The organism is Nocardiopsis sp. YSL2, from assembly GCF_030555055.1.
Lineage (GTDB): Bacteria > Actinomycetota > Actinomycetes > Streptosporangiales > Streptosporangiaceae > Nocardiopsis.
The window spans coordinates 1-57,671 of sequence record NZ_JAMOAO010000001.1 but is presented as its reverse complement, the minus strand read 5'-3'; the positions used below and the strand labels follow the sequence as shown (position 1 = coordinate 57,671).

General features: G+C 72.3%; 45 protein-coding genes, 5 pseudogenes and 1 CRISPR repeat array (1 of these 51 running past the window's edge). Of the genes and pseudogenes, 27 read left to right on the top strand and 23 right to left on the bottom strand.

Annotated elements, in window-relative coordinates; genetic code table 11:
* The 4 genes and pseudogenes from cas7c to cas2 all read left to right on the top strand — a co-directional run.
* Positions 1-841: the 3' portion of a type I-C CRISPR-associated protein Cas7/Csd2 gene (gene cas7c / locus M1P99_RS00240; protein WP_304450667.1), read on the top strand. 47 nt of this gene lie to the left of the window's left edge; the window shows 841 of its 888 coding nt (coding positions 48-888); its start codon lies off the left edge, out of view; the stop codon is at positions 839-841.
* Complete coding sequence (gene cas4 / locus M1P99_RS00235) at positions 838-1,497, top strand: CRISPR-associated protein Cas4 (RefSeq protein ID WP_304450666.1); 660 nt, start codon at positions 838-840, stop codon at positions 1,495-1,497. The genes cas7c and cas4 overlap by 4 nt, the downstream gene beginning before the upstream one ends.
* Positions 1,490-2,254: pseudogene (gene cas1 / locus M1P99_RS00230) on the top strand (CRISPR-associated endonuclease Cas1); the annotation flags it as partial. The gene cas4 and the pseudogene cas1, both read left to right, overlap by 8 nt.
* Positions 2,255-2,513: 259 nt before the next feature.
* A complete protein-coding gene (gene cas2 / locus M1P99_RS00225) occupies positions 2,514-2,804 on the top strand; it encodes a CRISPR-associated endonuclease Cas2 (RefSeq protein ID WP_304450665.1) in 291 nt (96 codons plus the stop codon).
* A 131-nt stretch (positions 2,805-2,935) separates the two neighbouring features.
* Positions 2,936-4,772: a CRISPR direct-repeat array (repeat unit 37 nt; unit sequence GTGGCGGTCGCCCTCCGGGGCGACCGAGGATCGCAAC).
* 58 nt (positions 4,773-4,830) lie between these two features.
* Here the strand turns inward: cas2 and M1P99_RS28595 are convergent.
* Positions 4,831-5,088 (bottom strand): annotated as a pseudogene (locus tag M1P99_RS28595) (TrmO family methyltransferase); the annotation flags it as partial.
* A gap of 158 nt (positions 5,089-5,246) precedes the next feature.
* Between M1P99_RS28595 and M1P99_RS00220 the strand changes: the two are divergent.
* The 6 genes and pseudogenes from M1P99_RS00220 to M1P99_RS00195 all read left to right on the top strand — a co-directional run bounded on the left by M1P99_RS00220 (position 5,247) and on the right by M1P99_RS00195 (position 14,782).
* A pseudogene (locus tag M1P99_RS00220) lies at positions 5,247-6,124 on the top strand (IS5 family transposase).
* A gap of 110 nt (positions 6,125-6,234) precedes the next feature.
* Positions 6,235-7,473 (top strand): DNA cytosine methyltransferase, encoded by a 1,239-nt coding sequence (locus tag M1P99_RS00215; protein ID WP_304450664.1) that lies wholly within the window; start codon positions 6,235-6,237, stop codon positions 7,471-7,473.
* Positions 7,470-7,793: a helix-turn-helix domain-containing protein gene (locus M1P99_RS00210; RefSeq protein ID WP_304450663.1), complete on the top strand. Its 324-nt coding sequence runs from the start codon at positions 7,470-7,472 to the stop codon at positions 7,791-7,793. Before M1P99_RS00215 ends, M1P99_RS00210 begins: the two co-directional genes overlap by 4 nt.
* A gap of 25 nt (positions 7,794-7,818) precedes the next feature.
* Positions 7,819-9,033 carry a tyrosine-type recombinase/integrase gene (locus M1P99_RS00205; protein WP_304450662.1) on the top strand — a complete coding sequence of 405 codons (1,215 nt, stop codon included), beginning with the start codon at positions 7,819-7,821 and terminating at the stop codon, positions 9,031-9,033.
* 140 nt (positions 9,034-9,173) lie between these two features.
* Positions 9,174-10,598, top strand: a complete 1,425-nt coding sequence (locus tag M1P99_RS00200; RefSeq protein ID WP_304450661.1) for a DUF2398 family protein — start codon at positions 9,174-9,176, stop codon at positions 10,596-10,598.
* Positions 10,595-14,782, top strand: a complete 4,188-nt coding sequence (locus tag M1P99_RS00195) for a TIGR02680 family protein (protein WP_304450660.1) — start codon at positions 10,595-10,597, stop codon at positions 14,780-14,782. Before M1P99_RS00200 ends, M1P99_RS00195 begins: the two co-directional genes overlap by 4 nt.
* A gap of 48 nt (positions 14,783-14,830) precedes the next feature.
* On the opposite strand, the gene M1P99_RS00190 is transcribed toward M1P99_RS00195, so the two are convergent.
* On the bottom strand, positions 14,831-15,616 hold the full coding sequence (locus M1P99_RS00190; protein WP_304450659.1) for an alpha/beta hydrolase: 786 nt from the start codon (positions 15,614-15,616) through the stop codon (positions 14,831-14,833).
* 210 nt (positions 15,617-15,826) lie between these two features.
* Here M1P99_RS00190 and M1P99_RS00185 point away from each other — a divergent pair, with 210 nt between their 5' ends.
* A complete protein-coding gene (locus tag M1P99_RS00185; RefSeq protein WP_304450658.1) occupies positions 15,827-16,285 on the top strand; it encodes a hypothetical protein in 459 nt (152 codons plus the stop codon).
* A 192-nt stretch (positions 16,286-16,477) separates the two neighbouring features.
* On the top strand, positions 16,478-17,449 hold the full coding sequence (locus tag M1P99_RS00180) for a bile acid:sodium symporter family protein (RefSeq protein ID WP_304450657.1): 972 nt from the start codon (positions 16,478-16,480) through the stop codon (positions 17,447-17,449).
* Positions 17,450-17,535: 86 nt separating this feature from the next.
* Here M1P99_RS00180 and M1P99_RS00175 read toward each other — a convergent pair whose 3' ends face one another.
* The 4 genes from M1P99_RS00175 to M1P99_RS00160 form a co-directional block, all read right to left on the bottom strand.
* The gene (locus tag M1P99_RS00175) at positions 17,536-17,955 is read right to left on the bottom strand and encodes a nuclear transport factor 2 family protein (protein WP_304450656.1); all 420 of its coding nucleotides are present in this window, start codon (positions 17,953-17,955) and stop codon (positions 17,536-17,538) included.
* Positions 17,956-18,051: 96 nt separating this feature from the next.
* A complete protein-coding gene (locus tag M1P99_RS00170; RefSeq protein ID WP_304450655.1) occupies positions 18,052-18,858 on the bottom strand; it encodes an MBL fold metallo-hydrolase in 807 nt (268 codons plus the stop codon).
* A gap of 230 nt (positions 18,859-19,088) precedes the next feature.
* Positions 19,089-19,583 carry a MarR family winged helix-turn-helix transcriptional regulator gene (locus tag M1P99_RS00165; protein WP_304450654.1) on the bottom strand — a complete coding sequence of 165 codons (495 nt, stop codon included), beginning with the start codon at positions 19,581-19,583 and terminating at the stop codon, positions 19,089-19,091.
* A gap of 128 nt (positions 19,584-19,711) precedes the next feature.
* Complete coding sequence (locus M1P99_RS00160; protein WP_304450653.1) at positions 19,712-20,488, bottom strand: SDR family oxidoreductase; 777 nt, start codon at positions 20,486-20,488, stop codon at positions 19,712-19,714.
* Between the two features lie 226 nt (positions 20,489-20,714).
* Here M1P99_RS00160 and M1P99_RS00155 point away from each other — a divergent pair, with 226 nt between their 5' ends.
* The 3 genes from M1P99_RS00155 to katG all read left to right on the top strand — a co-directional run bounded on the left by M1P99_RS00155 (position 20,715) and on the right by katG (position 24,056).
* Positions 20,715-21,203, top strand: coding sequence for a glutathione peroxidase (locus tag M1P99_RS00155; protein WP_304450652.1), 489 nt, complete (start codon positions 20,715-20,717; stop codon positions 21,201-21,203).
* 156 nt (positions 21,204-21,359) lie between these two features.
* The gene (locus M1P99_RS00150; RefSeq protein ID WP_304450651.1) at positions 21,360-21,791 is read left to right on the top strand and encodes a Fur family transcriptional regulator; all 432 of its coding nucleotides are present in this window, start codon (positions 21,360-21,362) and stop codon (positions 21,789-21,791) included.
* 39 nt (positions 21,792-21,830) lie between these two features.
* Complete coding sequence (katG, locus tag M1P99_RS00145; RefSeq protein ID WP_304450650.1) at positions 21,831-24,056, top strand: catalase/peroxidase HPI; 2,226 nt, start codon at positions 21,831-21,833, stop codon at positions 24,054-24,056.
* 198 nt (positions 24,057-24,254) lie between these two features.
* On the opposite strand, the gene M1P99_RS00140 is transcribed toward katG, so the two are convergent.
* The 10 genes from M1P99_RS00140 to M1P99_RS00095 form a co-directional block, all read right to left on the bottom strand.
* Complete coding sequence (locus tag M1P99_RS00140; protein ID WP_304450649.1) at positions 24,255-29,735, bottom strand: carboxyl transferase domain-containing protein; 5,481 nt, start codon at positions 29,733-29,735, stop codon at positions 24,255-24,257.
* Between the two features lie 388 nt (positions 29,736-30,123).
* A complete protein-coding gene (locus tag M1P99_RS00135; RefSeq protein WP_304450648.1) occupies positions 30,124-30,480 on the bottom strand; it encodes a hypothetical protein in 357 nt (118 codons plus the stop codon).
* 275 nt (positions 30,481-30,755) lie between these two features.
* Positions 30,756-32,174: an NADH-quinone oxidoreductase subunit N gene (locus M1P99_RS00130; protein ID WP_304450647.1), complete on the bottom strand. Its 1,419-nt coding sequence runs from the start codon at positions 32,172-32,174 to the stop codon at positions 30,756-30,758.
* On the bottom strand, positions 32,171-33,685 hold the full coding sequence (locus M1P99_RS00125; protein WP_304450646.1) for a NuoM family protein: 1,515 nt from the start codon (positions 33,683-33,685) through the stop codon (positions 32,171-32,173). Before M1P99_RS00125 ends, M1P99_RS00130 begins: the two co-directional genes overlap by 4 nt.
* A 3-nt stretch (positions 33,686-33,688) precedes the next feature.
* Positions 33,689-35,746: an NADH-quinone oxidoreductase subunit L gene (locus M1P99_RS00120; protein WP_304450645.1), complete on the bottom strand. Its 2,058-nt coding sequence runs from the start codon at positions 35,744-35,746 to the stop codon at positions 33,689-33,691.
* Complete coding sequence (gene nuoK, locus M1P99_RS00115; protein WP_304450644.1) at positions 35,743-36,105, bottom strand: NADH-quinone oxidoreductase subunit NuoK; 363 nt, start codon at positions 36,103-36,105, stop codon at positions 35,743-35,745. The genes M1P99_RS00120 and nuoK overlap by 4 nt, the downstream gene beginning before the upstream one ends.
* Positions 36,102-36,665, bottom strand: coding sequence for an NADH-quinone oxidoreductase subunit J (locus tag M1P99_RS00110; protein WP_304450643.1), 564 nt, complete (start codon positions 36,663-36,665; stop codon positions 36,102-36,104). Before M1P99_RS00110 ends, nuoK begins: the two co-directional genes overlap by 4 nt.
* A gap of 8 nt (positions 36,666-36,673) precedes the next feature.
* Positions 36,674-37,603: an NADH-quinone oxidoreductase subunit H gene (locus tag M1P99_RS00105; RefSeq protein WP_304450642.1), complete on the bottom strand. Its 930-nt coding sequence runs from the start codon at positions 37,601-37,603 to the stop codon at positions 36,674-36,676.
* Positions 37,596-38,735, bottom strand: a complete 1,140-nt coding sequence (locus M1P99_RS00100) for a hypothetical protein (RefSeq protein ID WP_304450641.1) — start codon at positions 38,733-38,735, stop codon at positions 37,596-37,598. The genes M1P99_RS00105 and M1P99_RS00100 overlap by 8 nt, the downstream gene beginning before the upstream one ends.
* Positions 38,726-39,076, bottom strand: a complete 351-nt coding sequence (locus M1P99_RS00095; RefSeq protein ID WP_304450640.1) for an NADH-quinone oxidoreductase subunit A — start codon at positions 39,074-39,076, stop codon at positions 38,726-38,728. The genes M1P99_RS00100 and M1P99_RS00095 overlap by 10 nt, the downstream gene beginning before the upstream one ends.
* Positions 39,077-39,233: 157 nt before the next feature.
* Between M1P99_RS00095 and M1P99_RS00090 the strand changes: the two genes are divergently transcribed.
* Together M1P99_RS00090 and M1P99_RS00085 are read left to right on the top strand one after the other, a co-directional pair.
* Positions 39,234-39,755, top strand: a complete 522-nt coding sequence (locus M1P99_RS00090; protein WP_304450639.1) for a PadR family transcriptional regulator — start codon at positions 39,234-39,236, stop codon at positions 39,753-39,755.
* Entirely contained in the window at positions 39,752-40,381 is a 630-nt protein-coding gene (locus tag M1P99_RS00085) for a GyrI-like domain-containing protein (protein ID WP_304450638.1), read from the top strand. Before M1P99_RS00090 ends, M1P99_RS00085 begins: the two co-directional genes overlap by 4 nt.
* A 66-nt stretch (positions 40,382-40,447) precedes the next feature.
* Here the strand turns inward: M1P99_RS00085 and M1P99_RS00080 are convergent, their stop codons facing one another.
* From M1P99_RS00080 to M1P99_RS00070, 4 genes and pseudogenes are all read right to left on the bottom strand, one after another.
* Positions 40,448-41,203, bottom strand: coding sequence for a fibronectin type III-like domain-contianing protein (locus tag M1P99_RS00080; protein ID WP_304450637.1), 756 nt, complete (start codon positions 41,201-41,203; stop codon positions 40,448-40,450).
* 145 nt (positions 41,204-41,348) lie between these two features.
* A pseudogene (locus M1P99_RS00075) lies at positions 41,349-42,536 on the bottom strand (glycoside hydrolase family 3 C-terminal domain-containing protein); the annotation flags it as partial.
* A 442-nt stretch (positions 42,537-42,978) separates the two neighbouring features.
* Positions 42,979-43,173, bottom strand: a pseudogene (locus M1P99_RS28590) (fibronectin type III-like domain-contianing protein); the annotation flags it as partial.
* 298 nt (positions 43,174-43,471) lie between these two features.
* Positions 43,472-44,638 carry a transposase gene (locus M1P99_RS00070; RefSeq protein ID WP_304450636.1) on the bottom strand — a complete coding sequence of 389 codons (1,167 nt, stop codon included), beginning with the start codon at positions 44,636-44,638 and terminating at the stop codon, positions 43,472-43,474.
* Between the two features lie 32 nt (positions 44,639-44,670).
* Between M1P99_RS00070 and M1P99_RS00065 the strand changes: the two genes are divergently transcribed.
* Positions 44,671-45,219 (top strand): TetR/AcrR family transcriptional regulator, encoded by a 549-nt coding sequence (locus M1P99_RS00065; RefSeq protein WP_304450635.1) that lies wholly within the window; start codon positions 44,671-44,673, stop codon positions 45,217-45,219.
* Between the two features lie 65 nt (positions 45,220-45,284).
* On the opposite strand, the gene M1P99_RS00060 is transcribed toward M1P99_RS00065, so the two are convergent.
* Positions 45,285-46,286, bottom strand: a complete 1,002-nt coding sequence (locus M1P99_RS00060; RefSeq protein ID WP_304450634.1) for a LacI family DNA-binding transcriptional regulator — start codon at positions 46,284-46,286, stop codon at positions 45,285-45,287.
* A gap of 154 nt (positions 46,287-46,440) precedes the next feature.
* Between M1P99_RS00060 and M1P99_RS00055 the strand changes: the two genes are divergently transcribed.
* From M1P99_RS00055 to M1P99_RS00015, 9 genes are all read left to right on the top strand, one after another.
* Entirely contained in the window at positions 46,441-46,992 is a 552-nt protein-coding gene (locus M1P99_RS00055; RefSeq protein ID WP_304450633.1) for a TRAP transporter small permease, read from the top strand.
* A complete protein-coding gene (locus M1P99_RS00050; protein ID WP_304450632.1) occupies positions 46,989-48,263 on the top strand; it encodes a TRAP transporter large permease in 1,275 nt (424 codons plus the stop codon). Before M1P99_RS00055 ends, M1P99_RS00050 begins: the two co-directional genes overlap by 4 nt.
* A 28-nt stretch (positions 48,264-48,291) precedes the next feature.
* Positions 48,292-49,290, top strand: coding sequence for a sialic acid TRAP transporter substrate-binding protein SiaP (locus M1P99_RS00045; RefSeq protein ID WP_304450631.1), 999 nt, complete (start codon positions 48,292-48,294; stop codon positions 49,288-49,290).
* 30 nt (positions 49,291-49,320) lie between these two features.
* Positions 49,321-51,201 carry a bifunctional sugar phosphate isomerase/epimerase/4-hydroxyphenylpyruvate dioxygenase family protein gene (locus M1P99_RS00040; RefSeq protein ID WP_304450630.1) on the top strand — a complete coding sequence of 627 codons (1,881 nt, stop codon included), beginning with the start codon at positions 49,321-49,323 and terminating at the stop codon, positions 51,199-51,201.
* Positions 51,198-52,088, top strand: a complete 891-nt coding sequence (locus tag M1P99_RS00035; RefSeq protein ID WP_304450629.1) for a shikimate dehydrogenase — start codon at positions 51,198-51,200, stop codon at positions 52,086-52,088. Before M1P99_RS00040 ends, M1P99_RS00035 begins: the two co-directional genes overlap by 4 nt.
* Before the next feature lie 405 nt (positions 52,089-52,493).
* The gene (locus M1P99_RS00030; protein ID WP_304450628.1) at positions 52,494-53,567 is read left to right on the top strand and encodes an NAD(P)-dependent oxidoreductase; all 1,074 of its coding nucleotides are present in this window, start codon (positions 52,494-52,496) and stop codon (positions 53,565-53,567) included.
* Between the two features lie 169 nt (positions 53,568-53,736).
* Entirely contained in the window at positions 53,737-54,423 is a 687-nt protein-coding gene (locus M1P99_RS00025; protein WP_304450627.1) for a glycosyltransferase family 2 protein, read from the top strand.
* Positions 54,420-55,091, top strand: a complete 672-nt coding sequence (locus M1P99_RS00020) for a DUF2064 domain-containing protein (protein WP_304450626.1) — start codon at positions 54,420-54,422, stop codon at positions 55,089-55,091. Before M1P99_RS00025 ends, M1P99_RS00020 begins: the two co-directional genes overlap by 4 nt.
* Entirely contained in the window at positions 55,088-55,831 is a 744-nt protein-coding gene (locus M1P99_RS00015; RefSeq protein ID WP_304450625.1) for a class I SAM-dependent methyltransferase, read from the top strand. Before M1P99_RS00020 ends, M1P99_RS00015 begins: the two co-directional genes overlap by 4 nt.
* Here the strand turns inward: M1P99_RS00015 and M1P99_RS00010 are convergent.
* Both M1P99_RS00010 and M1P99_RS00005 read right to left on the bottom strand, forming a co-directional pair.
* Positions 55,795-56,301 carry a hypothetical protein gene (locus M1P99_RS00010; RefSeq protein WP_304450624.1) on the bottom strand — a complete coding sequence of 169 codons (507 nt, stop codon included), beginning with the start codon at positions 56,299-56,301 and terminating at the stop codon, positions 55,795-55,797. The two genes, M1P99_RS00015 and M1P99_RS00010, sit on opposite strands and share 37 nt — an antisense overlap.
* On the bottom strand, positions 56,301-57,671 hold the full coding sequence (locus M1P99_RS00005; RefSeq protein ID WP_304450623.1) for a molybdopterin-dependent oxidoreductase: 1,371 nt from the start codon (positions 57,669-57,671) through the stop codon (positions 56,301-56,303). Before M1P99_RS00005 ends, M1P99_RS00010 begins: the two co-directional genes overlap by 1 nt.

The following is a 57,671-nucleotide window of genomic DNA, read 5'->3' as shown; positions in this document are numbered from 1 at the left end:
CGACTTCGTGTTCCTGTTCGACGTGCGCGATGGCAACCCCAACGGAGACCCCGACGCCGGGGGCATGCCCCGCACCGACCCCGAGACCGGCCAGGGCCTGGTCACCGACGTGGCCGTCAAGCGCAAGATCCGCAACACCGTCTCCCTGATCGCCCACGACCAGTCCGGCTACGACATCTACGTCGAGGCCGGCACTTCCCTGAACTCCCAGCACGAACGCGCTTATGAGGCCCTGAACCTGGACGCCGACAAGAAGAAGCGGCGCGTGTCCGAACCCCAGGCCCAGCAGTGGATGTGCACGCACTTCTTCGACGTGCGCATGTTCGGCGCGGTCATGACGACGGGCAAGAAGCCCGCCGGGCGAGTGCAGGGTCCGCTCCAGCTCACCTTCTCCCGCTCCCTCGACCCGGTACTGCCGCAACTGCACGGCATCACCCGCGTCACCCAGACCCGGGAGGAAGACGTGGAGAAGGGGGAGAGCACCGAGATGGGCACCAAGCACACCATCCCCTACGGGCTGTTCCGAGGCCACGGACACTTCAGTGCCCCCCTGGCCCAGCGCACCGGCGTCACCGGCAAGGACCTGGAGGTGTTCTGGAGGGCGATGACGCTGATGTTCGAACACGACCGGGCCTCCACCCGCGGGGAGATGGCGTTGCGCGGGTTGTACGTGTTCTCCCACGACGACGCGTTCGGTAGGGCCCCGGCCCACGAACTCCTGGAGCGCATCGAGGTGGCCAGCCTCGACCAGGGGGCCGTGCGGTCCTTCGACGGCTACAAGGTGCAGGTCAGCGAGGAGAACCTGCCCGAAGGCGTCACGTTGACCAGGATCGTGGGATGAGCACGCCTGAGGCGCCACCCCGAGAGCTCACCCCGGTGATGCTCTCGGCACTGGAGCATTACGACTATTGCCCCCGCCAAGCCGGGCTCATCCTGCTGGAAGACGGATACGCCGACGACGCCGCCACCGTGCGCGGCACCCTGCTGCACCACCGCGTCCACGAACCCGGGGAAGACAACCGGCCCGGAGTACGCACCCTGCGCGCCCTGCCGGTCTGGCACCACGGCCTCGGACTGAGTGGGGTGTGCGACGTGGTGGAAATCCACGCCGACGGCACAGTCCTGCCCGTGGAGCACAAGTCCGGTTCCTACAAGCCGGGAGGGCCGGCCGACCTCCAGGTCGCCGCTCAGGCCATGTGCCTGGAGGAACGGCTGCGCACCACGATCACCTCAGCGGTCATCTACTCCTCCGCCGACCGGCGACGCCACATCATCACCGTGGACGGGGACCTGCGCGCCAGGGTGCGGGAAACGGCCGAGCACGTGCGGGCGGTCATAGAACAGACCGCGCTCCCCGCCCCTGCCGCGGACCAGCGGTGCCGCCGCTGCTCGATGAACATCACCTGCATGCCCAAGGTCCTGGCCAACCACAAGAAGTTCGCCACACTTCGGGGAGCGTTGTTCTCCCCGGCACCCGAGACGGACTGGGATGACTGAACTCCTCAACACCCTCTACATCCAAACCCCGGGAGCGTCCCTGCATCTGGAGCACGACACGGTCCGCGTCGTCATCCCCGACACCCCACAACGCCATGTGCTGCCGCTGCGCCGGTTGGAATCGATCGTGGTGATGGGCAACATTCAGATCAGCTCCCAGCTGATGTCGCGCTGTGCCGAGGATGGCCGCCCCATCGTGTGGATGAGCAGAGGAGGCCGGTTCCTCAACCGCACCGACGGGCCCACACGCGGCAACGTCCTGCTGCGCCACACCCAACACCTGGCCTACGCCGACGCCGCAGCGCGTCTGGGGATCGCGCAGGCCTGTATCGCGGGCAAGGTGCAGAACTGCCGTCAGGTCGTCCTGCGCGGGGCTCGGGATGCGACCAAGCACAAGACGCGGCTGCGCGAGATCGCCCAGACACTCGCCGAAGCCGTGGACAGCCTGCCCGATACCCAGGATGTGGAGTCGGTGTTCGGGGTGGAGGGCAACGCGGCCCGCGTCTACTTCGAAGCCTTCGCTCTCATGCTGCGCACGGACACCGGTATCGATTTCCCGGGCCGGGTGAAGCGGCCACCCACGGACCCCGCCAATGCGCTGCTGTCCTTTCTGTATGGCCTGACACGGTCGGTGGTGCACGGTGCGTGTGAGCAGGTCGGGCTGGACCCCTACATCGGGTTCCTGCACGGGTTGCGCCCCGGGAAACCGGCGCTGGCCTTGGACCTGATGGAGGAGCTGCGGCCCTTCACCGCGGACCGTCTCGCGCTCACGCTGATCAACCGCAAACAGGTGCGCCTGGACCATTTTTCGAGACACTTCCGGGCGGAGCCGTGCAGCTCACTGAGGAGGGGCGCAAGGAGGTGCTCACCCAGTGGCAGGCCCACCGTAAGAAGGAGCACCCGCACCGTCTCCTGGGAAGAAAGGTGCCAGTGGCATTGCTGCCAGCGGCCCAAGCCCGGATCCTGGCCCGCCACGTGCGTGGTGACCTTCCCGGCTACCTGCCTTGGACACTGTGATGGAGCTACTGGTCACCTACGACGTGGCGACCGTCGAACCCGAGGGCGCACGCCGGTTGCGGCAGGTCGCCAAGCTCTGCGAGGGGTACGGGCTACGCGTGCAGAAATCAGTGTTCGAAGTGGTGTGTACCGACGCCGAGGTGTTGACGCTGACGGACCGCATCGAGCGGATCATCGATGACAGCGAGGACAGTGTGCGCATCTATCGGGTGCCGAGGGGAACGTTCAGCTCGGTGAACACGCTGGGCATCGCCCGGCGTCTCCCGCACGGTGACTCGTTGGTGTTGTAGTGAGGAACCTGCAGTGATCAGAGAATCCCGGGCCGGTTCCCAACCGCCTTCGGGCGCCTCTGAGTGCGAGTGTCTGGTTTTGACAGTATGTTCGGCGCGGATCCTGGGAGAGTTCTCCCAGTTCGCGCGCCGTGGCGGTCGCCCTCCGGGGCGACCGAGGATCGCAACTTCACCGCCGCCCAGCAGGCGTGCGACACCACCGCCGTGGCGGTCGCCCTCCGGGGCGACCGAGGATCGCAACGGCATTATCGGGCCCGTCCCCTGCTTCGTCGGTGTCGTGGCGGTCGCCCTCCGGGGCGACCGAGGATCGCAACGTGCAGGTGCCCACCCTGATCCAGGCGGGCCCCATGGTGGCGGTCGCCCTCCGGGGCGACCGAGGATCGCAACAACGAGGCCAAGCGCCCCCTCATCTCCTGGTACCAGTGGCGGTCGCCCTCCGGGGCGACCGAGGATCGCAACCAGAAGATGGCCCTGTGCGTGGAGAACGCCGGGGCGTGGCGGTCGCCCTCCGGGGCGACCGAGGATCGCAACTTGTTGGCCGAGCGGGTGTATGTCGTGGACTGGCGGTGGCGGTCGCCCTCCGGGGCGACCGAGGATCGCAACGGCTGGTCGCCGTACTCACCCGCCGGATCGGCCAAGTGGCGGTCGCCCTCCGGGGCGACCGAGGATCGCAACGAAGGGCTCACCGGAGTCGGCATCGAAGGGCTGGTGTGGCGGTCGCCCTCCGGAGCGACCGAGGATCGCAACCACGACGCCATCGTCCAGGGCGACGTCACCCACGACGTGGCGGTCGCCCTCCGGGGCGACCGAGGATCGCAACGGCGACAGGTGCGCGTACCGCTGCGTCGTCTGGTAGGTGGCGGTCGCCCTCCGGGGCGACCGAGGATCGCAACGTCTACACCGACACCGCCACCGCGCAGGGGCAACCGTGGCGGTCGCCCTCCGGGGCGACCGAGGATCGCAACGACACCATGCCGACCCTGTACGACCAGGGCGGGTGGTGGCGGTCGCCCTCCGGGGCGACCGAGGATCGCAACGAGGACATCGACGGCCACACCCCGGCCCAGCCCTGGTGGCGGTCGCCCTCCGGGGCGACCGAGGATCGCAACGACACCATGCCGACCCTGTACGACCAGGGCGGGTGGTGGCGGTCGCCCTCCGGGGCGACCGAGGATCGCAACGAGGACATCGACGGCCACACCCCGGCCCAGCCCTGGTGGCGGTCGCCCTCCGGGGCGACCGAGGATCGCAACCTGTCCGCGTGCTTCTTCGGCGGCGCCTACTGGCTGTGGCGGTTGCCCTCCGGGGCGGCCGAGGATCGCAACGTCATCCTCATGGCCATCCAGGCCGCCTGACCAGGGTGGCGGTCGCTCTTCGGGGCGGCCGAGGATCGCAACGATCAGATCGGATACGCGTACACGGTGGCGGTCGCCCTTCGATGCGGCCGAGGATCGCAACGTCGTCAACCTCTACGACTCGCGCCGGGGCATCATCGTGGCGGTCGCCCTCCGGGGCGACCGAGGATCGCAACGTCCACGTGTTGTGGAGGGTCTGCGCGGCCGTCGACGTGGCGGTCGCCCTTTGGGGCGGCCGAGGATCGCAACCTCGTGATGGGGTCGCGCTTGCCGTTCTGCGGCGGCGTGGCGGTCGCCGTGCGGGGTGACCGAGGATCGCAACTGGTACGACACGGTCGACGCGACCGGCCGCCCGGTGGTGGCGGTCGCCCTTCGGAGCGGCCGAGGATTACAACGAGAGGACACCTGTCCCCATGATCAGCCAGAATGCGTGGCGGTCGCCGTGCGGGGTGGCTGAGGATCGCAACGAACACGCATGGTGCGTGGGCGCCAACGGGGTGGTCGTGGCGGTCACCCTTTGGGGGTGTCGAGGGGCGCAACCAGGTGGGCCAGGAAGAGCGGGCGGACGCCGCTACTGTGGTGGTCGCCCTTCGGGGCGGCCGAGGATCGCAACACCCCGGACGCGAACGGGTCCGGGCGGGCAGGGATGAAGGGCACTCGCTGGTGGAGTTCTACTGGACGGTGTCGAGTTCACAGTCGACGTGCCACTCATTCAGCGTTGGCCCAGTAGTCCTTGAGCATCTCGCCCGGCCACGACGGCTGCCGCCGTCGCCACGGGGCCCGAACTCGCCGAACCACGGTGCGATGTCCAGGACTGGGGTCCCGTCAACCGCGTCCAGGTCCTCGACATGCAGGTCGCGTCCTTCGATGTGGAGCAGGCGCGGGTGGGACACGGCGATCCGTGCGGGGCGGCGGTGGTTGCGGTGGACGAACGTTCCGGTCTCGGGCTAGGGCCTGTTTGGTAACTGGTGTGATCAGGGGCAAAAGCACCGATCTGGTCACGCCAGGCGTGTCACCCCGCACATAGGCGAAGCCTTCGGTAGATCAGTCAACGACCAAGAAGACCAAGCCCACCGAAGGCTTCGCTGTGACCCTACCCGGCCCCGGGCGCGGTGACCTCACCGACGCCCAATGGTCTGTGCTCGAACCGCTCCTGCCCGTGCCGGCCACCGGCCGTCCGCCCTCGCGCTCCAAGCGCACCCTGATCAACGGCATCCGCTGGCGGGTGCGGGCCGGCGCCCCCTGGCGCGACGTACCCGAGCGCTACGGCCCCTGGCAGAGCGTCTACGACCTCTTCCGCCGCTGGACCCGCAACGGCACCTGGGCCCGAATTTTGGACGCCCTGCGCGCCCTGGCCGACGCGGCGGGCCTGATCACCTGGCAGGTCAACGTCGACTCCACCATCGTGCGCGCCCACCAGCACGCCGCCGGAGCCGCGAAAAGGGGGAGGGCCCAGATCACGAAACGGACGAGCCCGACGACCACGCTCTGGGACGCTCGCGGGGCGGGTGGACCACCAAGATCCACCTGGCCTGCGAGCAGCGCCAAAAGCCCTTGTCGGTGGTGGTCACGGCCGGCCAGCGCGGGGACGCCCCTCAGTTCGAGCCGGTCATGGAACGTATCCGCGTGGCGGGGCGGGATCGCAGTGGTCCGGCGCGCACCCGGCCGGTGCGGGTACGCGCGGATAAGGCCTACAGCTCGAAGAAGATCCGTGCCTACCTGCGCAGACGCAAGATCAGAGCGACGATTCCCGAACCCGCCGACCGGGTGCGCAACCGCAAACGCAAGGGGCGGAGTGGGGGTCGTCCGCCCGGCTTCGACAAGGTCGACTACCGGGCCCGGCACGCGGTGGAGTGCGGGATCAACCGGCTCAAACGCAACCGGGCGGTGGCCACGCGCTATGACAAGCTCGCCCTTCGCTACGAGGCCACCGTCCAGATCGCTGCCATCAACGAATGGCTCTGACTTTCCAAACAGGCCCTAGGCACCGACGCCGGACCCGAACCGCAGGGCTGCTCACCCTGGGCATGCCGCGGCGACGAACTCGGCGACGCGGCATCAGGCGGTGAGAACGCGTGACCGCCGACCTGCCGTCGCTGCCGCTGGAGCAGGACACGACGATCGGGTCGCTGTGCACCGGATACGCAGGCCTCGACATGGGAGTTGCCGCCGCAGTGGGCGGCAACGCACGCCTTCTGTGGGCCGCCGACCACGACCCCCACATCAGCCGCCTGCTTGCGCAACGCTTCCCCGGAACCCCCAACCTCGGCGGCCTGGCCGCCGTGCACTGGGCACACGTGCCGCGCCCGGACGTGATCACCGCAGGGTTCCCCTGTCAGGACATCAGCCCGGCCGGCCGGGGCGCCGGTATCGAGAAAGGAGAGCACTCCAGTGTGTGGCACCACGTCATGGACGCCGTTCGCCGTCTACGACCGGACCTGCTCGTGCTGGAGAACGTGGCCGCCCTGCGCTGGAAGGGAAGGGGGTTCGACCGCGTACTCGCGGACCTGGCCCGCGCGGGGTATGACGCTCGATGGTGCAGCGTACGCGCCATCGACGCCGGCGCGTGCCACCGCCGCGAACGAGTGTTCGTTGCTGCCCACCCCACGCGCCAGCGACGCTCGAACCAGAGCGTGCAACGTGAACCGGTGCGAAGGCACGGGTGTGTGGCGCGGACGACGGGTGGCCGATGTGCACTGGCATGCGCCCCACACCCTCGCGTACGCAACCACCCGCACTGCGGCAACCACAACCCGCAGGCGCAGCGGCAGCATGTTTCTGCCCACGCCCCGCGCCAGCGACTGTGCGAAGGGCAGCCCGACCCAGTGGGATTCACACGGTCGCCCCAGTCTGCCCTCCGCGGCCATTGGTACGCATCGCGGCAACACGGGCCACGTGCTGTGTACACAGCGCCGCCGTTCGCGTACGCATGGGGGCAGTACGAACCCGCGATCCGCCGATGGGAAGCGGTGCTCGGCCGAGCGGCACCACCGCCGACCGAAGCCGGCATCCGGAGACAGCCCCGGATGAGTTCTGAGCTGGTCGAGTGGATGGTGGGTCTTCCCGAAGGCTGGGTCACCGACCCTGACCTCGGCCTGCCGCGAACCGCCCAGCTTCAGGCCCTCGGCAACGGCGTCGTGCCGCAACAGGCCGCGAGAGCCGTTCGGCACCGCTCACCGACCATGCCGATGCCGAGTCACCCGGCAAGTGCGGGTGAGCCGGAGATGAAACCTTGTGCGTCTGCTTCGGTGCTAGGAGCGGCATGCCGTGACACCCGTAGCCGTGCCGCGGCACAGAGCAGGAGTGCCAGGTGACCGGAAAGCTAGACCCCTCTAACCAGCGCGGCAAACGGGTGTTTGAACAGGAAAAACGCGGTTATTCTGCAAGCTCTGGCGATCGGCGAGACCAAGATGCGAGCTCGCCTCCAACGGTCTACACCCCGGCTGAGGCCGCCGCTCTGCTCAAGGTCCCCGAGTCCTGGCTGCGCAAGCGTGTTTCCGCTCGCCAGGTGCCCTGCACCTTCATCGGGAAGCATCTGCGCTTCAGCGCAACCGACATCGAACAGATCATCGAGTCCGGACACCGCGCTCCCGTGTCCCGTTCTTCTCGTCCGCGCCGACGCGCGGACGAATGACCCCTGTGAATGGAAAGGAGTGCGCATGGCGTACGCAGAACGCCGGGGAGGAACCTGGCGAGTGAAGTACAAAAAGCCTGACGGCGCCTGGGCCTCGGAGTCGGGGTTCGAGACCAAGGAATCCGCCCTCGCCTGGGGGCGGGACCAGGAGACCGACATCCGCCGAAATACCTGGATCGACCCCACACACGCGCAGGAAAAGTTCGGGCCGTTCGCCGAGAAGGTGTTCGCCACCGCGCGCGTGTCGAACAACACCCGGGATAAGAACCGATCCAATCTGGACTGCCACATCCTGCCGCAGTGGAAGGACTGGCCTCTGGGGGCGATCTTCAACGACTACCTGGAGATCGAGCGATGGGCACAGAGCCTGCACGAGAAGTTGGCGGAGGCGTCAGTGGCGACCGTGTTCGGATACTTCTCGCACATTCTCGCCGTCGCGGTCAAGGCACGCAAGACACCTGCTAACCCCGCCCGCGATGTGCGAGTGACTACGGGTGAGTACGAGCCTGAACGACAGGTGGCCACGCCCGTGCAGTTCCTGAGGGCGGCCGTGCGGTTGCACGCGTCCTTCGGGCGGGTCGGATTCGTGCTGGCCCTGATGAACGGATACACAGGGGCGCGCTGGTCGGAACTCGTCGGTCTGCGGCCGCATGACTACGACGAGGTCAACCACGCTGTCCCGATACGCACGCCGTTACTGGAAGTCAGCGGAAAGTTCGAGACAGCGAAGAAAACCAAGACCCCGGCAGGGAAGCGCTCGATCGAGCTCCCGCCGTTCCTGGACGCCCTCTACACGGACCTGATCGAGGCCTGTGAGTCCGACTACCTGTTCACCGGCCCCAAGGGGGGTCTGATGCGTCGTCGGAACTTCCAGGTAGGGCTCTGGCGCCCTGCTTGGAATGGTGATCCCCGGAGTGACCAGGCGTGGCTGCGGCGTCCGCTTTTGCCGGGGTTCACCTTCCATGAGGGGCGGCACACCCAGCGAACCTGGCTCGCCGAGGACGAGATCCCCGAGGTTGCCCGTGCGGCCAGGCTGGGGCACAAGATGCTGGGCATGGCCCGGGTGTACGAGCATGTCACACCGCAGATGAGGCAGCGTGTACTCTCCGCGCTCGAAAGTCGGTGGACGCAGAGCGTCGCAGCCCTGTCCGATCAGGAGAGGGAGACGCTGTTCGGCGTCGTGCCGCTGCTCGAAGAGCACTACTGTGGAGGTGGTGAGAACCGGCTCTCGGGGAGCTGACTCAGAGAACGATCTCCCAGATATCTCCCAATCTGGGTCGAGTGTTCCCCGAGAATATTCTGCAAAGCCCTCTGGACTGCGATGACGCCGGTGTGTGATGCGAGGCCTGAGGCCGTGACTACTACTGGGAAGGGGACGTGATGGCCGGCCACCGAGGCCCCGCCCGCACCGTCGACCCCGCCGACCTGGGCTCCTACCAGCAGGCCGTGCGACGCGTTCTGACCTGCGACCTCATCACCGCGACGCGTCCGCGCCCCGGGGCGCTCGACCAGGTCCTGCGCTGGGCCGACCAACTGGCCGAGGACCTGCGCGGCCTGTTCGGCTACACGCTCATCGCCACCACCGACCACGTCCGGCTGGTGCGTGAACTCGACGAGCTCGACCCCACCCAGCGCCAGGTCTTCTCCCGACGGGGACGGCCCTTCGACCGCCGCCGCCTGGCCTACCTGTGCCTGCTGCTGGCCTGCTTCCAGCGCTCGCAGATCGAGATCAGCCTCGGTGACCTGGTCCGCCTGTTCACGCCCGGCGCCAACGCCGTCGAAGGGCTGGGCTACGACCCCACCGACTCCACGCACAAGGCCGCGCTGGTCGACGTCGCCCACTGGCTGCTGGACCGCGGCGCCCTGCACCTGTCCGACGGCTCCCTCGAGGCCTGGGCGCGCGGCGGAGACCAGGCCGACGCCCTCTTCGACGTCGACCACGACGTCTGCGAGATCCTCTTCCGTCCGGCCCGCCCCGTGCAGCACCTGGGCAGCGTCACCGGCCTGCTCAGCGACACCGAGGCGGGGGGAGCGCGGCGGGAGCGCACCGCCCAGCGGGCGCGCCGCCTGCTCCTGGAGCACCCGGCCGTCTACTACGCCGACCTCGACGCCGACACGGCCGCGGCCCTGCGCACCAGGGGCCTGGCCGAGGAGGTCGCCCGGATCACCGGCCTGACGGTGGAGCGCAGGGCGGAGGGCGTGCTGCTCGCCGACCCCGGCGGGCTCTTCACCGACCGGCCCTTCCCAGGGCGCGGGGGTGCGGTCACCCGCACGGCCGGCCTGCTGCTGGCCCAGCTGGCCGACCTGTTCGAGACCTCATGGGCGGCCCTGGTGCACATGGAGGCGCCCTCGCGATCGGGCGAGCACGCCGACCTCGTCCGCCTCGTCGACGCCGGACTGCCCCGGCACGGCGTGGTGGGCGAACTCGCCTGGACCGACACCGCGGACCGCGCCCCGGCCCCGGCCGCCGACTCCCAGCGGGTGCCCCTGGTCGAGCGCGGGCGCCTGGAGGACATGGTGGCCGACCTGTTCGCCGAGTTCGGCGCGGTCTCCTTCACCAACGCCTGGCAGCAGGACCCGCACGGTCTGCTGGACGCCGCCCTGGCCCTGCTCGCCGACCTGCGCCTGGTCCGCCCGGTGCCCGGCGGCGTCCTCGTCATGCCCGCCGCGTTGCGCTACCGCAACATCCAGGGCGCCCTCCCCGAACGCGAGGCCACCGGCCACCTCCCGTTCGGCCCCCTGGACGAGCACGCTCCCCCCGCCGGCGCGACCGCCGCCCCCGATCCCGAAGGAAAGCCCGAATGACCCGCAGGAGCGACCGCTTCCGGCCCAGCCGCGCCGGCGTGATCAACGTCTGGGACTACGTCGACGAGGAGTTCGCCTTCGCCGACGGGCGCCTGATCCTGCGCGGGCACAACGGCTCGGGCAAGACCAAGGCGCTGGAGGTGCTGTTCCCCTTCATCCTGGACGGCTACACCGACGCCCGCCGGCTCGACCCCTTCAGCGGCCAGAACCGCACGATGAAGTCCAACCTGCTCTACCGGGGGGACGAGTCGGCGTACGGGTACGTGTGGATGGAGTTCGCCCGCCCCGGCGTGGGGACCGGAGGCGACACCGAGACGGTCACCCTCGTCATCGGACTGCGCGCGCACAAGCACCGCGACGGCGTCGCGCCGTCCTTCTTCGTCACCGACCAGCGCCTGGGCGTGGACTTCGGCCTGCTCGCCGCCGACCACCGTCCACTGACCGAACGCCAGCTCAAGGCCGTCCTGGGCGAGGACGCCCACCACGGCACCGCCGCGGACTACCGGCGCGCCGTCGACGCCCGCCTGTTCGGACTCAGGGACCGCTACATCCAGCTCCTGGACCTGCTGCTGGCCCTGCGCCGCCCGCTGCTCGCCAAGGACCTGGACCCGGAGAAGGTCTCCGACACCCTCACCAGCGGACTCAGCCCCGTCGACGAGGCACTCGTGGACCAGGCCGCCCGCGACTTCGCCAACCTCGCCGCCGTCCAGGTCCGCTTCGACAACGCCACCGCCGCCGACGAGGCGGTACGGTCCTTCACCCGCGAGTACGCCGACTACCTCACCACCAACGCCCGCCACCGGCTCGCCACCGTCACCGCGGCCGTCGACCAGGCCGCCGCGCACGCCGACACCGTGAGGGCGGCCTCCGAGGAGAACCACCGCTCCACCCTGGCCCGGGACGACGCCCGCACCCGCGAACAGGCCCTGGACACCCGGATCGGCACGCTGGCGGCCGAGGTCAAGGCCCTGGAGGCCGACGAGGCCCTGCGCAGCCACGAGAGCCTGCGCACCCGGCGCCTGCACCACGACGAGCGCTCCCGCCTCCTGGCCACCCAGGCCGCCCGGGTGGACAACCAGGTCCAGGAGATCACCCACCTGCGCACCGAGGCCGCCCGCGTCGCCGAGCGCATCGACCGCGACCGCGCCTCCGCCCGGCGTCTGTCCGGAGAGCTCGCCGACGCGGCCGACACCGCCGGGATCGGGCACGACGCCGAAGGGCCCGTCGACACCGGCGAGGACCTGCCGACCACCGCCCGGGCCCGTGCCGCCGCCCGTGAGGACGACGTCCGAGCGGTCCGCGAGCACCTGGACGCCCTCGACACGGCCGAGGCGGCCCGTCGGCGCGCCGACGCCGACAGCGCCCGCGCCGTCGCCGACCTCGATGAGGCCCAGGACGGCTGCGCCCGTGCCGACGAGGAGCTCACCGGACTGCGCGCCGCCACCGCCCAGGCCGTCGGCGAGTGGGCCGACCGGTGGAACATCCTGGGCGCGGAGGGCCGCGACGCCCTGGCCGAGGCGGTCGGACGGTTCGGTGAGCCCGGCACGGCCACCCTCACCGAGGTCTTCAACGAGCACGTCCACGACGCCCAACTGGAAGTCGCCGCCCGCGTGCAGGGGCTGGAGACCGAGGCGTCGGCGATCGACGGCGAACTCACCGACCTGCGGCGCGAACGCGACGACATCGCCGCTGAACGCGACGACGCCCCGCCCGTCGACCACCACCGCACCGCCCCGCGCGGGGGACGGCTCGGCGCACCGCTGTGGCGGCTGGTGCGTTTCGCCGACGACCTGCCCGAGGACGCCGCCGCCGCCGTCGAGGGCTCGCTCCAGGCCGCCGGGCTGCTCACCGCGTGGATCCACCCCGATCCCGAACTCACCCGCACCGCGCTCGAGGACGGCGAAGCCGACGCCTATCTGCTGCCCGCCGCCGACCCGGTCCGGGGACGCACCCTCGCCGACGTGCTGGTCCCCGAGCGCCAGGACCACGTTCCCGCCGAGACGATCTCCCGGGTCCTGCGCTCGCTGCCCTTCCACGGCCAGGACGAGGGCGTCGCGCGCGGCGGTGTGGACGCCCGCGCGCGCTTCGGGCTCGGCGTGCTCGTCGGCGCCCACCCCAAGCCCGCCGCCGAGTTCATCGGCGCCACCAACCGCGCCCACCGCCGCCGCGACCGACTCGCCGCCTGCGACCGGCGCATCGACGAACTCACCGAGCGCCGCACCGCCGTCGGGGACCGGCTGGAACAGGCCAGGGAACTCCTCAAGGACTACGGACGCGCCCGCGCCGACCTGCCCGACCCCACTCCCGTCGCCCAGGCGGTGCGCACCGTCGAACGCCGCTCCACGCTGCTGGCCTCGGCCCGCGCCACGGCCGACCGGCTCCGCCGTGCCCTGGACACGGCGGTGGCCGAGGTCGACGCCCACCGACGACAGGTGCGAGCCGTGGCCGCCGAACGCGCCATGCCGGCCGACCGCCCCGGCACCGAGGCCGTGGCGGCGGCCCTGGCCGGGTTCCTGGAGACGGCCGGGGCCCTGCACGCCGCGCGCACCGACGCCGCCGAGTTCGAACGCGACCTGGCCGGTCGCCGGGAGACCATCGACCGGCTCACCGCAGCCCTGGAGTCCGACCAGGAGGACCTCGCCGAGCAGCGCGCCGCCCACGAGGAGGAGGCCGCCGAGCTGGTCGCCCTGGAAGCGGCGATCGACGCTCCCGTCAAGGAGATCCTGGCCCGGCTCGACGGTCTGCGGGGCGACCTGCACCGCACCACCGCCGAGCGCGACGGCGCCCGCAGGTCCGCGGCCGCCGAACACGAGGCGGTGATCCGCTCCGAGACCCGGCGCGAACAGGGCCGGGAGGCGCTCACCACCGCGCTGAACGCCCTGTACGAGCGGGTGGAGTCCCTGGGGGAGTTCACCCAGCCCTCGGTGCGCGCCGTCCTGGGCGTCGACCTCGACGCGGCCTGGCCCGACCGGCGGAACTGGCCCGGCCCCGAGGAGGCCGCCGACGCCCTGCTCACGGGATCGGCCGCGACCGTGCACGACACGCTGCCCGAGGGGGTCGGCGCGCTGCTCGCGGGCCTGGCCGAGGCCGTGGGCACGGCGCCCAAGGTCGGTGAGGGCGACATCAAGCGGACCGCCACCCGGATGTCCAACGCGCTGCGCACCTTCCAGGAGACGCTGGGCGGGGACTCCGAGGGCTACCGGGTCGACCACGAGGTCGGGCCCACCGGCGTCATCACCGTCTTCGTCAACGACGAGGGCGGACGCAGCCCGGTCTCGGCGTTCGCGCGCACGATCGCCGACCGGGTCGAGGAACAGGGCGCGCTCATGCGCGACGAGGAGCACCGGGTCCTGGAGGACGAGCTGCTCGGCGGCATCGCCCAGCAGATCCACGAGCGCGTCGCCGCCGCTCGCGACCTCGTCCGGCGGATGGACCGCGACACCCGGGCCCGCCCCATGTCCTCGGGCACCCAGATCGGTATCCGCTGGGCCCGCTCGGAGGCGCTCAACGACCGCGAGCGGACCGCCGCCCAACTGGTCAAGCGCGACGGGACCGGTCTGGGTCCCTCCGGCCTGGCCGAGCTGCGCGCCGTCCTGCGGGAGATGATCCGCGAATACCACGCCGCCCACCCCCGCGCGAGCTACAAGCAGGTGCTGTCCGCGGTCCTGGACTACCGCACCTGGTACCGGTTCGAGCTGCGCCTGGCCGTTCCCGGCCAGGAGGAGGTCCGGCTCACCAAGAACAAGCACGAACAGATGTCGGGCGGGGAGAAGTCCGCCGCCATCCACCTGCCGCTGTTCGCCGCAGCCAACGCCCTGTACTCCTCGGCGGCTCCCACCTGCCCGCGCGTGGTCGCGCTGGACGAGGCCTTCGCGGGCATCGACGACCGCTACAAGCCGGAGCTGATGGGCCTGACGGTCACCTTCGACCTGGACATGTTCATGACCGGGCACGACCTGTGGGTGCACTACGAGAGCGTTCCCATGGCCGCCCACTACGACATGCACCACGACAAGGGCTCGCACACGGTCTCGGCCATGCTCATGCTCTGGGACGGCACGCAGACCATCGACGCCGACGCGGGCTTCTCGGGCAACGAGGAACTGGCCGCCGAACTCCTGGGCATCACCCCCAGCAGGTTCGTCCCCCAGTCCACCGCCGGCACCCTCCTCGCCGAGGAATGACGGAGAACCGCCCGGCCGTCGGTCATGCCACGTTGAGCGGGGCCCGGGTCACCGCCGGGGGCCGGACCGGGGATCGTCGGCCACCACCCCGCGGAGCCATTCCTCGCACAGGGACGTCCACGCCCCGGCGGGGGTGCGGCCCTCGGCCAGCCCGAGGCCGTGGCCGCCGGTGGGGAAGACGTGCAACTCGACCGGTACCCGCAGGGCGGCCAGGCGCCGCGTGAGGGAGAGGGTGTGCTCGACCCCGACGAGGTCGTCGTCCGCGCAGTGCCAGAGGAAGGTCGGCGGGGTCTGAGGAACGGCGATCAGCTCGATGGAGACCGCTCGGCGCTTCTCGGGGGTGGAGTCCGGGCCGATGAGCGGGTCCTCGTCCGTGGGGTCCTCCGGTTCGGCCGGGTCGGCGGGGCCGGGCCAGAAGCTGTGCCACGACGTGGCCGCGTAGCAGAGCACCGCGAACGCGGGCCGCTCCTCGTCGGCCGTGTCCGGGCCCGCGGCGAGGTGCGCGGCGAGGTGGCCGCCCGCGGAGAAACCGAGGACGCCGATGCGCGCCGGGTCGACACCGAGCCCCGGTGCCTGCGCACGCGCCTGCCGCATCGCCGCCCGCGCGGAGTCCAGTTGCGCGGGGTGCACGTCCTGCGGCCCCACCGGGTACTCCAGCACCCAGGCCGCGAACCCGAGCCGCGCCAGCCACTCCGTGACGGGCTTGCCCTCGTGCTGGGCGTGGCGCATGTAGCGTCCACCCGGCATGACGATCACCGCCGGGGCGCCCGAGGCCGGGACCGGCACGTCGGTTCGGGGCGGGTGGAACGTCAGCGGCGTCGCATCGTGGCTCATGACCGGAGAGTCTGCCACCCGCCGTCGTACCCGCCAACGGTTCGATACACATCATCGTCGAGCACCTCCGCCTCGAAGGGGGGCGGTCGCGCCGTCAGCCCTGTGTCGGACCGCTGCTGGACCGGGGCCACGGGGTCCGAGCCCCCGGAGCGTCGGCCGATGTCGCGGAACCGCCTCCACGGCCGTGTCCGGCGTGCGAGGATCTGGGCCATGGCAGACCCCGTCCCGCTCCGTGAGAGCGTCGCGATCGACCGCCTCGCCGATGACATGAAGCACGAACGCGTCTACGTGCTGTGCCCCAACCGCTTCTGGGCCTCCGTCCTCACCGGCGTCGACGGCGGCACGTTCTTCCTGCCCACACCGCTCGGCCTGGTGTTCGTGGAGGCCACGGACACCGACGCGATGTGGGCCGTCGTCGACTCCCTCCCGCGCCCCCTCGTGGCCGGCGAGTGCGTCCTGACCTGGCCGCGCACACGCGAGGGCCGCGACGCGCTCGTCTCGGCCGGGATCGACACCACCCCCGCCCCGCAGGACGCGGGCGAGCTGCCGCTGCTGCTGTTCGCCGAGGAGGGCGGCCGCGAGCGCATGCCCAAGCTCCTCAACGACGCGCTGTCGATGTACCGCCCCATCTCGGCCGCCCGCATCCGGGCGCGCGCCCGTCACACCTGAGGCGCGCTCGTGGGGTGACCGCGAAGACGCACCGGCACCCCGCGGACCGGGGCGCACGCGCGGACCGGTCCCGGACGGAAGCCGCCGTCAGGGCGGAAGTTACGCTGGTGCGCGCGGTGTCGACCGGCTTCGGCGGCAACCGCCCGGGGCGCGCTGCCCGCCGTCCCGGAGCACCTCTCTGGAAGTAGCACCATGACGGTCATCAAGAGCATCGCCGACGTCGTCGGCCGGTGGTTCGCCCTACTCGTCCTGGCCGGAGGCGTGGTCGGCCTTCTGGCGCCCGCGCAGACCGCGGCCGTCGCCCCCCACATCCCCCTCCTGCTCGGCGTCATCATGTTCGGCATGGGGCTGACGATGCGCCCCGTGGACTTCGCGATCGTCGCCAAGCACCCCAAGGCCGTGATCCTGGGGGTGCTCGCCCAGTACACGGTCATGCCGCTGCTGGGCTTCGGGATCGCCCACCTGTTCGGACTGCCCCCGATGCTCGTGGTGGGCATGGTGCTGGTCGGTGCCGCGCCCGGCGGAACGGCGTCCAACGTCATCGTCTACCTCGCCCGCGGCGACGTCGCGCTGTCGGTGGCCATGACGTCGGTCTCCACCCTGCTCGCGCCGGTCCTCACCCCGCTGATCGTCCTCGGCCTGGCCGGGTCCACGCTGCCGGTATCCGCAGGCGACCTGTTCCTGTCGATCGTGCAGATGGTGCTCGTCCCGGTCGTGGCGGGTCTGTTGCTGCGCCGCTTCGCCACCCGGGCGGTCGAGGCCGTCCTGCCCGCCCTGCCGCTGGTGTCGGTGACCGGCATCGTCGTGGTGGTCGCCGCGGTCGTGGGCGCCAACGCCGACGCGGTGCTGAGCACCGGGCTGCTGCTGGGCCTGGCCGTGGTCCTGCACAATCTGCTGGGCTTGGGGATCGGCTACGCGGCGGGGGCTGTCGGCAAGGTGCCCGAGTCCGCCCGGCGCGCCGTGAGCATCGAGGTCGGCATGCAGAACTCCGGCCTGGCGGCGGCGCTGGCCACCGCCCACTTCGCTCCACTGGCCGCCCTGCCCGGCGCCCTGTTCTCGGTGTGGCACAACGTGTCCGGCGCGATCGTGGCCGGCTTCTGGGCGCACCGGGTTCCCCAGGACGCGCCCCCGGACCGCGACACCGAGTCCGCCGCCCGGAGCTGACGCGCCGCTGCGGAGCCCACGGCCCCACCGGATGGTCCGGTCCGGGATCGGACGGTGACCAGGCCCCGCCCGCCCGGCGCCGCGCCTCAGTCCGACATCGCCTCGCGGACTTTGGCGGTGTCCACGAACTGCTCGAAGCGCACGATGCGGCCGCCGCGGACGATGAAGTGGTGGGCGACGCGGACGTCGATGTCCTTGGCGGTGGCCTTGTTGGTGGCCGTGTAACGGGCCAGGACCACGACGTTCTCGCCGTCGACGACGTAGGTGTCGTCGTGGGCGGTCCAGCCGTCCCAGTCTCTGCCCAGCCGCTCCATCACCCCGGAGGTGACGCCGCCGGGGGTCCGGTAGGTGCCGGCCAGGGGGAAGCCCGCCATCTCCGTCCACTCCACGTCGTCGGCCAGGGTGGCCCGCAGGGCTTCGAGGTCGCCGTTGGCGGAGGCGATGTACTGGCGCCGCACCACGTCGGCGGGGGCGGTGGAGGTGCAGAAGCCGGTGGGCTCGGTCATGGCAGGCCTTTCTGGTCCGGTGCGGTGTGTGGGCGGGCCGCAGGTCCGGGGCCGGTGCCCACGGGCCCCGGCCCCGGGCGGCGCGGGAGGGTCGGCTCAGCCCCAGGACATCTCGCCCTTGGCGACCTTCGCCCCGAGCTGGGCCGCGATGAGCATGCCCGAGTCCGGGTAGAGGGCGACCATGGCGTTGGTCAGGTCCTCGCCGCTGTCGGCCTTGTCGAGTTCGGCCTCGAACGCGGTGAGGTAGTCGCGGGTGTAGGCGATCGGGCTCGCGTCGAGGGTGCCGGTGGGCAGCCGGTGGCCGGGGACGGCGAAGGCGGGTTCCAGGGCCGACATCTCGTCGAGCACCTCGATCCACACGGCACGGTCCCCGGGCTCGGCGGTGTCGGCCACCCAGACGTGCTCGTCCTGGAAGAGCAGTACGCCGCCGACGATCGCCCGCTGGTCGGCCTGCCACAGGTAGTGGCGGTCGGCCAGGCCCGGGCGGCCGCCCCGGAGCTGGAACACGTGGCCCTCGAAGGTGATGTCACCGTTCAGCTCGGCCATCTCGACCAGGCGGGTCGGGCGGTTGGCGCCCACGGCCTCCCACGCCTTGAGCTTGCCCTCGTAGGACTCCTTGATGTGCTCGATGACCAGGGGGGTGGCGACGATCTCGGCCGCGGGGAAGGCGTCGGCGAGCACCTCGGCGCCCCAGTAGAAGTCGGGGTCGGCGTGGCTGACGAAGACCTTGGTCAGCTCTTTGCCGGAGTCGAGGACCTCGGCGGCCAGGCGGTGGCCGTCCGCCCGGGTGAATCCGGCGTCGATGAGGAAGGCCTGCTCCTCACCGGTGATCAGCGTGGCCGTCTTGTTCTTGGAACCGGCGGGGAAGTCCAGGTCGAGGACCTTGTAGTCGAGCGTGCTCACGGTGGGGCCTTTCGTCCGGCGGAGAACGGGTGACGGGAGCGGGTCCCTCGGCCGCGGTGCCCGGTTCCCGGGAGCAGGGCCTCGGGCCCTCCGGGTGCGGGTCCGCGTACCGCGGGCCTTCTCCTGAGAGAACAGTATCTGACTCATCAGGTATTCCCCCGTACATCCGCCGTGTCGGGGCGGCCTCCACCGGGGGTGCGCCGTCCTGGTCCCGGGCGGGGCCCGGGGCCTCAGTGCAGGCGGGGCAGTGCCTCGCTCGCCGTCACACTCACTGTCCGCAGGTCCCGCGCGAACCGTTCCCGGTGCTCCTCGGGCAGCGGGTCGAGCAGGTACCGCTGCACGTTCCGCGCGTGCAGGCGGGCGGCCCGCACCGCGGTCTCCTCCCCGAGCGGAGTCAGTCTGACCAGCCGCCCCCGGCGGTCCTCCGGATTCTCCTCGCGGGACACCAGGCCCGCCGCCACCATCCGGTCCACCAGCCGGGTCACCCCGCCCGTGGTCAGGACCCGTTCCTGTGCGATGGCACCCATCGACAGGCCCGCCCCCTGGGCCCGGCTCAGGATCAGCAGCACCTCGAACACCACGTGACTGATCCCGAACTCCTTCTCCAGCTCCCGGCCCAGGATGTACTCCAGCCGGTTCGCGGCCCCCTGCAACCGGCCGAACGCCAGTACCAGCGGGTCGTTCGCCGCCTGCTCGGCGGTCGTGATCCGCGCGTCTCCCGTCACCGGTCCACCCCTCTCGCCTCGGTTCTGGCGCGGACGCGCCAGCGCCCATCATCCCGCGCGGCCCGGCGCCGGCGGGCCGCGAGGCTCCCCCGCCCCGCCCGCGGCGGGGGAGCGACCGGTCCGGCGGGTCACATCCCGTTGGCCGTGGTGGCGATGCCCCCGTCCACGGGGATGACGGCTCCGGTGACGTAGGAGCCCGCCCGACCGGCCAGGTAGACCGCGGTGCCCGCCATGTCGTCGTCCCGGCCGATGCGGCGCAGCGGCGCCGCCTGGGCGATGTGGTCGCCGAAGGCGTCCAGCGTGCTCTCCATCATCTTCGACGGGAAGGGCCCGGGCGCGACCGCGTTGACGGTGATCGCCTTGGGGCCCAGCTCCCGTGCCAGGTGCCGGGTCAGTTGGTGGACGGCGGCCTTGCTGGAGGAGTAGGCGTAGGTGGGCAGGTCCGGGACGTGGATGCCGTCGATGCTGCCGACGTTGATGACGCGCGCGGGGTCGTCGGGCGTGGCCGCGGCCTCCAGCGCGGGCAGGAAGGCGCGCACGAGGAAGAAGGGCGACTTCAGGTTCAGGTCGAGGACCTTGTCCCAGGCCGACTCGGGGAAGGTCTCCAGCGGTTCGCCCCAGGTGGCGCCCGCGTTGTTCACCAGGATGTGCACCTCGGGTGCCTGGGCGGTGACCTCGGCCGCGAGCCGCCGGCACTCGTCCTCGGACGACAGGTCGGCGGGGACGGCGTGCACCTCGCCGTACTGGGACAGTTCGGCTCGGGCCTGCTCGCAGGCGTCGGCCTTGCGGGAGCTGATCCACACGCGGGCTCCGGCCTGGAGCAGTCCGCGGGCCATCATCATCCCGATTCCGCGGCTGCCGCCCGTGACGACGGCGTTCTTCCCGGTCAGATCGAACAGGTCCATTCCAGTTCCTCCTACGACGGTGTGAGGGGAGGCTAACGGAACCGGCCGGTCGCCGCCGACGGTGGGGGATCGGGTGTGGCGGACCGGGGCGGCCGGCGCCCCTCCCGTCGTCTGGTCCCCGCCCCACCGCCGGGCCCGCTGCGCCGGTCGGGTTCGGCTTCGTCGTCCGTGCCTGAGACAGTGTGGCCCGACCACCGACGCCACCGACACCACCGAGGAGTCATGTATGGACCTGTACGACATCCCGCTGCGGACCCTGTCCGGAGAGACCACGTCGCTGTCCGAGTACCGCGGGCGCGCCCTGCTGATCGTGAACGTCGCCTCCAAGTGCGGGCTCACGCCGCAGTACCAGGGCCTGGAGCGGCTGCACGAGCAGTACCGGGACCAGGGGCTCACCGTGCTGGGCGTGCCCTGCAACCAGTTCATGGGACAGGAGCCCGGTACGTCGGAGGAGATCGCCACCTTCTGCTCCACGACCTACGGCGTCACGTTCCCGCTGCTGGAGAAGACCGACGTCAACGGTGAGGCGCGCCACCCGCTGTACGCGGAACTCGTGACCGCCTCCGACGCGGCGGGCGAGGCCGGCGACGTGCAGTGGAACTTCGAGAAGTTCCTCGTGGACACCGAGGGGCGGGTCGCCGGCCGGTTCCGCCCGGCTACCGAGCCCGAGTCGGAGGAGATCGTGTCCGCGGTCAAGGCGCTCCTGCCGGGCTGACCGCCGGTGCGGGCCGGGCCGGCGGTCAGCCCGGCCCGCATCTCCGTGGACCGGCTCTGATCAGGGCGTTCGCGGTGGGAGCGTGGAACTTGGCGAGCCATGTCGGATTCGCCCAAAGATTTGACTTGATCCAGAAAAGGCGGCAGACTTCGAGCCATGACAACCCCTTCGGATTTCGAGCGAATGTTGCGCGAGTCCGCTCTGCGGGTGACCAGCCCTCGACTGGCCGTGCTCTCCGCCGTGCACGAGAATCCGCACGCGGACACGGAGTCGATCATCGGTGTGGTGCGCTCGCGCCTCGGCACCGTGTCCGACCAGGCCGTCTACGACGTCCTGCGGGCACTCACCGGCGCGGGCCTGGTGCGACGCATACAGCCGCAGAACTCCGTGGCCCGCTACGAGACGCGGGTCGGGGACAACCACCACCACGTCGTGTGCCGGTCGTGCGGTGCCATCGCCGACGTCGACTGCGCCGTCGGTCACGCACCGTGCCTGAACGCCTCGCACGACCACGGCTTCGTCATCGACGAGGCCGAGGTCGTCTACTGGGGCGTCTGCGCGGACTGCTCCGACACACCGAGTTCCTGATACAGCCAGTTCACTCCTCCCTGCTCCGGAAGGACACCGATGTCTGAAAGCCACGAAGCAGTCTCCGACACCGCGAAGACGGAAGCCGCGGGCGGCTGTCCGGTCGCACACGGACGCGCTCCGCACCCCACCCAGGGCGGCGGCAACCGCGGCTGGTGGCCCAACCAGCTCAACCTGAAGATCCTGGCCAAGAACCCGGCCGTGTCGAACCCGCTCGGTGAGGGCTTCGACTACGCCGAGGCGTTCAAGGCCCTCGACCTGGACGCCGTGAAGGCCGACATCGCCCAGGTCCTCTCGGACTCCCAGGACTGGTGGCCGGCCGACTTCGGGCACTACGGCCCGCTCATGATCCGCATGGCGTGGCACAGCGCCGGCACCTACCGGTCGCACGACGGCCGCGGCGGCGGCAGCGCCGGCCAGCAGCGCTTCGCCCCGCTGAACAGCTGGCCCGACAACGTCAACCTGGACAAGGCCCGCCGTCTGCTGTGGCCGGTCAAGAAGAAGTACGGCCAGAACATCTCCTGGGCCGACCTCATGATCCTCACCGGCAACGTCGCGCTGGAGTCCATGGGCTTCAAGACCTTCGGCTTCGGCGGCGGTCGCGAGGACGTGTGGGAGCCCGACGAGGACGTCTACTGGGGTCCCGAGACCACGTGGCTCGACGACCAGCGCTACACGGGCGACCGTGACCTGGAGAAGCCGCTGGCCGCGGTCCAGATGGGCCTCATCTACGTCAACCCCGAGGGCCCCAACGGCAACCCGGACCCGCTGGCCGCGGCTCGCGACATCCGCGAGACCTTCGCCCGCATGGGCATGAACGACGAGGAGACCGTCGCCCTCATCGCGGGCGGCCACACCTTCGGCAAGACCCACGGCGCGGCTCCGGACTCCAACCTGGACGCCGAGCCCGAGTCCGCCGGCCTGGAGATGCAGGGCCTGGGCTGGAAGAACAACCACGGCACCGGTAAGGGCGCCGACACGATCGGCTCGGGCCTGGAGGTCACCTGGACCACCACGCCCGCCCAGTGGAGCCAGGGCTTCTTCAAGAACCTGTTCGAGTTCGAGTACGAGCTCACCACGAGCCCGGGCGGCGCCAACCAGTGGGTCGCCAAGGACGCCGAGGAGATCATCCCCGACGCCCACATCCCCGGCAAGAAGCACAAGCCGACCATGCTCACCACCGACCTGTCGCTGCGCGTCGACCCGGTCTACGAGCAGATCTCGCGCCGCTTCTACGAGGACCACGAGGCGTTCGCGGACGCGTTCGCCCGCGCCTGGTACAAGCTGACCCACCGCGACATGGGCCCGAAGGTGCGCTACCTCGGCCCGGAGGTCCCGGAGGAGACGCTGATCTGGCAGGACCCCCTGCCCGCGCAGGAGGGCGAGGTCATCGGCGCCGCGGAGATCGCCGCGCTCAAGGCCAAGGTCGCCGAGTCCGGTCTGACCGTCTCCCAGCTGGTGTCCACGGCGTGGGCCTCGGCGTCCACCTACCGTGACAGCGACAAGCGCGGCGGCGCCAACGGTGCCCGCATCCGCCTCGAGCCGCAGATCGACTGGGAGGTCAACAACCCGGCCGAGCTGCGCGGCGTGCTCAACACGCTGGAGAGCATCGCGGTCGAGTTCAACGCCTCCTCGGACAAGAAGGTCTCGCTCGCCGACCTGATCGTCCTGGCCGGCGGCGTGGGCGTGGAGCAGGCCGCCAAGGCGGCCGGCCACGAGGTCGAGGTGCCCTTCACCCCGGGCCGTGTCGACGCCACGCAGGAGCAGACCGACCCCGGTCAGTTCGCCTTCCTCGAGCCGGTCGCCGACGGCTTCCGCAACTACTACGGCAAGGGCAACAGCCTCCCGGCCGAGTACCTGCTGCTCGACAGGGCGAACCTGCTCGGCGTGAGCGCGCCCGAGATGACCGTCCTGGTGGGTGGCCTGCGCGTGCTGGGCACCAACTACGACGGTTCGGACGTGGGCGTGTTCACCGAGCACCCGGGCGCGCTGACGAACGACTTCTTCGTCAACCTGCTCGACCTGGGAACCGACTGGACCCCGACCGGTGAGACCTCCGAGACGTCGCAGACGTTCGTGGCCAAGGACGACTCCGGTGCGGTCACGTGGACCGGCAGCCGTGTCGACCTGCTGTTCGGCTCGAACTCCGAGCTGCGCGCGGTGGCCGAGGTCTACGCCTCCGACGACGCGAAGGAGAAGTTCGTCCAGGACTTCGTGGCCGCGTGGAACAAGATCATGAACGCGGACCGCTTCGACCTCGTCTGATCCGCCTGACGGACCCGTAGGCATCCCGGATCTTGGAGCCGGCCCGACCGTGATGGTCGGGCCGGCTCTCGTCGTTGCGGGGGCGGGCACGCCGACCGGGGGACACCGGGAGGGCGCCGCCACGAGTGCTCGGGCCGAAGCGGTGGCACGGGCGGGGGCCGGTCGCGGTGTGTCCGCGACCGGCCCCCGCCCCCGGCGCTACCGCTTCAAGCCGCGCTCGATCGCCTCGATGATCCGCGGCCGCATCTCGGCGGCGCTGATGATCGCGTCCACCGACCCGACCTCGACCGCACGCTGGATGCTGTGCACCGCGTCGAACTCCGCGGCGACCTCGCCGAGCTTCTCCGCCCGGACCGAGGACTGGACCTCGGCCAGCTCCGCGTTGAGCGCGGCGCGCTCGGCGCCGCTGGTCTCCGAGACCCGCGCCTGCAGCTCCGTCACCCGCTCGTCGGTCGCGGTGCGGTTGTTCACCTCACCGGAGAACACCACGGCCGCGGCCGGGGCCCCGCCGAGCACCGACGCGAACGAGCCCTCCAGCGCCAGCACGGTCATGTTCGGGTTGAGCGCCTTGGAGAAGACCACGAACGCGCCGCCGTGGTAGCGGGAGATCACGCAGAAGACGATCGGGCCCTGGAAGTTGACGATCGCCCGGCCGATCTCCGCGCCGTACTCCAGCTGCAGGTTGCGCATGGACTCCGGCGAGCCGTCGAACCCGGACAGGTTCGCCAGCACGACCAGCGGCCGGTTGCCCGAGGCCGCGTTGATCGCCCGCGCGGTCTTCTTCGACGACCGCGGGAACAGCGTGCCCGCGGTGTAGGAGTCCGGGCCGTCGGTGGGCGGGAAGCCGCGGCGTGCCACCGACCGCGACTCGATACCGACCAGGCACACCGGGCGTCCGCCGATGTGCACGTCCTGCACCGCCGAGGTGTCGGCGTCGGCCATGCCCGCCCAGCGCTCCAGCACCGGGTGGTCCTGGTCGGACAGGGCACGCATCACCGTACGGATGTCGAAGGGCTTCTTGCGGTCCGGGTTGTGCTCCGCGGAGAAGATCTCCCCGACGGTGGTGAAGTCGCTGTCGGCGATCTTGTGCGGGAACTCCGAGACGTCGCGGTCGAGCGGGTCGCTCGTCCCCGCCTGGCGCGGGTCGGTCTCGCCGGGCACGACGTAGGTGTGGTCGTAGTGCGACATCAGCACGTCGCGGGCGGCCGGCAGGTTGGGCGCCCAGTACTGCGCCTGGCCGTTGGGGCCCATGACGCGGTCGTAGCCGCCGATACCGAAGTTGTCCTCGGCCGAGACACCGCCGGAGAAGTCCAGCGACTGCTTGCCGGTGAGCACCATCGCCGAGTCCGGCGTCATCACCAGGATGCCCTTGGTGTGCATGAGCATCGTCGCCTCGGCGTTCCAGTACGGCTGGGCGCCGACGGTGATCCCGGCGACCACGATGTTGATCTCGCCGCCGTCCTGGGTGAACTCCACGATCCGCTTGAGCGCGGACGCGACCCAGTCCATGTTCTCGGTGCCCGAGGACATGGAGATCCGCGCGCCCGCGGAGAGGGCGAACCACTCCAAGGGGACCCGCATCCGCTCGGCGAGGTCGATCGCGGCGATCACCCGGGAGCACTCCGGCTCCGAGAGCGCGCCCAGCGCCTTGGTCGGGTCGCCGAGCAGCACCACGCGGGTGACGCCCTCGGGGTGGCGCTCGGTCGGGGTCGTGACGACGCCCGCCACGATCGCCGCCGAGTTGCGCCCCTTGGGCCGGTCCACCGGCACCAGCAGGCCGTTCTCGTCCAGGTCGTGCTCGACGAAGCCGCCCCGCGGGCCGGCCAGCATGCCGGTCAGCTCGTAGGGGTAGGCGGTGCCGCGCCGGGCGGCGCGGAGCACCTTGAGGCGGTAGTCGTCCAGCGGGAGCACCGGTTCGGTCGACGGTTTGTCGACGTGCAGGCGCGCGCCGTGCCCCGGGTCGAACGTGATCCGCACGGCGACCTCGGTCAGCTCACCGGAGGCGGTGCGCTGGCGCGCCACGAACTGGACCTCCTCCAGCCCGGCGCCGGCCGTGGTCGGCAGGATGCGCTGGACCAGCGCGTCGAGCTCGTCCAGGCTCAGCTCGGTCGGCGGCCAGACGTACATCATGATCCGGTTGGTGTCGAACCGCTTGTTGCGCGGCCGCCGCGCCTGGATGTTGCGGATCGAGTCCAGGCACGCGGTGATGGTGTCCTCCACCGCGGGCAGCGCGATCAGGCGCCCCTCGGCGTCGCGCAGCGGCGTCAGGTCGCGGACCTGGCCCAGCGCGAACAGCCGCTCGTCGGCGGGGTTGCTGTGCGCCACGGCCCTGAACAGGTAGATCTCCTCGTCCGCCGAGGGCAGGCGCGTGAGATCGAACTCCCGGAGGCGCTCCAGCTGCAGCTTCCGCGCGATCTGCGGGTGCAGGCCGCGGATGAGCCGGTCCTCCGCCAGGGCCCCGTCCTGGGAACGGAAGGTGAAGTGGTGGTGCATCACCGCGCCGTTGGTCCCGGCCACGGTGGTGGTCACCCGCACCACGTTCGCGGGAAGCGGGTGGTCGGCGAGGATCTGGCCGAGGCGCAGCGCCATGGCGTCGGCGTCAGGCTGCCCCTCCCAGGTGAGGTACAGGTCGGCCACCATGCCGTGCCCGGTGTCCCGCGCGGCGACCGCGCCGATCGCGGCGATGGCGTCGGGCAGCGCGCCGATGTCGACGGCGGTGGCGGCCACCCCGGTCACACCGTCGGAGCCGGTGTGGCGCGCGGTGACCAGGGGGCAGCCCGTGACCTCGCTCGCGGTGACCTCGGACAGGCCGCGGTTGCCGTAGTAGCGGCGGGTCAGCACCTCCAGCAGCGCCGAGTGGTCGCGCCCGGACCGGCCGATGCGCTGGCCGATGAGCCGGACGAGCGGCTCGGAGCTGGCCACCATCGACTGGATCCGCTCGGCGCGGTCGGCCGCCCGCGGGTCGCGGTCCAGGTGGCGCAGGTCGTCGCGCACGGCGGCGTAGACCTTGGCGCGGTTGCGGCGCAGCAGCGGCTGGGTGAACCAGCGGAACACCACGCCGCGGGCCAGGTCCGACACCGTGGGGAAGCGCACCTGGGTGGCCTCGACCACGTGTTCCAGGGCGAGGCCGACGGGCTCGCTGAGCGAGTCGACGGGCGGGGCGTCGTCCAGCCACCGCAGGAGCAGCTCAGAGGCCACGGCGACGTGGGCGCTCATCTGCTGCTGGGCGAGGAAGATCCGGAAGACCGCGGCCTCCAGCTCCGGCGTGCGGTCCAGCCCGGTGACACCGTAGTGGGCCAGGACCCTGGTGAGCTTGGCCTGGAAGCTCTCGCTGAGCCCGGCGCGCTCGGCGTCCAGGCTCTGCAGGTAGCTGTGGAAGTACTCGCGCGGGCTGTGCACCTGGGAGTCGGGTGTGGCGTCGGGCTCGCCGCCGGGCTTGTTGCGGCTCAGCTCGGACAGGTCGGCGAACACGGTGAGCAGGTCCAGCTCACCCGCCAGCGGCGACGTGCCCAGCTCGGCGCGCGCGGCCAGGTAGTCCGACAGCATGTCCTTGCGGACCTCGGGAGTGGCGTCGAAGCCCAGGAACAGGCTGCGCAGGTCCTGCAGACCGCGCTCGACCCGCTCGGCCGCGGACACCGACGGCACCGCGGGCAGCTCGATCTCGACGGTCTCGACGGCCGCCTCGGCGGTCTCGTCGCCCTCGTCGGGCAGCGGCTCGAGCCGCATCAGCGGCGCGCCGGTCTCGATCTGGCTGCCCACCGACACCGGGCACTCGCGGACGCGGGCGCGGAACGGCGCGCGCAGCACCGTCTCCATCTTCATGCTCTCCAGCACCAGGATGGGCGCGCCGGACTCCACGGCGTCGCCGACCGCCAGCGGTGTGGCCACGACCAGCGCGGGCGCGGGCGAGCGGACGACGCCGCCCTCGTCGCGGCTGATCCGGTGGGTGACGCCGTCGACCTCGACGAGGTGGATCGGGCCGTGGGTGGCCGAGACCACGCGGAACCGGTCGCCGTTGACCACGATCTGGCCGCTGTGGGCGTCGAACCGCTCGACCTCGACGTCGGCGGGGTGCGTGTCGCCGCCGCCGGAGACGCCGACCCGGAAGCGCTGGTCGCCCAGGCGCGCCACGCTCACCCGGTAGCCCACACCGCGGAGCTTGAGGTCCAGCGGACGGCCCGGGTCGTGCTGGACCTGCGGGCGGCCGCCGTGCGCGGTGGACAGCAGCTGGGTGCGGCTGATCTCCTCCTCGTCCTGGTAGGCCTCGATGGCGGCCGCGGCCAGGGCGATGGCGGAGTGGCGGTGGTCGACCAGGCGGCCCTCGGAGCGCACCCGGTCGATCCATCCGGTGTCGGCGCTGCCGTCGATGACCTCGGGCTGGTCGAGCAGGTCGAGCACGAAGCTCTTGTTGGTCGCGCCGCCCTCGATGATCACGGTGGTCTCGGACATCGCGCGGCGCAGCCGGCCCAGGGCCTGGTCGCGGTCGCGGCCGTAGGCGATGACCTTCGCGATCATCGAGTCGAAGTCGGCCGGGATCTCGTCGCCCTCGCGCACACCGGTGTCCACGCGGATGCCGGGGCCGGTCGGCAGCGCCAGGCGGGCGATCCGTCCGGGGGAGGGGGCGAAGTCGCGGTCGGGGTCCTCGGCGTTGAGCCGGGCCTCGACGGCGTGGCCGCTCTCCTGCGGCAGCGGGCCCTCCAACCGGCCGCCGTCCGCCACGTGCAGCTGGAGGCGGACCAGGTCGGTGCCGGTGGTGAGCTCGGTGATCGGGTGTTCGACCTGGAGCCGGGTGTTGACCTCCAGGAAGGCGAACAGCTTCTCGCCGGGGTGGTAGAGGAACTCGACGGTGCAGGCGCCGCGGTAGCCGACGGCCACGGCCAGCCGCTCGGCGGAGGTCTTGAGCTCGTTGACCTGCTCGTCGTCCAGGACGGGGGAGGCGGACTCCTCGATGATCTTCTGGTTGCGCCGCTGCACCGAGCAGTCGCGCACGCCCAGCGCCCACGCCGTGCCCTGGCCGTCGGCGATGACCTGCACCTCGACGTGCCGGGCGCCGGTGACCAGGCGCTCCAGGAAGACCACACCGGAGCCGAACGCGCGCAGGGCCTCCTGGCTGGTGCGCTCGTAGGCGTCGGCCAGGTCCTCGTGCGAGGTGACCTTGCGGATGCCGCGCCCGCCGCCGCCCGCGGTCGCCTTGAGCATCAGCGGGTAGCCGATCCGCTCACCGGCGCGCAGGGCGTCGTCGAGGGTGGCGACCTCGCCGCGGCTCCACGGCGCGACCGGGACCCCGACCTCCTCGGCGATCAGCTTCGCGCCGATCTTGTCGCCGAGCTTGCGCATGGCCTCCGCGCTGGGACCGATGAAGGTGACACCGATCCGCTCGCACAGTTCGGCGAAGGCCGGGTCCTCGGCGACGAATCCCCAGCCGACCCACGCGGCGTCGGCGCCGGTCTCGACCAGGGCCCGCTCCAGGACGGCGAGGTCGAGGTAGGGCCGGGCCGAGGCCGGGCCCAGCAAGTAGGCGGTGTCCGCTTCGCGCACGAAGGTCGCGGTGCGGTCGGCGTCGGTGTAGAGGGCGACGGTCTCGATCCGCGCCCCTGTTTCCGCCGAGAGGTCCCGGACGGCGTGGATGAGCCGCATGGCGGCCTCTCCACGGTTGACGATCGCAACACGACTGAACATCGACAAAGTCCCCCAAGTCCCAGCACACGGAAGGCGACGCCCGGGCCCTGGACGCCGCCTGCACCTTCTTACACCTTCCTCGGTGCCCGCCTGTTTCAACAATGGGGCGCATCGCCCATCCCGGATCTACTGTGTTGTGGGAACCCCACAAACGATGACCGGACTGCGAGCCCGGGGCGAGACTTCTCACAACCGCGGGCAGCCGTGCCCGCGTCGGATCACCGGGCAGGCCCGGCGGTCCCGGCCCTGGCCGGATCGGGCGCGCCTCCGGCGGGCGCGTCGAGTACCAGCGCCGTCCAGGGCGCCCGGTCCGGGCCGGGGCGATGCCGTGCGTTTCGCCGCAGGGGAGGGCGGGCCGTGGACGGAGGCGGCGCCGTCCGGCTCGCGGTCAGCAGGTATCGACGCCGCCGCGCCCGAGCCGGAGGCGGCGCCGACCGGACCGGGTTTCCACGGCCTCCATCAGGTGGACGAGGAACAGCGACAGCGCGGCGCTCAAGGGGGAGGAGCCGCCCATGGCCTGCTGCGCGTCGTCGGCGGTGCCGCGCAGGTGCCGGCCCAGCGCGTGCGGGTCCACGTGGAGTTCGAGCGGGGGCTCGAAGATCTCTGGAGGGGCGCTCCCACCGAGGTCCCACCCGTTGTGGATCAGGATGGTGGACCGGTCCGGTCCCGCCTGCGCGCGGACCCCTTCGGCGGCGAGCGACGCGATCAGCTCGTCGTACAGCTCCTGGTCCGTGAGGTCGTCCATGGCGCCACCGTGAGGTCCGAGGTGTGCGGGGCACCTACTCTCCTACCCCTTCCCGCGCACGCGGACGCCGGAACGGCCGGACGCCCGGGCCGCACGTCCCGTACGGCTCCAGCGCGGCGGTGCACCGGTCCGGGGCCGTGCGTCACCCACGCGTCGGCGGTGCCCTCACAGGAGGCCGTCCCGGGGCGCCGGGCCCCGGTGTTCCGTGGGCCTGCGGGCGGACGTGTTCCGGTGACCGGGCGGGTGACCGGTCCCGGGTCGGGCCCGGCCACCGCTCAGAGCACGTCCAGGAGCGGTCCCGCCAGGACGCCCATGGCCAGGGTCAGGGCGGCCAGGGTGACGGCGGCCCCGGTGCTCGTCCGCCGGCCGGGCACCGGTCCGGCGTCCGCGCCGGACGTGGTCGGGGCGGGGCGGAAGAGCGGGAACACCCAGCGCAGGTAGTAGTAGACGCTGGCGACGGTGTTGACGGCCGCCAGCACCACCAGCCACACCAGGCCCGCGTCCAACGCCGCGGTGAAAACGGTGAGCTTGCCGACGAACACCGCCGTGGGCGGGGTCCCCACCAGCCCGAGGAGGCAGACCACCAGGGCGAGTGCGAGCCAGGGACGGCGGTGGAAGAGCCCGGCGTACTGCTCCAGGGTCCTGGCCCCGGGCAGGGCGCACACCACGGCGAAGGCGCCGAGGTTGGTCACCAGGTAGGCGCCCAGGTAGAAGAGCAGGCCCGGCCGCGCCAGATCCGCCGTGCCCCCGACCGCCGCCACCGCCATCAGCAGGTAGCCGACCTGGCTGACGGCGGAGTAGGCGAGCAGGCGCCGCGCGTCGGTCTGGAAGAAGGCCCCCAGGTTGCCCAGGGTCATGGACGCCGCCGCGAGCAGGGCGCACAGCAGCGCCCAGTCCAGAGGGCCCTGGGCGACCACCTCGTCGCCCAGCCGGTACAGCGCCACCAGCGCCCCGACCTTGGGGACCGTGGTGACGAAGGCGGCGACGGGGGCGGGCGCGCCCTCGGTGACGTCGGGGACCCAGAAGTGGGCGGGCACACCTCCGGACTTGAAGAGCAGCCCGGCCAGGACCGCGACGACCCCCGCCGCCACCAGGGCGCGCGGTGCCCCCGGCAGGGCGTCGGCCAGCGCCGCGTAGCCGGTCGCCCCCGCGGCGCCGAGCAGCAGCGCGGTGCCGGTGAGCAGCAGGATGCCCAGCATCGCGCCCAGCAGGTAGAACTTCAGGGCGCCCTCGGTACCGTGGGCGTCCTTGGCGAATCCGGTGAGCGCGTACAGCGGGATGCTCGCCAGGAGGTAGGCCGCCGCGAGGACCAGCAGGTCGTCGGCCCCGGCCAGCGCGACCGCGCCCAGGGCGCCGAGCAGCAGCAGGACGTAGGACTCCGACTCCCGGGGATGCCCGGAGAAGGTGTCGCCCGTCAGCAGTACCGTGACCAGGACGCCGGCGAGCACGGCCACGCGCACGGCGTGGGTGCTCACGTCGACGGCGAAGCCGCCGGTGACCACGTCCTCCGCACGGACCCAGGCGGTGAGCGCGGCGGCCAGCGCACCCGGCAGCGCGGCGACCACGCACAGCCGCACGGTCCACTGCCGCCCGCGGGGCGTCCAACTGCCCAGCAGCAGCGCTCCCACCGCCGTGAGCGCCAGCACGAGCTCGGGCACCAGCATCGCCGGATCGACGTGTCCCGCACCGCTCATCGGACCACCAGCGTGACGAGCGCACGGGCGGCGGGTTCGATCGGATCGAGCAGGAACCGCGGGAAGACGCCGATGACCACGGACAGGGCCGTCAGCGGCGCGATCGCCACCAGCTCCCGCGCGGAGAGGTCACCGGTCCGCGCGTGCTCGGGGATCCGGAAGTCGCCGGTGAACACCTGTTGCAGCGCGCGCAGGAAGAGGGCCGCGGTGACGAGGATGCCGAGGAAGGCCAGCGCGGTCGGCACGGGAACGAAGGACAGGCTGCCCGTGAAGATCTGGAACTCGGCGATGAAGCCGGACAGGCCGGGCAGCCCCAGCGAACCGAACGCCGCCACCGAGGTCACCGCCGCCAGGAGCGGCATGGTCCCGGCCAGTCCGCCGTAGGACGCCATCCGGTAGGTGCCGCCCCGGTCGTGGAGCGCGCCCGCCAGTAGGAACAGCGCGCCCGTGAGCAGTCCGTGGCTGACCATCTGGGTGACACTGCCGGTGACGGCGAGGGCGGCGGCACGCGCCTGGTCCGCCGTGGCGAGTCCGGCCGCGCCGAGCCCGAGCAGGATGTAGCCCATGTGGTTGACCGAGGTGTAGGCGACCATCCGCTTGAAGTCGGTCTGGGCGAGTGCCACCAGCGCGCCGTACAGGACCGAGACCACGCCGACGACCACGAACGCCATCGCGTACTCGCGCCAGGCCCCGGGGAGGATCGGCATCGCCACCCGCACGAACCCGTAGGTGCCCATCTTCAGCAGTACACCCGCCAGGATCGCCGAGCCGACCGCGGGCGCGTCGGTGTGCGCCGGGGGCAGCCAGGTGTGGAAGGGCACGGTGGGCGTCTTGATCGCCAGGCCGAGCGCGACGGCCAGCAGGATCAGCCCCGCTGCGGGTCCGCCGCCCTCCAGAGGGGGCCGCCGGGTCAGCTCCACGATGTCGAACGTGTGCGGATCCGCGGCGAGGTAGAGGCCGATGAAGCCCAGGAGCAGGGCCAGCGAGCCGAGGAAGGTGTACAGGAAGAACTGCAGGGCCGAGCGGGCGGCGGGGCCGTGCCCCCACCCGGCGATGACGAAGTACATCCCGACGATCGACAGGTCGAAGAAGACGAAGAACAGCAGCAGGTCCAGGGAACTGAACAGGCCCAGCGAGACGGTCTGCAGGAACAGGAACAGGACCGCGTGGGCGCGTGTCCGACGCCGCTGCCGCAGCGAGTGGACGGCGCAGGCCAGGAAGAGCACCGCCGTCATCGCCAGCAGCGGCAGCGACAGCCCGTCCACCCCGACGTGGTAGCCCGCCCCGACGCTGGGGATCCAGCGCAGGTGCGCCTCGTAGGCGAAGGCGCCGACCGCGCCCTGCCCCGGTCCCACGGCGGTCGGGTAGTACACCCACAGGGCGATGACCAGGGCCAGGTCCAGACCCGCCACCGTGACCCAGGTCCAGGCCACGAGGCTCTCGCGCGGGCGCGGAACCGCGAGCAGCACCACGCCGGCGAACAGGGGTAGGAACACGGCGACGGAGAGCACGCCTCACCTCATCAGGACGAAGACGGTGGCCAGTACGAGGATCGCGACGAGGGCCTGGACGTAGTACTGGTGGAGGAGTCCGGTCTGCGGGCGCAGCGCCCAGGCCGCGGCGGTCCGTGCCGCCGAGGCCACGGCGCCCACCGAACGGTCGGCGGTGGTCTCGACGCGGTCGCGGACCGCGTCGGCGGCCGTCAGGCCCAGGTGCGCGCCCGCGCGCACACCGCCCGCGACGACCCTGTCGTCGAAGGCGGCCAGGCCCCGCGCGGCCGTCAGACCCAGCTCCGCGCCGGCGCGCGCTCCGCCCGCGACGACGCGGTCGTCGAACGCGGCCAGGGACCGCGCGAGCGCCATGGCGGGCCGGACGACGCCGCCGAGGACCAGGCGCTCCAGATCGAGCCAGTCGGCCGCCCACCGGCCGACCGGGCGGACGCGGGGCCCGCCCCCCGCCCGGGGCCCGGACGCGGCTCCGGACCTCCGCCCGGTCCCCGCCCCGGCCGGGCCTTCGGCGCTCACCGGGCCGCGGGCGTAGACCAGACCGGCACCGGCGAGCACCGGGACGCTCACCAGCCCCGACACCGCCATCTCCCAACCCGCGGGGCCCGGCTCGCCCGTGACGTCCAGCAGTGTGCGCCACCAGTGCGCCGACGCGGGCAGGGCGAGCACACCCAGACCCACGGAAGCGGCGGCCAGGGTGACCAGCGGTATCCGTACGGACAACGGCGCCCCCACCGGACGCGGACCGCCGACGGGCGCCCGAGCGTACCCTTCCCCCTGCCCGCCGCCGTCCGGCCGCGACCGGGGGAGGGGCGGCGCCCACACCGCGACCAGGGCCTTCGCCGCGTAGGCGGCGGCGAGCGCCGCGCCCACCAGGCCCATGGCGTACAGGGCGGGCGACTCCTCCAGCGCCGCCGCCAGCACCGTGTCCTTGGCCGCCCAGATCCCGGTCGGGGGCACCCCCGCGACGGCCAGGGCCCCCGCCGTGAAGGCGGCCCCCACCACGGGGTGGCGGCGCGCCGCTCCCCGCAGCCCCGCGAGGTCGCGCGCTCCCAGCGTCACCAGCCACGCCCCGGCGCACAGGAACAGCAGGCTCTTGGCCGCCGCGTGCGCGGTGAACTGCAGGCTCGCGCCCGCCACACCGCCCGCGCCCGCCCCCAGCACGATGAAGCCGACCTGCGCGCAGGTCGAGGCGGCGAGCAGCTGCTTCAGGTCCGACTGCGCCAGCGCCACCGCCCCGAGCAGGATCGCGGTCGCCACCCCCGCCCACGCCACGAGCGGTCCCGCCCATCCCGTGGCCGCCAGCGCGGGCTCCACCCGCACCAGCAGGTAGCCGCCCGCCGCGACCATCGTGGCCGAGTGCAGCAGCGCCGAGACCGGGCTGGGGCCGGCCATCGCGTGCGAGAGCCAGAAACTGAACGGCAGCTGAGCGGACTTGCCGAGCGCGGCCACCACCACCCCGGCCACCGCCGCGTCCCGCCACAGGCCCTCCAGTCCCGCGAGCCCGGAGAGCTGCAGGGCCCCGGCGCCGCCGGCGAGCGCGGCCCCGGCCGCCAGGTACAGGCCCAGGTCGCCCGCACGCGTGGTGAGGAACGCCAGCCCCGCCGATCGGGTCCGGCCGGGCTCGCGCCACCAGTACCCGATGAGGGCGTAGGAGACGGCGCCCATGACCTCCCATGCGGCGAGCAGCACCAGCAGGCCGGTCGCCGTCACCGTGACGAGCATGGCCGCGGCGAAGAGCGACATGAACCCGAAGAAGCGGGCCCGCGCCTGGTCCGCGCCGAGCTCACCGGACGCGAACAGCACCACGGCCAGGAACACCGCGGTGACCGTGAGGACCATGACGGCCGACAGGCCGTCCACCGCCGATCCGGCGGGGATCCCGGCCAGCGCGGCAGTGCTGGCGGCCGGACGCGTCACGGCCACGACCACGCCCAGCCCGAGCCCCACCGCAGCCGAGACCACGGCACACGGCGCGGCGACCGCGTCGGCGCGCCGGCCGGCCACCAGCAGCACCGCACCGGTCAGGGCGGGCAGGGCCACGAGCGCCCACAGCGCCGCGGTCACCGGTCCGGCCCCCACTCCCGGTCACACTCCCGGCCCCGCCCCCGGGCCCGTTCCCGGTCCCCGAGGTCGTCGGCCGAGTCGACCACGTCGATGTCGCGGCTGCGGAAGATCGCCGTGGTGACGGCGAACCCGACCGCCATCTCCACGGCCATCGCGGTGATGGCGACCAGGACGAGCACCTGGCCGTCGGGACGCTCGGGGGAGACGAAGTACCACAGGGCGGCCGCGGCGACGATGACCCCGTTGATCATCAGCTCCAGCCCCATCATGATCATGACGACGGACTGCTGGCTCAGCGCGCCGAACAGCCCCACGGAGAACAGCGCGGCGGCCAGGAGCAGGAACGCTTCCAGGGTCATCGGCCCAGCCCTCCGCCGATCGGGTCGTCGGGGCGGTGGCGGCGCAGGTCGTCGCCGTAGCGGTCGTAGCGCCCGCGCGGGGCCGAGAGCACCACGGAGGCGACCATCGTCGCGAAGAGCACCATCCCCACCAGCATCATGACCAGCATGTGCGGGCCCATGATCGCCTCGGCGAGCAGCAGGGTGGGGTCGGCCGGAGGCGAGCCCTGACGGGCGGGCCAGGGGACGAGGAACACCCCGGAGGCGAGGACGGCGAACGCCACGGCCGCCACCGCGAGGGACCCCGCCTTGTTGTGCACCATGCTCATCGGCATGAGCCCGGCCGGATTCATCATGTACATGACCATGAAGACGACCATCACCATCATCTCCATCACCATCATGAGGATCACCAGAACGCCGAGATAGGACAGCCCCAACAGCAGGAGCGGCACCGCGGCGAACAGGAAGGACGCGAGCAGAGCGAAGGTCGCCCGGGCCATGGAGTCGACCACGAACACCGCGGTCCCCGACGCCACCGCGCCCACGGCGCAGACCACGAACACGACCGTCTCGGCCATCGATCCCCCTAACGGACCAGTACGAGTACGGAGACCACCAGGGCCTGGAGCAGGCTCAGCGGGAGGAGTACCATCCAGCCCACCTCGGTGAAGCGGTCCATCCGCACCGTGGGCACGCGGTGCCCGATCCAGACCAGCGCGCCCAGCACCACCGCGGTCTTGACCAGCGACCACGACCAGCCGGGCAGGAGCGGTCCCGCGCCGCCGCCCAGGAACAGCGGCACCGCCATCGCCGCCACGACGGCCAGGAGCATGTACCGTCCGGCGAGCAGCACCAGGCGGTCCACACCGGACGGCTCCGCGGCCGCCCCACCGGCCAGGTCCCGCCCCACGGGCGCGTCGAAGGGGCCCCAGAACGCCATGGCCAGCGCCGAGACCAGGTAGATCGCGAAGGCCGCCGGCATCAGCACGGCGAACCACACCTCCTCCTGGGCCGCGACGACGTCACCCACGCGCAGCGATCCGGCGCCCAGGGCGGCGGTGGTGAGGGCGAACATGTGCGGAAGCTCGTACGACAGCCCCTGGACCAGGAACCGGTAGCCCCCGACCAGCCCCCAGACGGAGTTGGCACCCCAGCCGAGCAGCCACACGGCGCACCAGGCCAGCACCTCCATGGCGTTGAACCACACGACGCCGACCGACAGGTCGCTGACGGCCACCGGCCCCAGAGGGACCACCATCGCGGCCAGCACCGCGGCCACCGGCAGGAGCACCCCGCCCAGACGCCACAGCGGTGTGTCCGCGCCCGGAACCGTCCGCCGCCGCTGCACGAGCAGTCGGGCCGACTCCCGGGCCGGGGCGGCGACGGCGGAGGCGGGCGCGGTCCCCGCGGAACGCGCGTGGAGGACCGCCGCCCCCGCGGCCGCGCCGTAGGCGAGGACTCCCAGCAGCACGAGGAGGGTGAGCAGGCTCAGCGGTGACGCGTCGCTCTCAACCACGGGACCGCCTGGGAACGTGCGCGCGCAGCGCCTCGGTGTCGGGGTCCAGGGAGGCGACGACGAGCCGGACCGCCGCCAGCTCCTGCCCGGTGACGAGCGAGGGCAGCAGGTCCAGTGCCGCGCCCGCGGCCTCCGCCCGGGAGCGGTCCGCGTTCCCGTCCCGGCCGGCGCCGCCCGGTGCCCAGTGCGCGCCGACCGCCGCCTCCACGTCGTCCAGCCAGCGCCGCCACCGGTCGGTGGCGTCGCCGCGCAACGGCTCCGGAACCGGCCCCGTGATCCGCCCGAGCCCGTTCGTGGACCAGCGCAGCATCCTGGAGCGGCGCACCCGGCGCAGCCAGCGGAGCACCCCGCGCCGCGTGGACCCGTCCGGCTCCGGTCCCGCGAGCAGCGCGTCGCGCCACCGGCGGCCGGCCGCGGCGGCGGCCGGCCATCCCGCGACGTCCAGGAAGCGCTGCGCGGAGTCCAGCGCGGCGGCCGGGGCCGGGGCGTCCCAGAAGGCGGCGGTCACAAAGGCCCCACCGACGATCGCGGTCTCCGCCTCCTGCACCACGTCCCCCTGGAGGGTCAGCCGCAGGCACAGCCCGGCGGGCCAGTCGCCCAGTGCCGGTCCGAGGCCGACGTGGAGCCGGTCGAGCGTGAGGCCGTCACGGTCCGGTCCACGGTCGGCCATGGGAATCCCGCCGGGCAGGGACATCTCGCCGTGGCCGTGGTGACCACCCCCGCCGTGGTCGTCGCCGTGATCGCTGTGGCCCCCGTCGTCGCCGTCGCTCCGAGCCGCCCGCTCGCGCGCCGCGGCGTCGCGTTCGGCGGCCTGGCGGCGCTGCCGGTCGACGTCCAGCAGGCGGCCCCGGGCGGAGTCGAGCAGCCGGGCGGCGTCGTCGGCACCGGCCACGCGCACGCGGGCGCGGGGGCCGGGCACCTGCTCCCACACGCGGTCGACGGCGTCCGTGAGACCGGGGTCGTCGGGCCCGCAGACCACGAGGAGGTCGGCCTCCCCCGGAGCCGCGGCCCGCCGCCAGCCGCGTTCGCGCAGCTCCCGCTCCACGGCCAGGCGCGCGCCCGTTCCGCCGACCGCGGTGACGACGAAGGCGCACGGCACGGCCCGGGACAGCAGCCACCGGGTCAGGTCCACCGGAACGCCCCCTCCCGCCAGGCGTAGACGACCGCCGCCATCAGGACGCCCAGGAAGGCGAACATCTCCACGACGGCCGGGGTGCCGGTGCTGACCACGACGAGCACCCACGGATACATGAAGACCATCTCCATGTCGAAGGCGAGGAAGAGCATCGCCACCGCGTACCACCGCACGTGGTAGCGCGACAGCGCGTGCTCGGACACGGCCGTGCCCGAGAGGAAGGGGTCGCCGGACACCGGGGCGCGCCCGAGGCCGACCGCGGCGGCCAGGCCGTGGACACACAGCAGGAGAGCGCCCGTGGCCAGGACCAGGGCGAGCGCTGCCGCGAATCCCTCCATCGTCCCCCTACCGTGCCGACGCTCACGCTAGGGGAGGAGGCGGCCCGATCCCAGGAGCAACGCGCCGACCGCGCCGGATCCGTGTCGGTCCCCGTGGGGACGACGGATCGGCCGGTTCGGCCGTCGTGGCCGCCTATTCTAGTGATAGAATACTCACGTGGAGCTGACACCCGCCGAACTGACCGTGTTGGGCCTGGTCATCGAACGGCCCCAGCACGGCTACGACCTCGAACAGGTCATCGACCGCCGCGGTATCCGCCAGTGGACCGACATCGGCTTCTCCTCGATCTACTACCTGCTCGCCAAGCTGGCGAAGCGGGGCCTGGTCCACGCCCCGGACGCCCCGGACGCGGCGCGGTCCCGCCGCGTCTTCCACGCCACCGCCGCCGGGCGGCGGGCCGCGGCGGAGGGCGCGCTCGCCCTCATCCGGGAACTGAGGCCGGTGCCGCACCCGCTGCTGGTGGGCATCGCCAACCTGCCGCTGCTCTCCGAGCGTGAGTACGCGGAAGCGCTGCGCGCCAGGTTGGCCCAGGTGGAGGAGCGCGTCGCCGCGGTGTGCGCGGCCGAGCGGGCGCAGGAGCCCTCCGCGCGGGCGGCGCGTGAGGTGTTCTCGTACTCGTTGAGCCTCCTTGAGGCGGAGAGGTCGTGGCTCGCCGCCCGAGTCCAGGTGCCCCGATGACGGACAAGACCGACTTCAAGAAGACGCTCGACTCCTACCGGGCCGCCGCTGGCCGGTTCCGGATCGTGGAGGTGCCGGAGCTGCGCTACCTCATGGTCGACGGCCACGGGGACCCGAACACCTCACCGGCCTTCACCGAGGCGGTCGAGGCGCTCTACCCGGTGGCCTACAAGCTGAAGTTCGCCAGCAAGCAGGACCTCGGGCGCGACTACGTCGTCATGCCCCTGGAGGGGCTGTGGTGGGCCGAGGACATGGACGCCTTCACCGCGGCGCGCGACAAGTCGCGGTGGGACTGGACGCTGATGATCATGGTCCCGGACTGGACCGACCGGGACATGTTCGCCTCCGCCGTCGAGCGGGCCGCGGCAGGCGACAGGCCCGCCCGGCTGGGCGACGTCCGCCTGGAGACGCTGTCCGAGGGCCGCTGCGTGCAGACGCTGCACGTGGGCCCGTTCGACGACGAGGCGGACGTGCTCGCCCGGATGCACCACGAGTACCTTCCGGAGCAGGGGCTGCGCATGGCCGGCCGGCACCACGAGATCTACCTCGGCGATGTCCGCCGGGCCGCCCCCGAGAAGCTCCGCACCATCCTGCGGCAACCGGTCACCGACGCCCCTGCCGAGTAGGCGGGGGTGTGGCGCCGAAGCCGCCGCTCCCGCGCCACACCCCGCCGCACGTGCGCGGCTCCCGGCTCAGCGCCGCCCGACCCACCGCAGGAAGCGCTCGATCGCCCGGCGCGACACCTTTCCGCCCGAGTACCCCTCGATCTTGGCGAACGTCATGTTCACCAGGAACATGACGTTGTTCGCGGCGTGCGGCCGACCGGTGGCCCGCAGGACACGGCGCACCGTGTGGAGCAGCCCCAGCACGCCGCGCCCGAACACGTTGGCGTGGCGCAGCTGGGCGACGGTGTCGTCGAGCCCGAGCGGTGCCTTCGGGTCCCACGACGCGGCCGGAAGCGGGCGGCCGAGGAGCTGCGCGAACTCGGCGTCGCCGACCGCGTAGGCGCCGTTCGTCCGCGGCGCCGTGGCCGCCTCGGCGCCGGTGAGCGATGCTCGTCCGCCCTCGCCCTCCACGGCGGCCGTCGCCGCCAGCCGGACGTCCGCCACCGAAGCCCCGACCCTGACCGAGTACGGCCCGCCGTAGCGGCACCACGCGTCAGCGTCGACGTCGAAGTACTCCAGAGCCCGGTCGTCGAGCGCGATCTCCACCCGCCGCTCGTGCCCCGGTTCGATCTCGACGCAGGCGAAGCCCGCGAGCCCGGTCGCGGCGTGCGGCACCGCGGCCGCCTCCGGGGCGACGTAGACCTGCGCGACCTCACGCCCGGTCCGGGACCCGGTGTTGCGGACGGTGAACGCGACTTCTCCGCCACCGGCTCGCAGGCGGACGTCGAGGTCGGAGTACTCGAACGCCGTGTAGCTCAGTCCGTGCCCGAAGCAGTAGCGCACCGGTACGTCCCGCGTTGTGTAGTACCGGTAGCCGACGAAGATGCCGTCGCGGTGCTCGGCGGTGCGCTCGCGGCCGGGGAACGTGCCCGCCGGGGAGACCGAGCGTGCGGAGGGGACGTCCGCGTAGTGCATCGGGAACGTCACGGCGAGCCTGCCCCCCCGGATTGTCGCGGCCGGTGAGCGCGTCGGCGACGGCCGTCCCGCCGCCCTGTCCCGCCAGAGAGGTGTACAGGATCGCCGCGACGTCCTCGGCGAACGGGAGCTCGACCGGAGCCCCGCCGGCCAGCACGACGACGACGCGGTCGTGGACCCGGGTCAGGCGCTCGACCAGCGCGAGCTGGTTGGCGGGCAGCCGCAGGTGCTCGCGGTCCACTCCCTCGGCTTCGCTCGATTCGTCCAGCCCGAGGAAGAGGAGGACGGTGTCGGCGTCCTCGGCGAGCGCCAGGGCCTGGTCGGCGAGCCTGCGGCTCGGTCCGCCGAACCGGTGGAAACCGCGGGCGAACCCGACGACGTCGAGCGCGCTGGACCGCAGCGCGCCGAGCGCGTCGTCCACCCGGGTGGGATTGACCAGCGACGATCCCGCGCCCTGGTAGCGGGGTGTCTCCGCGAAGTCCCCGATCACCGCCACCCGGGCGCCGGCGGGCAGCGGCAGGACCGGTTCCCCGTCGGCTCCGGGGGCGTTGCGCAGGAGCACGAGGCACCGCCGCGCGGTGTCGACGGCGGCGCGGTGCTGGGCGTCCGGGTCGACGGCCTGCGCCCCCTCCAGCGCGGACGAGGTGTCCAGCGCGAGCGCGACGAGATCGTCGACCGCGCGGTCGAGCACGGCCTCGTCCAGCCGGCCCGAGCGCACGGCGTCGACGATCTGCCGGTCGGTGACCCCGCCCGAGGAGGGCATTTCGAGCTGGTTCCCGGCCAGGAGGCCGGCGATCCGGTCGTGGTTGCCGCCCCAGTCGGTGACGACGACGCCGTCGAAGCCCCACTCGTCCCGCAGGATGTCGACCAGCAGGTGCGTGTTCTCGTTCGCGTAGGTGCCGTTGACCTTGTTGTACGAGGTCATGAGCGTGCGCGGTCGGGCCTGACCGACGACGCGGCGGAACCCCTCGAGGTAGATCTCGCGCAGCGAGCGCTCGTCGACCACCTCGTCGATCGACATGCGCAGGTGCTCCTGGCCGTTGACCGCGAAGTGCTTGGGACAGGCCGCCACGCCCGTGGACTGGATCCCGCGCACCATCGCGGCGGCGAGGTCGCCCGACAGCCTCGGGTCCTCGGAGAAGTACTCGAAGGACCGTCCACCGAGCGGGTTGCGCACGATGTTGAGGCCCGGCCCGAGCAGGACCGCGACCCGTCTCCGGAACCCCCAGGCGCTCGATCCCCACCGACCAGTAGCCGCCGTTGCCGGACAGCGCGATGAGTTCGTCCTCGGTGAGCTGGTCGAGGAAGTCCTGCCAGCGGGGGTCGTCCATCGGCGCCCCCTTCAGGTCCGCCAGTTCCAGGCCGTTGTCGGCACCGGTGACGGGCGCGGAGGCGTCCGGGTCGATCCGGAGTTCGTAGTCGGCCTCGAGCAGCCCGTCGGGCGTGCGCAGGTCGTCCCCGTCGGGGGCCGACGGGAAGGTCTCCTCGGGGTTGGCCCGCGAGAGGTAGGTCAGGTCGCCCCGGGCGTCGTCGAACCGGTTGGTCATCTCGGCTCCGGTGGCGGGGTCGGTGTCGATGACGACCCGTTCGGGCTGGTCGTGGGTGGCGCTGTCCACGGTGTCGTGCACGTTGCGGGCCAGCCGGATCTCGTACCCGCCCTCGTCCAGGACCCACGCCTGGGCGTCGCGGTCGTCGTAGGAGGCCATCGACGCGGTGTCGAAGGAGACGGTCACGGTCTGCGACTCGCCCGGCTCGAGCGGGTCGGACTTGGCGTAGCCGCCGAGAACGGTCGCCGGCTTCTCGATCCCGTCGGGGTCGTAGGGGGCGTCGTAGTACACCTGCACGACCTCCCGGCCGGGCGAGTCGCCGGTGTTGGTGACGTCGACCCGCGCGGTCACGGTCTGCTCGTCGGACTCGAACTCGGCGTCGGACCACGCGAACTCCGTGTAGGACAGGCCGTGCCCGAACGGGTACTGCACGACGTCGTCGTACTCCGCCTCGGGCACGAAGGTCTCGAAGTAGCGGTACCCGGCGTAGATGCCTTCGAGGTGGTGGGTCAACTACCCGTGGGTGGAACCACGGGCTTGCGGGTAGGGGCCCACCTGGTTGGTGGGAGGCCTCCCGCGTCCAGCCCGCTCAGAGTGAGGGGCAGGGGCGGCTGACTGAGCGCCCCGCGTTCCACACGATCTCGCCTCTGCGGGCGAGGTTGCGGGAAGCATTGGTATCGGCGTGCATGACCACGCCGCACCCGGTGCAGGCAAACACGGCCTGGGAGGGCCGGTTGCGTCTGCTGGTGTGGTCGCACTCCGAACAGGACTGGGAGGAGTAGGCCGGGTCCACGACCACGACCGGTACTCCTGCCCTGCGTGCTTTGTAGGTGAGGAAGTCCCGCAGTTGGGCGAAACTCCACGAATGCAACGTGTAGCGGTTTCGTTTGGCCTGCCGTGCCCGGCCACGGATGCCCTTCAAGTCCTCCAGGGCGATGCCGTGGCCGGTGCGTTCGGCCCGCTCCACGATGCTCTTCGAAATCATGTGATTCACATCCCGCGCCCGTCTCGACTCACGACGGCGCAGGCGTTTGAGCACGCGTTTGGTGCTCTTGGTGTTCTTCTTCTGGAGTTTGGCCCGCAGGCGGTTCTGCCGCCGACGGTATCGGTTCAGTATCCGGCCCGCGTGGCGTTGGCCGGTGGAGGTGGTGGCGATCTCCACGATCCCCAGATCCACCCCCGTGAACCCGGTTGGTTCGGTGTTGAGCGGCTTCTCAGGCACCTCGCAGGTGGCGGACACGAACCACATGCCGTCCTGGACGATCAGGTCGCTTTCGCCCTGGTGGTGTTCGGCCAGGGCCTTGAGTTGGTCGGGTGAGCCGGTGAAGGCCAGGTTCTTCATCCGACCGCGGGTTGTCCAGATCGAGACCGTCCGGGCGTCCAGCTGCCAGGACAGACACCGGTCATCGAACGGCTGCGCCGAATCTGGGCGGAACCTGATCGGCGTGGCCTCGGACCGTGCCCGGCGCTTCGATCCCTTGTGCCCGAGTAATCCCTTGTCCAGGTGGGCGGTGCGGGTGGTGTAGGCGTCCGCGACCTTGCCGATCACCCGCACCGCCGGCTGCGCCGACAACCCGAACTTGACTTTCAGGGCCGCGTAAACGTGCTGTTGGAGGGCGAACTTGTGTGTGGCGCCGGTGGTGAACGCCACCCCGGAGGCGGCGTTCGCGGCCCGGTTGCAGGCGTGCAGGGTCGCCTGGAGTGCCTCCGCCTGTTCCGGCGAGGGCAGCAGCTTGACCCGCACGACCACCTTCATAGTCGAACACGCTAACGAACCGGGGATGGAGTGTGGGTCCCAATCGAAGAATTAGTGCCAGCGGACTTGGTGGAGTCTCCCAGGGCCCCGCCGGGGTCCTGCACCACTTCGGCACCAAGGAACGGCTCTTCGTCGAGGTGCTGCGGAAGCGCGACCAGCTCGACGCGGCCCGTTCCCGGGCGGACGTCGCCGCCGCGGCCGAGGCGTCGCCGCTGCATCCCCTCGACCGCTACGCCGCCCTGCTGGACTACAACGCCGGCGTCCCCGGACTGGTCGAGCTCTACTCGGCGCTGGTGGTCGAGGCCGCCGACCCCTCGCACGAGGCGCACGAGTTCTTCGCCGAGCGCCGCGTGGAGGGCCACGCCCTCCTGACGAGGGCGGTCCGGCGGATGCAGGAGGCGGGAACGCTCACGTCCAGGATCGACGCGGAGGTCCTGGCGACCGCCCTCCACGCGCTCGGCGACGGCCTCCAGACGCTCTGGCTGATCGATCCCGAGGTCGACATGGGCGGCACCATCACCGAGCTGTTGCGGGCCCTGCGCACGGACCTTCCCGAGGAGGAGGACGAGCCCGTCGCCTGAGGCGGGGGCGGCGCCGGCGGGAGCCGGGGAGCCGGGGGAGCGGTCGGCCGCCGCGGGCCCGCGCGTCAGCGTGCGGCCGGGCCCGTGGACTCCCGGATCACCAGGTGCGAGGGCAGCATGACCCGGCGGTCGGGTGTGCGGGTCGTGGAGCGGGACCGGTTCTCCAGCAGCAGCTCCACGGCCGAGCGGCCCGCCTCGTCCTGGGGCCCGGCCAGGGTCGTGAGCGCCGGAACACAGAAGTCGGCGCCGAAGATGTCGTCGTAGCCGACCACGCTGACCTGGTCGGGTACCGCCACGCCACGCTCGGCCAGACGGCGCAGGACCCCGATGGCCAGCAGGTCGTTGTGGGCGACCACGGCCGTGGCACCCGTCACCAGGGCCGCGTCGGCCGCCGCGCCGCCGCCGACCACGCGCGGCGGAAAGGGCCCCAGGCGGGTGACCTTCATGTCGAGGTCGCGCGCTCCGTCGACCAGCCCCCTCCAGCGCTCGCCGGCCGGCCACGACTGGTGCGGCCCCGACAGGTAGACGAGTGACCGGTGGCCCAGCGAGGCCAGGTGCTCCACGATCTGGCGGCTGCCCACACGGCTGTCCACCACGGTGCTGGGCAGCCCCCTCACCTCCCGGTTGACCAGGGCCAGGTTGTGCTCCTCGGCCAGTTCCCACAGGCTCTCGTCCGACATCCGGCTCGACGCCAGCACGAAGCCGTCCACCGAGCGGGCCAGGTGCTCGATCTGGGTGCGCTCGGTATCGGCCGACTCCTCGGTGTAGCTGAGGATGAAGGTGATGCCGGCCGCGGAGGCGCGGCGTTCGGCGCCCTTGATCGTCCCGAAGAAGTGCGGGTTGGTGATGTCGGGTACGAGCATCGCCACGGTCGCGGTCCGCCCGGACTGCAACGCCGTCGCCAGCGGGCTGGGCCGGTAGCCCATCCGCTCGGCGACCCGCAGGACGTGCTCGCGGGTGGCGGCGTTGACACGGCGGGGGTTGCGCAGGGCGCGCGAGACCGTGGAGGCGGCGACGCCCGCCTCCTGGGCCACGTCGTAGATCGTCGTGCGCTTCGGGGAGTCCATGATGTCTCTTCTATGCGTTGTGACAACTTTTGGCAATCGCTTGTCGTGGCACGAATCGGAAACCTAGGGTTCACAACACATCCCGAGTGGTGCGGATCACGCACCCTTGACCTGCGCCGATACCGCCCCCGTTCGCTGAGTGGAGCCCGCCCGGATGCCTGACAGATCCCCGCCCCCCGGCAACAAGCCACCATCGCCGCGTCCCGCGGCGCTGCGGTGGCTGGAGGCCGCCGAACTGGCCGTCGGGGTCGCGCTGCTCGCGCTGATCCTCGTCCTCATCCTCCTGCAGGCCACCCAGCGCCACCTGCCGGTGCAGGGCTGGGTCTGGACCGGTGAGCTGGCCCGCCTCGGACTGGTCTGGCTCACGTTCTCCCTGGCCGGCTACCTGGTCGGACGCGACGAGCACATCACCCTCAAGGTGGTCGACCTGCTCCTCGGCGACCGCGCGCTGCGGGCGGTGTGGATCCTGGCCAACCTCGTGGTCGCCGCGGTGGGCGTACTGCTCACCCTGGAGGCCGTCGAGCTCGTCTTCGGCGGGTCGCCGCAGCTGACCTCGGCCCTGCGCATCCCGGTCTCCGCCACCTACGTGATCCCGCTGCTCGGAGCCGCGCTCATGAGCGCGCGCGCCCTCACCAACGCCGCACTGGTGCCGGGGCCGCCGCAGCGCGAGCACCGTCCGGCCGACACGGGGGAGGAGGCCCGATGAGCGCTCTCCTGGTCATCCTCGGCATCCTCGTCCTGCTGCTCCTGCGGGTGCCCATCGCGTTCGCGATCCTGGGCCCGTGCCTGACCTACATGGCCGTCGGGGGCCAGTCCACCGGGCTGAGCCTGCGCACGGCGGCCCAGGAGGTCAACAGCTTCCCGCTGCTGGCGGTCCCGCTGTTCATCCTCCTCGGCGTGGTCGCCAACCACACCGGCATCGCCGACCGGCTCTTCGCGTTCGCCCAGGTCCTGCTGGGCCGGGCCCGCGGCGGCCTCGGCTACGTCAACATCGGTGTCAGCGTCGGCTTCTCCTGGATCAGCGGCACGGCCCTGGCCGACGTCGCGGGCATGGGAAAGATGATGGTCCCGGCGATGACCAGGGCCGGCTACCCGCGGCGCTTCACGCTGGGCCTGACCGCCTCCACCAGTCTGATCAGCCCGATCATGCCGCCGAGCATCCCGGCGATCGTGTACGCCTCGGTCGCGGCGGTCTCCACGGCCGCGCTGTTCGCCGCCGCCGTGGTCCCGGCCGTGCTGATGGCCGGCGGGCTGACCCTGGCCGTGTTCCTGTGGGCCCGGCGCAGGCCCGAACTCGCCGGCAAACGCGCCGAGCGGGGCGAACTGGGAACCGCCACGCGGCGCGCCCTGGGCCCGCTGCTGGCCCCGGTCCTCCTGCTCGGCGGCATCCTCAGCGGCCTGTTCACACCGACCGAGGCGGCCTCCGTCGGTGTCGCCTACGTCCTGTTCCTGGGCCTGATCTACCGGAAGCTGGGCCGGCGCGCCCTGTGGAACATCGGCGTGGAGACCGTCACCACGGCCGCCTCCATCGCGATCATCCTGGCCGCATCCGGGCTCCTGGGCTGGGTCCTGGCCCGCGAGCAGGTGCCCCAGCAGGTCGCCGCCTTCCTGCTGGGCCTCACCGACGACCCCACGATCCTGCTGCTCCTGGTCGCCGCGGTCCTGATCGTCATCGGCACCGTGCTGGAGCCCATCGCGGCACTGGTCATCACCGTTCCCGTCCTGCTGCCCGTCGCCGTCCGGCTGGGCACCGACCCCGTCCACTTCGGCGTGATCACGATCCTCTGCCTCATGATCGGCCTGCTCACGCCCCCGATCGGAGGTGTGCTCTTCGTCCTGGGCTCCGCGACCCGCACACCCATGCACGAGGTGTTCCGCGGCACGGCTCCGTTCCTGGTGCCGCTGGTGGCGGTCCTGCTGATCCTCATCTTCGTCCCCGACCTGGTCCTGTTCCTTCCCGGACTCCTGGACCTGTGACACCCACTTCCCAAGGAGGAAATCCCCCATGCGCAAGACGACTCGCCTGATGGCCCTGTTCCCCGCCGTGGTGCTCGCCGCCACCGCCTGCGGCAGCGGCGGCGGATCCGGTGACGAGGAGCTCGTCCTCACCTTCGCCAACAGCTACACCGAGGACCACCCGCACACCCGGTGCGGCATCGACCTGGTCGCCGAGCGGGTGGCCGAGGCCGACGCCGGGTTCTCCGTCGACACCTTCCCCAACAGCACGCTCGGCTCCAACACCGAGACCTTCGCCTCGGTGATGTCGGGCGACATCGACATGGACGTGCAGGGCTCGGCGGCGCTCGGGGCCTCCTACGAGCCGATCGGCGTCATGGACGCCGCCTACGCCTTCCGGGACGCCGACCACCTCTTCGGCTACTTCGACTCCGAGGCGTCGCAGCCGCTCCGCGACGGGTTCGAGGAGGCCACCGGGGCCAAGATCCTCGACGCCTGGTACTTCGGCGACCGCCACTTCACCGCCAACCAGCCCATCCGTACCCCGGCGGACCTGGAGGGCCTGCGGATGCGCTTCCCGGACTCGCCCATCTACCTCGCCAACGCCGAGGCCATGGGCGCCGAGCCGACCACGGTCGCCTTCGAGGAGGTCTACCTCGCCCTGCAGCAGGGGACCGTGGACGGCCAGGAGAACCCCATCCCGACCATCGCCGGCGACAACTTCGACGAGGTCCAGTCGCACATCAGCCTCACCGGCCACCAGATCGGCTCGCAGATGATCGTGGTCTCCGGCCAGACCTGGGACGCGTTGTCGGACGAGCAGCAGGAGGTGCTCCAGAGCGCCGTCAGCTCGGTGCGTGAGGACAACCGCGCCTGCATCGAGGAGGCCGAGGAGGAGATCCTGCAGGAGTGGCGCGCCGACGGGTCGGTGGAGATCGTCGACGACGTGGACGTCGAAGCGTTCCGGAGCCGGGTCCAGGACCACTTCGCGCAGAACCTGGAGGGCGAGCAGCGCGAGCTGTACGAGTCCTTCCAGGAGACCGAGTAGGCACGGCGAACGAACAGGAAGGCGTCACGCATGCGGCGTTCCATCGCCACCGTCTGCCTCAGCGGCACCTTGGAGGAGAAGCTCAGGGCCGCGGCCCGAGCGGGCTTCGACGGTGTGGAGATCTTCGAAAACGACCTCATCGGGTCGGCGCTCCCGCCCCGCGAGGTCCGGGCCCTGGCCGAGTCCCTGGGTCTGACCATCGACCTCTACCAGCCCTTCCGCGACTTCGAGGGAGTGGACGGGGCCCGACTGGAGCGCAACCTCCGGCGGGCCGAGGCCAAGTTCGCCCTCATGGTGGAGCTGGGGGCGGACGTGATGCTGGTGTGCTCCAGTGTCGCGGCGGACTCGGTCGGCGACGACGCCCGCGCCGCGGCGCAGTTGCGGAGGCTGGCCGAGACCGCCGCCCCCTACGGCGTCCGCGTCGCCTACGAGGCGCTGGCGTGGGGGCGATGGGTCGATGACTACCGGCACGCCTGGCGCCTGGTCCGGGAGGCCGACCACCCCGGTCTCGGTGTGTGCCTGGACAGCTTCCACATCCTCTCCCGGGGCCACGACCCGTCAGGGATCAGGGACATCCCCGGCGAGAAGATCTTCTTCCTCCAGCTCGCCGACGCGCCGCTGATGCCGATGGACGTCCTGCACTGGAGCCGCCACCACCGCTGCTTCCCCGGGCAGGGCGCGTTCGACCTGACGGGGTTCACGGGACACGTGCTGGCCGCCGGGTACGAGGGGCCGCTGTCCCTGGAGGTCTTCAACGACGTGTTCCGTGCCTCCGATCCCGAGCGCACGGCCGCTGACGCGCTGCGGTCGCTGGCGGTGCTGGAGGACGAGACGGCTCGGGCCCGGGACCGTGAGGAGCCGACCGGGGGGAGCGCGGCCCCGGTCGCGCTCACCCGGCTGCCCGACCCGACCCGGGCCCGGGGCTACGCGTTCGTGGAGATCGCGGCGCCCGACCACGCGGCCCGGGGAGTCCGCGGCGCCCTGGCGTCGCTGGGGTTCCAGCACACCCGGGACCACCGCTCCAAGCCGGTCCAGTTGTGGTGCAACGGCGACGCCCGCGTGCTGCTGAGCGCCACCGACCCACAGCTCGGCCACACCTGGAGCGGCGACGCGGCGGTCACCGCCCTCGGGGTGGACGTGCAGGACGCCGACGCCGCCATGCTGCGGGCGGAGCGGCTGCTGGCGCCGCCCCTGCCCCGGCGGCGCGACCCGGCCGAGGCCGACCTGCGCGCCGTCGCCGCCCCCGACGGAACCTCCGTCTTCTTCTGCCCTCAGGACCCGGACGACGGACAGGACTGGCTGTCCGACTTCACCGTTCCGGTGCCGGGAGACGGGGACGGGGCGCGGGTCGCCCTGGGCGGCATCGACCACGTAGGGCTGTTCCAGCCCTTCGACCACTTCGACGAGGCCTCGCTCTTCTACCGCTCCGTCCTGGGTCTGGAACCCGACGACGGCGTCGAACTGGCCGCGCCCGACGGCATGGTGCGCAGCCGGGCGATGAGCCGGGACGGCGCGGGGCCGCGCATCGCCCTCAACGCCTCACTGCTCGGGCGCGGCCCCTTCGAGGACGTCCGCGGCGGGCCCCAGCACGTCGCCTTCGGCTGCGGGGACGTGTTCGCGGTCGCCCGCGCCATGCGGGCCCACGGGGCCGAGCCGCTGCGCATCCCGGACAACTACTACGCCGACCTCGCCTGCCGGACGGACCTGGAACCGCTGGTCGTGGAGCGCATGCGCGAGTACGGCGTCCTGTACGACCGGGCGGGGGACGGCGAGTTCTGGCACTTCTACACGCCGATGCTCGACGGCCGGCTCTTCCTGGAGGTCGTCCAGCGCACGGGCGGGTACGCGGGCTACGGCTCCGCCAACAGCCCCTTCCGCATGGCGGCGCAGCGAGTGGAGGCGAGCCGTTGAGCGCGGCGACGCGTGCCGGGTCGGCGGACGCAGCCACCGGCTCCTACCTGGTGGGACTCATCGGGACCGGCATCGGTCCCTCGTTGACACCGCCGATGCACGAACGTGAGGCGGCCGAGCTCGGGCGCCGTCTGATCTATCGCACCATCGACCTGGCCGCGGCGGGTCTGGAACCGGAGGCGGTGGGAGACCTGGTGGGGTCCGCCCGGTACCTGGGCTTCAACGGCCTCAACATCACCCACCCCTGCAAGCAGCTCGTCCTGCCCGCGCTGGACGGCCTCACCCCCGACGCGGCCGCGCTGGGGGCGGTGAACACCGTGGTGTTCGAGTCCGGGCAGGCCATCGGACACAACACCGACTGGTCGGCGTTCGCCCAGTGCCTCGCACGCGGGTTGCCCGACGCGGCCCGGGAACGGGTCGTGGTCCTGGGCGCCGGCGGGGCGGGCGCGGCGGTGGCCTACGCGCTGCTCGGGTCGGGCGCGCGGGAGGTGACCGTGGTCGACACCGACGCGGCCCGGGCCCGGAGCCTGGCCGAGCGCCTCGGCGGACTCGTCCCGGGTACGGAGTGCCGCCCCGAGGGCACCCACGCGCTCGAAGCGCTGCTGTCGAAGGCGGACGGCCTGGTCAACGCGACACCCACAGGCATGGCGCACCACCCGGGCACCCCCGTGCCCGCGGACCTGCTGCGCCCGCCGATGTGGGTGGCCGACATCGTGTACCGGCCGCTGCGCACCGAGTTGCTCGCCCTGGCCGAGGAACGCGGATGCCCGACCGTGCGGGGAGGGGAGATGGCGGTGTTCCAGGCGGGCCAGGCGTTCAGCCTGTTCACGGGCCTGGAACCCGATCCCGACCGCATGCTCGCGCACTTCCACTCCTTGATCGCCTGACCAGGGGAGGGGCGCCTCCCACGGAGATGGCTCCCCTTCTGGTACTCCACCAGCTCCACGGGTGCCTTCGGGCGTCACGGCCATGAGCCCCCGACACGCCTGGAGGCGTACCCGGTAGCGGTCCTCGCAGGCCCGGGTCGTGCTTCGCGCGCCCCGGGTCCCCGATCCGCGTAGGAGGGACTCGGCGTCCTTCGGGCTCGGTTCGGTGCCGCGGGCGGCACCGGGCCTGTCGATGAACTCCACCACCTGCTGAGCGGTGGTGCGGTAACGGGGCGTGGAGGGCCCCGCGATGTGTTCGCTGAGGGCTTTCCCACGTCGAGCCGGTCCCGTGGCGGTCCGACCCGATCCCGGGGCCGACGGTGTGGCCCGGGGGCGAGGCGGCCGTGGCGGCCTAACGTGGGCCGCATGCGCGTACTTGTCACGGGTGGGGCGGGGTTCATCGGTTCGCAGGCGGCGGAGGCCCTCCGCCGTGCCGGGCACTCGGTGGTGACGCTCGACGCCCTGCTGCCGCAGGCGCACGCGGGCCGCTCGCCGGAGGAGGCGGGCGTCGACCTGGTGTGCGACATCCGCGACGGCGACGCCGTGGAACGTGCCCTGCGGGGTGTGGACGCCGTCTGCCACCAGGCGGCGATGGTGGGGCTCGGGTCGGATTTCGACGACGCGCCCGACTACGTCGGCTGCAACGACCTGGGAACCGCCGTGCTGCTGGCCGCGATGGCCCGCCAGGGCGTGCGCGACATCGTGCTGGCCGGATCCATGGTGGTCTACGGCGAGGGCGCCTACACCTGCCCCGAGCACGGACCCGTCCGTCCCGGGCCGCGCGGGGAGGCCGACCTGGACGCCGGCCGCTTCGATCCCCCGTGCCCCCGCTGCGGGGCCCGGCTCGATCCCGGGCTGGTCGGCGAGGACGCCCCGGCCGACCCGCGCAACGTCTACGCCGCCACCAAGCTGGCGCAGGAACACCTCTGCGCGGCCTGGGCGCGCGCCGTCGGCGGTCGTGCGGTGTCGTTGCGCTACCACAACGTCTACGGTCCCGGCATGCCGCGCGACACCCCCTACGCGGGGGTGGCGTCGTTCTTCCGCTCGGCCCTGGCCCGCGGCGTGGCCCCGCGTGTGTTCGAGGACGGCCGGCAGCGGCGGGACTTCGTGCACGTCCGCGACGTGGCCGACGCCAACGCCGCGGTGATCGGTGCCCTTCCCGAACGCCCGGAGGGCGTCCTGAGCGCGTTCAACGTCGGCAGCGGGACGCCGCACACGGTCGGTGACATGGCGTGGGCCCTGGCGGAGGCGCACGGGGGGCCCGATCCCGTCGTCACCGGCGAGTACCGGCTGGGCGATGTCCGGCACATCACCGCCTCCTCCGCGCTTCTGAACAGGGATTTCGGCTGGCGTGCGCGTGTCGGCTTCACCGAGGGGGTGCGGGAGTTCGCGCGGGCGGAGCCGCGTGCCCGCTCCGGGGCCGAGGCATCGACGCGGTGACACAGGGTGTCCGCGTGTCGCGGGGTGTCCCTCCCGCACGGGAGCCGTATCGCTTCGTAGCGTGATCACCGTGATCGATGAGCGACGTGAGAGCCAAGATTCCGCTACCGGGAGTGACCGACCCTCCTGCGAGCCCGAGGGCTCAGCGCGAGGAGAACGCCCGCCACCGGTGGACGTGGTCCTGCCGTGCCTGGACGAGGCAGCGGCTCTGCCCTGGGTCATCGGGCGCGTGCCCGCCGGATGGCGCCCGATCGTGGTCGACAACGGGTCCACGGACGATTCCGCGCGCATCGCCGAGGGGCTGGGCGCCCTGGTCGTCGCCGAGCCGCGGCGCGGGTTCGGCTCGGCCTGCCACGCGGGCCTCCTCGCCGCGACCGCCGAGATCGTCTGCTTCTGCGACTGCGACGCGTCCCTGGACCCGGCACTGCTCCCGCACATGGTGGACGCCGTGCGCGAGGGCCGGGCGGACCTGGTCGTCGGCCGCCGCCGCCCCACCCGCGGCGCCGCATGGCCCGCCCACGCCCGGCTGGGCAACGCGGCGGTCGCGGGCATGCTGCGCAGACGCACCGGCGTGCGGATCCGCGACATCGGACCCATGCGCGCGGCGCGGCGGACGGACCTGCTCGGCCTCGGCCTGACCGACCGGCGCTCCGGCTACCCCCTGGAGATGGTCGTACGCGCCGCGGACGCGGGATGGCGGATCGACGAGGTGGACGTCCCCTACTTCCCGAGGACGGGCGCCTCCAAGGTGACCGGCACGTGGCGGGGGACGTGGACCGCGGTCCGCGACATGTCGGCGGTCCTGCGCGAGCCCGCCCCGCCCACGCGGGCGCGCTCCGCGGGAGGAGAGCGGTGAACGCCCCCGAGCAGGGCGCCGGTCCCGGCGGCGCCACGACGTTCCTGGTGATCGCCAAGGAACCCGTACCCGGCCGGGTCAAGACCCGGTTGACGCCCGAGTACGCGCCCGAGGAAGCCGCGCGCCTGGCCGCCGCCGCGCTCGCGGACACACTGCGCACGGTGCTGTCGCTGCCCGCCCGCAGGAGGGTGCTGGTCCTGGAGGGGCGGCCGGGGCCGTGGCTGCCGGACGGCGGGTTCGACGTCGTTCCCCAGGCGGGCGGCGGGCTGGACGAACGCCTGGCCGCCGCGTTCGCCGGGTGTTCGGGACCCGCACTCCTGCTGGGCATGGACACACCTCAGGTCACGCCGGAGACCCTGGCCCCCGTCCTGGCCGCCGATGCCTGGCGCCGCGCCGACGCGTGGTTCGGTCCCAGCGAGGACGGGGGGTTCTGGGCGCTCGGTCTCGCCGCCCCCGACCCCGCCCTGCTGCTGGGCGTGCCGATGTCGACGGACCGGACCGGCCGGATCCAGCGGCGGCGCCTGACCGACGCGGGCCTGCGCGTGGCCGACCTGCCGGTCCTGGTGGACGTGGACACTGCGGACGACGTCGACCGGGTCGCGCGCCTGGCCCCCGGCAGCCGGTTCGCGCGGGCGGTCCGGGACCGGGCGAGCGGGGTGGTGCGATGAACGCGGCCGAGGCCGGTCTCGCCGCGGACGGCGTCACGGCGTGGCGGTGCGACCCGTACACCGAGGCCCTGTCACGGGGAAGCGGCCCGCTGTACCTACGGCGGTCCGACGGGTCGCTGCTGCCGTTGGACGTCGAACGCTGGTGCGGAGCGATCGACACCGTCGACGCCGCCGTCCTGGACCGCTGTGAGGGCAGCACGCTGGACGTGGGATGCGGGCCCGGACGCCTCGTCGCCGCGCTGGCCGGGCGTGGCCGTCCGGCCCTGGGGGTCGACCTGAACCCGACGGCCGTGGCCTGCGCCAACGCCTCGGGGGGCAGGGCACTGTGCCGGTCGGCGTTCGATCCGCTGCCCGCGGAGGGCGGCTGGGACACGGCCCTGCTGGTGGACGGCAACATCGGTATCGGCGGGGCTCCGGGGAGGCTGCTCGTCCGCATGCGGAACCTGGTCCGGTCCGGGGGCCTGCTGATCGTCGAGGCGGCCGCCGAGGACGTCTGCGAGCGTATGACCGTGCGGATCTCCGACGGGCGGGGCCGTCTCGGCGCCCCCTTCCCGTGGGCCAGGCTCGGGATCCCCGCGCTGCTGCGCTTGGCGGAGCGGGCGGAGTGGGCCCACTCCGACGAGTGGGAGGACGGCGGGCGCCTGTTCGTGGCGCTGCGCTCCGCTCCCGACGACCTGGAGGCCGTAGCGGGCGCGGAGCCGCATCAGTCGGAGCGGGCGGCCGTCGTGCCGCGCCGGTAACGGACGGCCCCGATCACCGCCGACGCGGCGAACATCAGCGCACAGACCGACAGCCAGCGCTCGGCGAACGGGTCCCCGGGAAGCCCGCTCTTGGACAGGTAGTCGTCCGAGGGGCCCAGGATCAGGGGGAAGTAGACCGCGAACAGCAGGGCGGAGAGCACGGCGGGCACGCGCACGTGGTTGATGAGCCGGACCCGCGCCCGGTCGGCGTGCCCGGTGCGTCCGCCCTGCCCCCCGCGTCCGGTGCGCGCCAGGCGCCCGGCCACCGCCTGCCAACCACGGTCGACGAGCGTGTAGCCGGGGACGAGCACCAGGTCGTGGAGGACGGCGGCCCCGACGAACCACACCGCGACGGCGACGGCGTCGCCGCCCAGGAGCCGGACTCCCGCGTATCCGGCCAGCGAGAACGAGCCCACCATGAGCAGGAGGTGCAGCACCGACGCTCCGTACCAGCGCCGCAGAGCGCCCATCACGCCTCCTCGAAGGTGAGCCGCTCGACCCACTTCGTGTTGTGCACGCCCGGAGCGGCCGGGACGATGACGCGGGCCGGATACCCGTGGTCGAGGGAGAGGTCCGCCCCGTTGACGCGCAGGGCCAGCAGGGAACGGGGATCGGCGACCTGGTCGGTGTTCAGCCCGGCACTGGTGAAGCCGCCCCTGCGCTGGATCGACTCCACGAGCACCCAGGCGGGAGCCGCGGCGCCGACCAGATCGGCCAGGTCGGCCAGGCGGACGCCGGACCACTCCTGGTCCCTGGTCGACCAGCCCTCCACGCACGCGATCGGCAGGGCCGCCCGGTGCTGGGGGAGCGCGAGCAGCTCCTGCCGGGTCAGGACCGCCTCACGCCCGCCGCCGCGCACGGTCAGACGCCAGTCCTCCCCGGTCTCGTCCTCTCCGATCCCGGCCCGGGACGCGGTCGTGTTGACCGGGAAGTCGTTGGGGCCCTCTCCGGAGGCCCTGCCGCGCGGAGCCAGCAGGGCGGTCGTCCGCAGCGGCCCGCCGATGCTCTGTCCCACCGTCACCGCGAACAGCGTCAGCGACCCCAGTCCCACCAGGCCCAGGACCCCGCCGCGCGAGATGGTCGCGGGGGCCGGGTCCGGCGAGGTGAGCCCGGGCCCGTCGCTCGGCCCGGCTCCGTCGGTCGGCTCGGCCCGGGCGGGCCGCCCGGGGCCGGGCGGCGGGGGATCGGCGGGCCCCCCGCGCAGCGTCCGGACCATGATCGGCACCTTGGTGCCGAGGTGGACGGCCAGCCCAGCGAGGAACACCCAGGATCCGTAGAAGTGCAGGACGTAGAACGATCCGGGGAAGACGTACTCGAGCTGGATGTTCAGCACCCCGGTGGCGAAGACGAACAGCGCCCCGCCCACGAGGAGGACCAGGGACAGCCGTTCCAGGGCGTGGGCCGCGGAGCGGACCGGCGGCCAGGTGAAGAACAGGGGCGCGACCGACCAGAGCTTCGCCAGCAGAACCGGGACCAGCACGATCCCCAGCGTCACGTGCAGGCCCTGGGTCAGCCGGTACAGCCAGTGCGGGTCGGTCGGCCAGGGAAAGAGGAAGAAGCCGAGCAGCCCCTTGTCCGGAGTCTTGTCGTTGACCGGGGTCAGGTCGGGGTTGTAGGCGGCGTAGGACAGCAGCCCGGTGACGGTCACGATCGTCAGCCCCACCAGCAGGACCGCGCCCAGCACCGACGTCGTCCAGCGGCCGCGGACCGGACTGCGCCAGAACCCGGGGCGCGTCGGCCCGAAGGGAGGGCCGTTCCTCAGCAGCTCGCGCCACCGGTTCGAGGCCGGGTGCCCGGCTCTTCTCGGGCCGGGAGTCCCGGTGTCGGTGCCCTCGTCCAC

Excerpts from the sequence above, each read along its gene's own strand:
- cas4 (WP_304450666.1), top strand. The coding sequence starts at position 838 with ATGAGCACGCCTGAGGCGCCACCCCGAGAGCTCACCCCGGTGATGCTC.
- cas2 (WP_304450665.1), top strand. The coding sequence starts at position 2,514 with ATGGAGCTACTGGTCACCTACGACGTGGCGACCGTCGAACCCGAGGGC.
- M1P99_RS00205 (WP_304450662.1), top strand. The coding sequence starts at position 7,819 with ATGGCGTACGCAGAACGCCGGGGAGGAACCTGGCGAGTGAAGTACAAA.
- M1P99_RS00200 (WP_304450661.1), top strand. The coding sequence starts at position 9,174 with ATGGCCGGCCACCGAGGCCCCGCCCGCACCGTCGACCCCGCCGACCTG.
- M1P99_RS00195 (WP_304450660.1), top strand. The coding sequence starts at position 10,595 with ATGACCCGCAGGAGCGACCGCTTCCGGCCCAGCCGCGCCGGCGTGATC.
- M1P99_RS00190 (WP_304450659.1), bottom strand. The coding sequence starts at position 15,616 with ATGAGCCACGATGCGACGCCGCTGACGTTCCACCCGCCCCGAACCGAC.
- M1P99_RS00185 (WP_304450658.1), top strand. The coding sequence starts at position 15,827 with ATGGCAGACCCCGTCCCGCTCCGTGAGAGCGTCGCGATCGACCGCCTC.
- M1P99_RS00180 (WP_304450657.1), top strand. The coding sequence starts at position 16,478 with ATGACGGTCATCAAGAGCATCGCCGACGTCGTCGGCCGGTGGTTCGCC.
- M1P99_RS00175 (WP_304450656.1), bottom strand. The coding sequence starts at position 17,955 with ATGACCGAGCCCACCGGCTTCTGCACCTCCACCGCCCCCGCCGACGTG.
- M1P99_RS00160 (WP_304450653.1), bottom strand. The coding sequence starts at position 20,488 with ATGGACCTGTTCGATCTGACCGGGAAGAACGCCGTCGTCACGGGCGGC.
- M1P99_RS00155 (WP_304450652.1), top strand. The coding sequence starts at position 20,715 with ATGGACCTGTACGACATCCCGCTGCGGACCCTGTCCGGAGAGACCACG.
- M1P99_RS00150 (WP_304450651.1), top strand. The coding sequence starts at position 21,360 with ATGACAACCCCTTCGGATTTCGAGCGAATGTTGCGCGAGTCCGCTCTG.
- katG (WP_304450650.1), top strand. The coding sequence starts at position 21,831 with ATGTCTGAAAGCCACGAAGCAGTCTCCGACACCGCGAAGACGGAAGCC.
- M1P99_RS00140 (WP_304450649.1), bottom strand. The coding sequence starts at position 29,735 with ATGTTCAGTCGTGTTGCGATCGTCAACCGTGGAGAGGCCGCCATGCGG.
- M1P99_RS00135 (WP_304450648.1), bottom strand. The coding sequence starts at position 30,480 with ATGGACGACCTCACGGACCAGGAGCTGTACGACGAGCTGATCGCGTCG.
- M1P99_RS00130 (WP_304450647.1), bottom strand. The coding sequence starts at position 32,174 with ATGAGCGGTGCGGGACACGTCGATCCGGCGATGCTGGTGCCCGAGCTC.
- nuoK (WP_304450644.1), bottom strand. The coding sequence starts at position 36,105 with ATGACCCTGGAAGCGTTCCTGCTCCTGGCCGCCGCGCTGTTCTCCGTG.
- M1P99_RS00110 (WP_304450643.1), bottom strand. The coding sequence starts at position 36,665 with ATGGCCGAGACGGTCGTGTTCGTGGTCTGCGCCGTGGGCGCGGTGGCG.
- M1P99_RS00095 (WP_304450640.1), bottom strand. The coding sequence starts at position 39,076 with ATGGAGGGATTCGCGGCAGCGCTCGCCCTGGTCCTGGCCACGGGCGCT.
- M1P99_RS00085 (WP_304450638.1), top strand. The coding sequence starts at position 39,752 with ATGACGGACAAGACCGACTTCAAGAAGACGCTCGACTCCTACCGGGCC.
- M1P99_RS00070 (WP_304450636.1), bottom strand. The coding sequence starts at position 44,638 with ATGAAGGTGGTCGTGCGGGTCAAGCTGCTGCCCTCGCCGGAACAGGCG.
- M1P99_RS00060 (WP_304450634.1), bottom strand. The coding sequence starts at position 46,286 with ATGGACTCCCCGAAGCGCACGACGATCTACGACGTGGCCCAGGAGGCG.
- M1P99_RS00055 (WP_304450633.1), top strand. The coding sequence starts at position 46,441 with ATGCCTGACAGATCCCCGCCCCCCGGCAACAAGCCACCATCGCCGCGT.
- M1P99_RS00050 (WP_304450632.1), top strand. The coding sequence starts at position 46,989 with ATGAGCGCTCTCCTGGTCATCCTCGGCATCCTCGTCCTGCTGCTCCTG.
- M1P99_RS00045 (WP_304450631.1), top strand. The coding sequence starts at position 48,292 with ATGCGCAAGACGACTCGCCTGATGGCCCTGTTCCCCGCCGTGGTGCTC.
- M1P99_RS00040 (WP_304450630.1), top strand. The coding sequence starts at position 49,321 with ATGCGGCGTTCCATCGCCACCGTCTGCCTCAGCGGCACCTTGGAGGAG.
- M1P99_RS00030 (WP_304450628.1), top strand. The coding sequence starts at position 52,494 with ATGCGCGTACTTGTCACGGGTGGGGCGGGGTTCATCGGTTCGCAGGCG.
- M1P99_RS00015 (WP_304450625.1), top strand. The coding sequence starts at position 55,088 with ATGAACGCGGCCGAGGCCGGTCTCGCCGCGGACGGCGTCACGGCGTGG.
- M1P99_RS00010 (WP_304450624.1), bottom strand. The coding sequence starts at position 56,301 with ATGGGCGCTCTGCGGCGCTGGTACGGAGCGTCGGTGCTGCACCTCCTG.